The sequence below is a fragment of the Paraburkholderia sp. EG287B genome (genome assembly GCF_040965595.1).
Classification (GTDB): Bacteria; Pseudomonadota; Gammaproteobacteria; order Burkholderiales; family Burkholderiaceae; genus Paraburkholderia.
Genome location: NZ_JBFRCG010000006.1, coordinates 285,864 through 341,694, shown reverse-complemented (window position 1 = coordinate 341,694; position 55,831 = coordinate 285,864). Strand labels below are relative to the sequence as shown.

The window sequence follows — 55,831 nt, the reverse complement described above, 5'->3', positions numbered from 1 at the left end:
GGAAGCTGGAGTTGGGTGAGGGCTCCCAGAATGACGGTATCGAAGCTGTTCATTATTGTGGCCATCCCGCTGATGAATTCGTGAGAAGAGCGGTCTCGAACAGAATTCTCAACCGCCTCCGCGCCACATACGCAAGGCATTATTCATTTTCTTTTCAAGCCAGCGCACACGGTGAAAGCAATTCGCAGCGGCGAGTTGCTGCGATGCAATCCCGAACCTGCGCATATAGCGTGCCTTTAATCACACTGCAGTGCGTCAAGGCCCCGGCGGCATTCGCATTCAAGGGAATAACATCGCAGAGCGCATGCTCACGTCAACGCACTTCCCGCCTCGAGAGCCTCCATGTCGGAGGGTAGGCATGCGCTCGTGATTGCTGTCTCGTCGCGTCGCGCGACTTCCATGATTTCCCTGTTGTGCCTCGTGTCGGCTTCGCTCCTTCCTGGCCGGTACAGGCAGTCTCGCAAGAAAAGCTGACAGCGTCCAGCGGAGATCCGATGGGGAAGAATTTGTCTTGTGATTGATTCGATCTCCTTTCTATGTGTTGCAAAGGCGGCCAACAGGCCGGCGCGACCCGAGCGCGCACGGAAGTAGTCTTCAAGGGCCTCCGGAGATATTTCGCACATGACCCATGTGCCGTCGACGACGGCGCGATACCGGATCGTGCCACTCGCGTAGTAGAAAGCATCTTCGTCTGGAAATTGTATGAGCACGGTGGCTTACCTCTGTGACTCCCGGACCTGCCTTCAAGCAACTGGCGTTCCTCGCCTCGCCCGTCTGATGCAGTCTGCAAGGGCGCATCAGGGGCTCGTCGTTTGAATCGAAATCACTTCTCAAATCGTTCACCGCGAAAATGTCGGCGAATGCTAGTTGCCCTGATCGGACGACGTGCTGCTGTTGTGGGGCGCAGAAAGCGGTCCATAGCGAAGGTGTTGCGCCACCGACATGGGCACTCTGGGCGAGAACATGCCGACGATCGTGAGCGCGTAGACGACTGCCGCGACGCCCGCCACGACGCGAACGGGACGGGCGATCGCCGAATTGCCGACGACGATGTTGAGGTAGAACCAGATGCCGAGCAACGCGAGCAACAGCAGGCGCGGCATGGGCTTCCAGCCGTCGCGCCCGACTTCGGAGATAGACCAGACGAGTGCCGCGACGAGCGTGAAAAAGACGCTCCAGACGCCTGCCAGGCGGCTTCGCACCATGAGGGTACCCGAGCCGATCAGCGCGAGGCCGGTGACGACGTAGTAGGGCGTGGAACCCATTGCGACGAGCCAGCCGCCAAGCACAGCGAAGGCGGCGCCCACCAGTACCAGAACCTCCCCCGTCTCGGCAGGAGAGGCCTCGTGTCGGTTCGACATAGAAGAGCCCCCGCTCATGCAAATGTCTGGCATCGCGTCGCGCAATTCCAAAAGCCGTCTGGGTCTCTTTGTGTCACCTGGCAATCGGCGTTCACGGCAACGCGCTTCGCTTCTGACGCAATACTCGTACCCTCCCGAGCATCAGAAAAATTTGCAACGGTCTGTGTAAAGGCGAGGGCGTTATTCGTTCGATACATAGCGCCACATTTTTTACCCCGTGCCGTGACCGAAACCACAATCAGCCATGGCGCAGGCGGCGCTGCGGGGCGGCCGCGTAGCGACCAGCACATGTAGGTGAGACAGATTTGGATTTCAAATCAACCATATGAATTATCAGGAGGCTGCAAACTGAGGAAACGAAGCGAGGAGATGCGTTGACATATCTACAAGAAGGCAGTGTAGAAATGGCGCGCACTGCATCGTTTACCCTTGCATTGAATCGAAATCAAAACCGGAATGCCTCCCGAATTCCGCGCTGCCTGGCGCCAGACCTTCGCAGGCTGATCGACTGGCAGCCCCGTCGGCGGGTCGAGAAACAGCTTGCGCTGCGCGAGGTCTTCGTCGCGGCGGCTGAAATCGAACATGCCCATGATGCTGCCTGCCTTGCTGTCGAACGATCCGCCGCCGATGCGTTCTCCGTCGAGCCAGTTGTCCTCGATGAAGCGAACGACCGACGACTGGTCGATCAACGTATGGTCGACGTAGTTCTCCTTTGCCCACGGCGAAATGACGAGAAACGGAATGCGTGCGCCCGGGCCGCAGCGGCCGTTCACGGGTTTGCCGTTGACGCCGTCCTGCGCGGAGCCGGTACCGCATTTCCCCTGGCCGCTGAGGTGATCGGCGATCGAATCGTATGACGCGCTCGTCGGCAATGCGTAAGCGTGGTCGTACCAGCCATCCGAGTCATCCCACGTCACGACGATGGCGGTGCTGGTCCAGTCCGGCTGGCGCTGCAGGAAGTTGACGACCTTCGCGACGAAAGCCTGCTCGTCGAGTGGATCCGAATAGCCCGCGTGACCGTCCTGGAAAGCGGGGGCCTTGAGAAAGCTCACGGCCGGAAAGTTCCCCGCGCTCACCGCGCCAAAGAAGTCGTCGGAATCGTACTGATGATTGGCGGGGTCCGGAGTTCGGCCATCTCTTTCCAGCGTATGCCCGATCGCCTCGATCGAACTCGGGCGCAGATGCTTCGGGTTCGACGTCGACGCGTAATACTGGAACCAGTTGTGGTGTGGGATGTAGTCCGCCGTGGCCGAGCCGACGACTGCCGATAGCGTGCTGCGCCTGCACCCGGTCGTGCCGTTGCTGTTCACGGTCTCGAGATTGAAGCCGCCCATGAAGCCGCCCCACGAGATATTGCGGGCATTCAGGAGGTCGCCGATATTTCGGCCCGTCATGAGGACGGTGTCGCGCTGGCTCGAGCATTGGTCGAAGGCAGGGTCGACGTCGTCGATCAGCGTGAAGCCGCCCTGTCCGTCGTTCACGTAGTAGGAGCCCGGGGCCGACGGCTGTTTCGTCGTGCGCACGGGCTTCACGCCGTTGGTTTGACCCGAGACCACCTCCAGGGCACCCGGCGTCGAGGGGCCATAGGTCGATGTCCATGCGTTGTCGCTCATCGCGAAGCGCTGCGCGTAGTTCCACAGCGCAGTGACCGTGTTGCCGTCGTAATAGCCCATCACCTGGCGACGGCTTCCAGACTCACTGGCGCTGTCGTTCGGCCCTTTGCCCGTGTACTTCGGGAACAGGTCGACGGCGCCGTTGTCGTAGGCTTGCTGTTCTGCCGCATAGGCGTGATCCTGGTCGGCGGTGGCCGCCTGCGTACGGTCGATGCGGTACGGGTTCGCTGCGCCCGTGCCATTGGCCGGATTCGTGGCATTCGGATTTCTGGAGAGGAGCGGCCCTGAGAGACCATTGACCCTGGGCGTACCGGGCAGTGCGTTGAACGCCGGTTCGTCTGAGGGATTCGCCGCATGCGGATAGGTTGCAAAGTAGTGATCGAACGAGACGTTCTCGCCATAGATCACGACCAGGTGCTTGATCGGGGTGGCAGTATGAAGGTCGTTCGGCCGATTCATGTGCTGGTCGTCATTCGCGCCCCACGCAATGGGTAATGAGAATGCCGCGGCTAAGAGCGAACCAGGCGCTAGATGACGCCAGTGCATGTCGGGCTCCTGTAAGTTGCGTTTCCTCGTAGCGCAATGGGAGTTCCCGGCTGGCGTTGCCGCGGCGATCGCAAGCGAGGGCCAGCGTGTGCTGGCCCTCGCCGAACTACACCACGCGCACGCCGCAGTCTCCAACCAGCATCACGGCTTGATCGACGGAGAGTATCGTGCCTTTGAGATGCTGCAGCACATCGGAGAGTCGAAACCCGCTTAGGTCTACAGAGCGTAGGTCCGCACCGTCAAAGCGGCTGTCGCGCAGCTGTGCGTTGCGCAGGCTGCCGCCTTCGAATACGGCGTCGCGAAAGTCGCAATCGGACAGATCCGCGTCGGTGAAGTTCAGTGCCTCGAGGGTTTGTTTCCGGAAGGAGAGTCCCTTCAGGTCTGCGCCAACCAGCAGTGAATCGTGAAAGCTGAGCCCCAGGGTGCGGGCGTCGACAAAGCGGGCGCCCGTGAGCTTCACCTCGGTAAAAGCCGCCGACGCGAGTTTCGAGCCTGTCCAGTCGGTATTGTTCAGATCACTGCGGTAGAAACGCGCGTCGCCCAGATTGGCGTAGCGAAATCTCGCGGCTGCGCCCTTGCACGCCAGCCAGCGGCTTCTCGAGAGTTCGCAGTGCTCGAGCAGGGTGTGCTCGAAGCTGCACTGTGTGAATCGGGCGGCGCGGAGATCGAGATTCGAAAGATCTTCGCCGTCGAAACTGCAGTGCTCGAACGTCGGTTCGTCGCCGCATTCTCGCAGCAGGCGGGTCAGCGCTTCGCGGTCGAAAGTCAAACCGCTGAACAGCGCGCCTGCTCCGGTTGACGGGTCTTTTGTGTTGCTGCGCATCTGTGCAGACTCCTCATACTGAGGGATGCGCAGCGTCTTCTCCACAGCGCGTCCCCTCAACTTGGTGAAAGTAAGGTTGACGCCGCGGCGGAATTAGAACCCAGCAACTGGGCGCAGGAGATACCAACCTGCCACTCTATTTTCGGCGGAGAAGATTCTATCGTTTCCGCCGTCGCGGGCACAAGGTCATCGGCTATCTGCCTCGCTAGCCCACGCGCGTATCTGGTCGATGGTGGCCGTAGCGCCGCCGCATACGACAACCAGAATCTTCCTGTATCGGGTCAAGGCCGGATGCCTCTCGTAGGCGACGGACAGCGCTGCGCCGCAAGCCGGCTCGACCAGAATGCGGTGATCCGCGAGAAAACGCTCGCAGGCAGCGAGTGCGCTGGAGTCCGACACGACGAGGCTGTGGACAGGGTGCTCGTGCACGCAGCGCAATGCCTGCTCGCACACGCGCTTGGCGCCGAGTGACGTGGCGACGCTGGAGATACACGGCAACGCCACCGTGTGACCCGCCTCGATAGCGGCATGGAGTGAAGCGGCGCCATCGGTTTCGACGGCCAACACCGGCACGTCGTGCCAATGATTGCGCTGCAGGCCTTCCACCACGCCAGCAAGCAGACCGCCGCCGCCGACGGAAAGCACGACGGCATCCGGCTTGAAGCGGGCCTGGGCAACTTCATCGATCATCGAGGCATGGCCGTGCCACAGCAGCGGATCGTCGAAGGGATGCAGAAACGCGTCCGTCGCGCCCAGCAAAGTCTGCGCGAACTGGTTGGCCTCCTGCCAGGAACTGCCGTGCACCACGACCTCGGCAGCTTCCAGGCGGAGCAACTCCTTGGCGCGTTCCGTCGTCGTTTCCGGCACCACGACTAGTACGGGAACGCCCAGGCGCCGGCCCGCATACGCCACGGCAAGACCCGCATTCCCCCCGGACGAGGAAACGAAACGCTGCGCGCCACGACTTTGGTGGACAGAGCAAGCATGGCCGATGCCCCGGATCTTGAACGATCCACATGGCTGCAAGGCGTCGAGCTTGAGCCACACGGATTGTTCACCAGGGACGCTCAAGGCGCGCGACTCCACCAAAGGGGTTTCAAAGTGCAGATTCATTGCGATGGGCTTCCAGGTTTGCGATCGGACCAACCGTTCTTCTGCTGATCCTAAAGAGGAAGGGGGAGTCTGGCTTGTAAAAAATTGACGCGCGCGGCGAGTGAAGGCCCATCGGCTCAGTAGGCGGACGGGGCCACGCCAAACGCGTGACGGAATGCCTTGTTGAAATGGCTTTGATCGTAAAACCCGACGCCCTGGGCGACTTCGGCGATGGTTTGCTTGCCGCGTGCGAGCAAGGTGCACGCTTGTTCCAGTCGCAGACGCAGCAGCCAGGCGTGTGGCGTCATGCCAACCGTCTGCTTGAAGCGGCGCAAAAAATGAAAGCGCCCGAGGCCGCACAAGCTAGCCAGTTCATCGAGCGTGATTTTCTCGGCCAGATGAAACAGGCAATAGTCTTTGAGCCGTTGCCAGTGCATGGGCGAGAGCGTGCCTTGAATGGCCATCGGCTTGATGGCTCCCGACTGGCTAAACAGGCAATACAGCAGGGAAAGCCATTCCGACTGCACGGATAGCGAGGAAGCACCCGGCGACGATCGCATCGCGTCGTGGAGCTGCAACAAGTGCGCAGCCAGTGTCGGATTCTCGATCATCATGGCTTTCAGATCGGGCTCGCGAGCCGAGTCCGTTACCTCGGTCGTGACGTCTTGCAGCAGGTCCCGGGACAGCCTGAAGGTCCTCAGCGTATACGCATTGCCGCTTTCTCCAGCGCCGTCATGGATCTCGCCGGGCGGCATCAAGGAAATGCGACCCGGCCCGAGCAGTACTGCCTCGCCGTTCGCGCATTGGCGCTGAATCCCTTCGGTCACGAGCCCGACGTGATAGTCAAGATGGTAATGCCGGCCGAAATTGAACGCCTTGAAACGCCCAGTGCCAAGAACCAGTCCCGGAAGATCGACGAGCCGTTCGTACTCCACGCCATCGCTCATTTCAAATCACGTAGTCACTCTTGCGGCAGATTTAAGGGGCCGCACCAGACGCGAGTGTCGAGGCACTCGAGGCTTTTTCCGGCGCGGCACGACGAGTATATGTCAGCAGCCGCGCTGCCGGCCTTACTCGATATTGAAATGGACGCGGATGTCCTGCTCGCTTTCGACCGGATGCCCTTGCTTCATTGCGGGGAAAAAATGCCAGTTTCGAAGCGTCTCCAGCAGCAACTGGTTCAGGCGCGGGTTCTGGGTGGGTTTGACGAGCGCGACGTCGACCGAACCGTCGGGATGGATCGTGAAGCGAGCTAGCGCGATGGCCCGATATGCAGACTCGCGCAGATCATCGGGAAGCACGGGCAACGGCTGGATGAGCGGATGCGCGGTGGTATCGCCGGACGCTGCGGAAGCGGCGCCAGACGGGGCGGAGGTAGCCGATGCGCTTTCGGCGTTGGCATGGGCTGTCGTGGCGGCCGGCGGCGCGGGCACAGGCGCCGGCAACGGGGATTCGGTATGCGCAGTCAAGCGCGTGGGAGCCGGCGCCGCAGGCCGATTCATCGGCCGAGCCACGTGTGCAGGGCGGGATGGCGCTGCGATGCTCGGCGCAGGGCGTGCGACTGCGGCCTGCGGTTGGGGCGGCGCTGGCGTTGTGATTTCTACCACGCGCGCATCGAGCGTCAACGAACGGGCGGGTTGCGAATTTTCCGCAAGACCGGCCACGAACATATTGACGAATGCGGCCCACACCGCGAGCGCCACGACGCATCCGGCCAGGGCTCTCGGGCCGCGTGCGTCCAGCAGCCTGACGAAGCGCGCGATGCTACGGCTGGTCACGGTGGACCGCAATGAGGAAATGGCCGGCTCCGCCCAGACGGGCCTGAAGCATGGCCTGCACGACCAGCCCGTTCGGAGCGCCGGCGTCCGCGGCCACCACCACGTTTCCATCGGCAGCGAGCTGCCGCTTTACCGTTCCCGCCACTTCATCGAGCGGCACGTCCTGGCGGTTCACCGCGATCTGTCCGCCGCGGCTTACGCTGAGTGTGAGGGGCTGCTGCGCGGCAAGCGGTTGCGCCGCGCCGCGCGGCAGATCGAGTTTGACCGCGTCGAGCCGCTGCATCGTGAGCGACGCGAGCATGAAGGTGGCGAGCAGGAAGAACATCACATCGATCATCGGAATGATCTCGATGCGACCGCGCTTCGATGCCCGGGAACGGCGCAGCTTCATGACCTTTGCGCCTCGTGTTCCTGCGCGAGTCTCACGTTGCTGAGCCACGTGCTCGCGATCGCTTCGAGTTCGTCCATGAGCCTGTCGATGCGCCTCGAAAAATAGTTGAAGGCGAACAGCGAGACCAGTGCGATCACGAGGCCGATGGCGGTCGCCACCAGCGCCTGCGCCACGCCACCGGTCACCCCGCCGGGATTGACGAGGCCGTTATTTCCGAGCAACCGGAACGCATGCATCATGCCGACGATCGTCCCCAGCAGGCCGAGCAGCGGTGCGGCTGTCACGATCGTTTCGAGCACCCACAGGCCTCTCGACATGTCGCGCTGCACGTCGAGTGCGAGCGCGCCGGCCCTCGCTTCGATCCACCATGCGGGTTTTGCCGCGTGACCGATCAACGGTTCGAGCAGCCTGCGCAATGCGTGCTGCGGGGGCAGTCGCAGTAGCGCAGCGGTGCGATCGGGCTCGTCCGCTGCATGGGCTTGCGGCTGCGGGGCGGCGGGAATGGCCGCGAAGCGCCAGAACACCCACGCGCGATCGAGCATGATGACGAGCGCAACGATGGCGAGCAGCGTGAGCGGATAAACGACCCATCCGCCAACCCGCGCGGCTTGCACGATTCCTGTCCAGTCTTGCATGGAAGCACCCGGTTATCTGGTTCTGTCAAAAGTATTTGGTCAGGCCTGCATAGAACGCGCGGTAGGGACCGTACTGAGGCGCGAACACGCCAATGCCGGAACCGTCGCGCAGCGCATAAGTTCTGCCGAATGCGTTGATCACCACGACACGCCCATCCATCTTGCCGACCACGGGCAGGTTGAAATGCTCGATGACGGCCAGATTGATCTGCGCATAGAAGGGCATCTTGCCGGTGTTGGCGAAGCCGTTGCGCAGGCCGCTGCCTGCCGTGCCGTCCATCGTGAAGGTGGTGCGATGCCAGTTATAGGCGCCGCCGAACGACGCCGTCACGCGCTGGTCGTGATCGAGGAATACCCAGTTGTTGCTGATATAGGCCAGTTCGTCCGCGCCGAAATTGAACTGGGCGGAAGTGACGTTCTTGCCCATTGCACGGCTGTAGGCGAGGTTCAGATAGGCCGACACGTTTTCATGCTTGTAGTTGGCGGTGAATTCGACGCCATAAACACGCCCGTACTGGTAGTTGAACGGCGTATAGATGAGCGCCGCGCCAAACTGGCCGAGGTCCAGCAGGTTGTGCGCCTTCTTGTAGTACGCGTCCAGCCCCAGCGTGAGATCCGCGCCGATTTGCTGGGTCACCCCAAGGTCGAAGTAATCGGCGCGCTCGGGCTGCACCGGATCGTTCTGCGTGACCTCGCGCTGATTGGTCGTGCCATTGAAGCGGCTGATGGTGGAGCTGGATACGAGCTCGAACGAAGGCGGCGTGAAGTAGCGGGCGTAGCCGGCATGAAACGTCGTGGTGGGCGTCAGCTTGAACACCGCGCCAATGCGCGGACTCAACTGGTTCGCCTGCACGTATTCGTCCATGCCGTCATAGCGCAGACCGTAGTTCAGGGTGAGCCTGTCGCTGATCTTCCACTCGTCCTGGATATACGCGCTGTACAGGTAACCCGTCTTGCTGCTCGAATCTGAGAGCGTAAAGGGCACATCCGAGGTCTGATTGCCATTGGCGTCTGCAGGGAAAACGGTCACGTTGTCCGAGAAGTTCGCATGCTCCTGCTGAAAGAGCACACCGGCGCGCAGCGTGTGGTGGTCGTTCAGCCGGTACGTGGTATCGGCCTGCAGGCCGTTGGCGGTATCGCTGTGGAAGTCCTGCGAGGCGACGCCGTTGAAGATCAGGTCGCCGACCGGGTCCGGGTTGAACTGGGTGCGCGTATAGCGCGTGAAAAGCGCAACCTGATAGTCGAGCGCCCCGCCGTTGGTTCCCTGCAGCGCGACGACCGCGAAGTTGTTCAGCTCCGACTGGGTTTCGTTCAGGTTGGCGGAATCGAACGTCGGCACGCCGGCGAGCATGAAGTTCGGCGTGAGGCCGGGCGTATTGGGAATCTCAAACCGGTTGGATGCCGTGCCGAACATCACGCTCACCCGCGTGAGCGGGTTGATGATGTACGACATATACCCGAAGGCATTGCCCTGGCGCGTGTGATCGTGGATCGGGCTCGGCGACGCGGTGGGCGCCTCGATGCCCAGGTTGTTTTCGCCCAGCGAGCCGCTGAAGTAGTAGCTGAAATCGCCCTTGCTGCCGAACACATCGGCGCTCGTCTGGATGGTCTGGTGACTGCCGCCATAGACATCGATCGAGCCGCCGTTGCCGAGATCGCCCGATTTGGTGCGGATATCCACGATGCCGGCCGTGCGGTAGCCGTATTCGGCCGGCAGCGCGCCGGTCAGGAGATTGAGCTGGTCGATGATGCGCGTATCGAGCGATTGCCCGAACCCGCTAATCGGCTCGGGAATCAGAATGCCGTTGATCCGGTATTGCAGGTCGGCGTGGTCGCCCCGCACGTGGACCTGGCCGTATGAGTCGTCCGCGACGCCGGGGGCCTGCAGCAGCACCTGGTTCAGCGGCGTGTTTTGGCCCTGCGGCATGGCCTGGATGTCGGCCTGGGTGATCCGGTAGATGCTGCTGCCCGTCTCCGGCAGCAGGCCGTTGCGCGCCTCGTTGAGCCGCCTGGCATTGACCTGCACGTCGAGCGTGTCGCCCTTGTTCAGAACCACGGCCACGCTGGCTGGATTCGCCGGCGCCGTGGTCGCGATCTGCGAGGCGGCGGCGAAACCGGGCGCCGTGACGGTCACCGCGTAAGTGCCCGTGGCAATGTGGAGGAGTTCGAAGTGTCCAGTCGCGTCGGTCGTGGTTTGTCCTGCCTGAGTGCCGCTCGCGTCCTGGAGCACGACAGCGGCATGGTCCACCGGCTTGCCGGTCGTGTCCTTCACTGTGCCGTTGAGTGTGGCGTCGGCGTCGGCAGCCTGCGCCTGACTGGCCGTGATCATGGCGAACGAGACTAGCGCCGCGCGGGCGATGAGTGTGCGGTGGATCATGATGCGGTCTGGAAGCGTTATTGTTTTCCGCGCGCACCTCACAAAGCCTCGGCTTGTCGCGGGATTGAAATGCAATGATATAACATTGCATTTCAATCCCGCCAGAGTGAACTGGATAAAAATCGAAAGTCGATAAAGAAATAAATATGAAAGTTATTTGTCGGTTATTTTAAATAATAGAAGCGGGAGTGCCGACGAAAGGTGGGTGCGGTTGTTGCACCGCAGCCGGCGTGGCACGATATCGAGTCCGCCTCGTGCACGATTTCGCGACTGCGTTAAGGGAACTCGAAAACATGATGTTGTCCTGCCGACTGCGCTGGTACGCCCTCGCGACGTCTCGCTTGTTGCGCAGACATTGGCAGGCGCTGACGCTTTCAATCCTGCTGTTGCTGCCGGCGATGCCGGTGTTCGCCCAGACGCGGATTCTCGGTGCGCCGGTCCTCGCGGCGCTCGCGCCTTCGCATGGCATGCAATGGCGGTTCGTGTGGGTGCACCTGCTCGAAGCCGTCGGCATGCTGTGGGTGCTCGCGCAACGTAGCGCTATCACCGGCGGCGCGTTTGCCGCCTTCCTCGATTCGTTGCCCACTTCCCATGGCCGCCGCCGCGCCGTCGATATTGCTGTCGTGCTCGTCGCGAGTACGCCGCTGTTTCTGCCCGTGCTCGCCGCCGCGGTCGCGCTGGCCTTCCTGCCGCAGAAGGCAGGCAACTATCTGTTCGTTCTCGATCTGCTGCTGATTACGCTTGGATGGCAATTGACTGCGTTGTCGCGCAGCGCGCGCAACGCGGTTCCTTTGGTTGCCGCCAATCTCATCCTCGTCGGCGCGCTGCAGACGGGCGACTCGATCAGGCCGGCGCTGCTGCTCATCCCCCTGCTGCTCGCAGCGTTTGCGATCGCCCATACACCGGCTGCTTCGATTTCACGGCCTGGACCGCTTGGCGCGCTCGCACGCCGCCTCATGGGCTGCGTGCGCGCTAACGTTGGGCAGGGCCTTTCGCCTGTGACGAGGCTGCAGATCGGCATCGTGTGGAATCGCGCCGCAGGCGCCTTTGCACGCTACCTGGTGATGGGCTCCGTCACGGCCTCCACCTGCTTGCTGCTTGGCCTCTGGAACTTCGACGCACGCGCCGTGCCCCTGACGTTGATATCGCAGGCCGTGACTGCGCTGGTCGCCGCGACGACCTATCGCGATTTGCGCGCGGCGCACCTTCGCGCGGGGCAGTTCACGCGATCGCTGCCGATTGCTGCGGCGGTGCAACCGCGTGCCGATATGCTGACGGTCGCCGCGCTGGCGCTGCCGTTCGCCTGCGTTGCGCCGCTGCTGCTGGTCGCACATGGCGTTTTGCCGTGGTGGTCGGCAGCGGCGCTCCTGTGCTTGGGCGCGCCGCTCGTTGCCTTGCTGTATCTCCCGCAGCGTTACGCGCCCCGGCAATCCGTCCTGCCCGGCACGATGTCGGCCGCGATCTGGGTCGCTGCCGTCTGGCCATTGTTCACTTGATTGATTCCACCATGCTTCGATTCGAAAACCTGGGCAAACGCTTTGGCGAGCGCGTCATCTTCCACGGATTGCATTACGCCAGCGGCGCCGGATGCGTGGCACTCTGCGATGAAAACGGCAGTGGCAAATCCACGTTGCTCGGCATCCTTGCCGGTGCGATCGAGGCCGACGAAGGGGAGGTCTGGCTCGACGGCCATTCGCTGCGTGCCGATCCGCTCAAGGCGAAATCTGCGCTGGCCTACGTGCCCGACGACTGCATGGCGTATCCGTTCCAGACCGGTCGGGCGTTTCTCGAACTCGTGGCGTCGACGAAGAAGACCACCGTCGACGCCCGCACGCTCGATCTCGCGGATCGCTTCGGCCTCGCACCGCACCTCGATAAGCGCTTCGAGCAGATGTCGCTCGGCACCCGCAAGAAGCTATTCCTGACGGCGACGATGCTGGGCGAGCCCGCCGTCGTCATCGCGGACGAACCGGGCAACGGGCTCGACGCCGCCGCGCGCGCGGTTCTCATCGATCTGTTCAGGGATCTGGCTAAAGACAGTGCGGTCTTCTTTTCGAGTCACGATTTGCGGCTTGCGCAGGCTTGTGAGGCAAAAGCCACGAGTTTTGCCGATCTTGGTATGGCCGTGTGAGGCGCAGTCGGTCTGCACACATGCGTGACTCGTCCTGTTATGGCTACATCGACCGGTCGCGATTGCGCGCGCGCGTGGCGCCCGTGATCACCGCGATGCCGAGCAGTATCACCGCCACGATCTCGATGATGTGCAGCGCAACATGCAGCGCCATCAATGCCCACGCCACGCCGCCAATGAAAATGATCCATCCGATCAGATAGATGAGCAGGGTCATCGTTCTTCTCCTTGTGATTTCGGCCTTGGTGCAGTGCAAACAACACCATTGGGGAAAGAGCGATCAACGAGCTTTCACCCAGCACACCGGGTCGGAGCACACTGCGCGCCTGATGTCGCCAGGGCGCGCGGAGCCGCTGGCGCCGACGAATGGACACGCGTTAAGGATGTCGAACGGATTGGAGTGTGCAGGCGCGCACGCAAGGCGCCGCGTCACCCGCGCCGTCGATGCGTGCGTTGTTGTACCCCGCGCTGATGGCGAAGGATGGTGCGCCGCTAAGGTTTGCTAACCAGTCATATCGGCAGTCCTGACAAACGGCAAGCCGCGCCTCAGAATCCTGCTGTTGCCGGCAGGCTTCTATTCGAACAACGACAGCAGACCGTTTGGCAGAACGGCACGCGGGCTAGTTAGTGCCCATGCGCCTCGCGGAATCCGGCGTCCTTCTCGAGTCGGCGAGCGTGGTTGCCGACGTGGAATCCCGCTGAAATCACAAACAGGACTCCGGCGAAAGGCCAGATATAGATTGCCAGCGAGAAGCAAACCCAGATTGCTTCCTGTGGCGGATACGCCTGGAGTGCCCAGACAAGACAGGCAACTGGCAACAGCATCAGACACAGCGCCGACCGGGTGAGAAAGGTGGCGGCTCTTGCTTTCTTTAGCGTCTCTGCTTGCATGCCTGGCTCCATAGGGAATGGCATTGGGAGATAGAGTCGCATGGCGACCATTTGTCGCATACTTAGTAATATCCCTGACAGGTGCCATTTTTGCGCACTGCAATCTGCGAAAAGGATTCGCGATGCTGCATAGCCTTTCCGAATCGATCGTAGTTCTGATCGACTTGCAAACGAGACTGATGCCGGCAATTCACGACGGCGCATCCGTTGTCGCTCAAGCCCTCAGGCTCGGGCGGATTGCTCGGGGTCTCGATGTTCCGGTCATCGGGACAGAACAGAATCCGGGCGCCCTCGGCGAAAACACACAGGAAATAAAGGATTTGTGCTCGACGACTGTTGCAAAGCACCATTTCGACGCTGCCGCCGATGGTCTGTTGGAAGCGCTGCCTGAAGGGCGAACCCGAGTCATCGTCGCGGGATGCGAGGCGCATGTCTGCGTATTGCAGACGGCGATGGGTTTGCTGCATCGCGGCCTGCCGGTCACTGTCGTTGTCGATGCGATGGGTTCGCGCAAAGTCGTCGACAAAGAGGCGGCCATTGCGCGGTTGAACAGAGCGGGCGCCGAAATGGCGACGGTCGAGATGGTCGCGTTCGAATGGCTGCGCTCGAGCCAGCATCCGCGCTTCCGCGACATGCTGCAGTTGATCAGGTAAGCCGGCTGCAGCGGCACGATCATTTGCAAAATGCGGCGCCAGAGAGCAAGGCAATCATTGTCGACGGTGCGAGATACTCCGCGAACGTCCAGACAATAAGCGCTCCGAATGAAATGGCCAGCATGACCTGCTTGACGCGCACGGCCAACAACTCGCTCATGAAGGCTGGCCCGCGATCATGGCGCGCTGCGCGACCCGCTCGTCGTCGATCGGCAGGTGCATCAATCCCGCGACGATGCCGAGCGCGATTGAGCCTTGCCAGAGCAGCCCATAGCTATGCGTCGCGTCGAACACCACGCCGCCCAGCCAGACGCCGAAGAAACTGCCGATCTGATGCCCGAGAAACACGAAGCCGAACAGCGTCGAGATATAGCGCACGCCGAACATCTGCGAGACAATCCCGCTCGTCAGCGGCACGGTGCCGAGCCACATGAATCCCATCGCGAACGCGAACACATAAAGCGTGAAAGGCGAGAGCGGCAAGGCGAGGAACAGCGCCATCACACCCGCACGAGCGAAGTAGATCGCCGAGAGCAGATACTTGCGCCGCAGAAATCCCCCAGCGTAACCGCAGAGAAACGTGCCTGCCGTGTTGGCCAGCGCGATCAGCGCGAGCGCCAGACTCGCTTCGCGCGCGCTCATGCCCTTGTCGAGCAAATACGCCGGCAGGTGTGCGCCGATGAACGCAAGCTGGAAGCCACACGACAAAAAGCCCAGATTGAGCAGCCAGAACCCGCGATGCGCGAACGCCTTGCCGATCGCACGGCGCAGGGTGTCGTGCGTATCGATCGCGCCGCTGCGCGGTAGCGGACGATCGCGCAGCCATGCCGCGAGCGGCGCACTGGCGAGCATCATGGCGGCGAGCACGAGAATGGCCGTGACCCAGCCGAATCTGCCGATCATCCCTTGCGTGAGCGGCACGACGCAGAACTGGCCCAGGCCGCCGAACATGCCCGCCACGCTCAGCGCCCAACTGCGTTGATCGGCTGCAAAAAGTCGCGAGAGCGCGCCATAAACGGCGCCGAAGGCGGTTCCGGACAATGCCACGCCGAGCACCACGCCCACGCCAAACGTGTAGATGCCAGGCGTCGCGCTGAGCGCCATCATCGCGAGTCCGAGCGCGTAGAGCAGGGCGCCCGCGAAGATCACGCGCGCGGAGCCGAAGCGGTCGGAGATCATGCCCGTGAGCGGCTGTGCAACGCCCCACAGCAGGTTTTGCAGCGCAAGCGCGAGGCCGAACGTCTCGCGCGACCAGCCGCGCTCGAGCGTGACGGGCAACAGAAAAAGCCCTTGCACGTTGCGCACGCCGAGCGCCGCGCCCATCACCACGCCACCCACGATCACGAGCAGCCAGCGGCGGCGGCATGCCTCGTCCATTTCGGTCATCGTTCGCCTCCTCGCACCGGGCGCTTCGCAGTTGCGCCGCGTTGCGCCTAGTAGAGCGCGGGAAGGCGCGTGCGCTCAAGCGAGTTTTTGGCACGCTTCGCATGCGTGGCGATCATGTGATCTGGCTTTGGCGAGCCTGCTCGACGATCCAGTCGATGACGGCGCGCACGTCGTCGCGCGGCGCTTCGTCGGCCCGATGCAGCCAGTAGGCGTAGCCGGTCGGGCCCGCCGCGCGCGCGTTGCCGACGGAGGCGAGCCTGCCGTCGGCAAGCAGCGGCTGCACGAGGGCGAGGCGCCCGAGCGCGATGCCGCGGCCGGCGGTGGCGGCCTGAATGACCTGGTCGTACTGGTTGAAACGCAGCACCCCGCGAAGCGGTGCGCCGTCGAGGCCGCGCGCGCCCAGATGATCTGCCCAGCGCAGCATCGGGCGGCGCACGCCTTCGAATTCGAGCAGCACGTGGCGCGCGAGCGTGGCCGCGTCGAGCTTTTTCACGTTCAACGAAGGATGCGCGACCGGCAATATATATTCGTCGTACAGATGCACCGCGCGATTCGCTGACTCCGGCGCGATGCGGGCCGGCGCGTAGCGCAAGGCGAGATCGATGCCTTCGGCGCGCAGGTCGAGCACCTTCTCGGAGGTTGCAAGGCGCAGATCGATATCGGGAAGCAGGCGCTGCAATTCGCCGATGCGCGGCAGCAGCCACAGGCCGGCAATGCCGATGCTGGCCGTGATCGTCACCGGCTGGCGCATCTGGGGCGCGGCCAGCGCGCCGACGATTTCCTGCATCTGCTGCACGGCGCTGTCCGCAACGCGCAGCAGGCGCTCGCCCTCCGGCGTGAGCGAGATCGAACGATAGCCGCGCTCGAAGAGGCGCACGCCTAGCGCCTCTTCGAGCGCGGCGATCTGGCGGCTAACGGCGGACTGGGTCACGCACAGGTCGTCGGCGGCGAGCGTGATGCTCATGCGCCGGCCCACCGCGACAAAACCGCGAACGAGGTCGAGAGGAGGGAGTTTCACGAGCGGCACAGACATGCGTTTTCCTCATGCGAAAGCTGCGCAAAGATTGATTGAAGCGGCGGGCGAGGTCAAGTGAAATCGATACTCCGTTTCTTCATGGAGCACGTTCATGCGTTCAGCCGACCCGGGCGAGGCGCGTCCTCTCGCCGTCGCCATCACCGCCGCCGATGGCTTTGTGCTTCGCGCTTATGTATGGCGTCGTCACGCGCCGCCGAACACGGACGCTTCGCGGCCGGTGGTCATCGTCAATTCGGCGACGTCGGTGCGCTGCCACTACTATTTCCGCTTTGGCGCATGGCTGCACCAGCAGGGTTTCGATGTGCTGGTCTACGACTACCGTGGCATTGGCGGCTCGCAGCCCGTCGCGCTCGCAACGCTCGACGCGAGCTGGCTGGAATGGGGCGAACGCGATTTCGAAGCGGTGCTGCGCTACGCGCGAAGCCTGTTCCCGGGGCAGCCGATCGACGTCGTGGGGCATAGCATCGGCGGCTTCCTGATCGGGCTCGCGCCGTCGAATCATCTGATTCGGCGCGTCTTCACCGTCGGCACGCAGTACGCGTACTGGCGAGACTACGCGCCGCGCAGCATGCCGCTCATGCTCTGGAAATGGCATGTCGTCATGCCGGTTTTGACGGGGCTGATGGGCTATTTCCCCGCGTCGTGGTTCGGATGGATGGAGGACACGCCGCGCGGCGTCGCGAAGATCTGGAGCCGGGGCCGCGCCCGCTTCGAAGACACGCTCAGTAAAGGGTCGCTGGCGCGCACGCCCGAGCAGCGCGCGGACATCGTCGCGCGCTTTGGCAACATGCGTGCGCCGATCCTCGCCGTCAGCTTCCCCGATGACCCGTTCGGCACAATCCGCGCGATCGAACGCACGCTGCGTTATTTCACCCACAGCCAGTCGACACATGTACGCATCGCGCCCGCCTCACTCGGCGAGCGCAGCATCGGGCACTTCGCGTATTTTCACTCGCGGTTCGAGCGCAGCCTGTGGCCGCTCGCGCGGCGTTGGCTGGCCGATGGCAGCGTCATCGCGACGACGCCGGCAACGACGCAGCCGAGTCCCAGCCACGCCGAGGTCGAGAGCGATTCACCGAGCCACGCCATGCCGATCGCCACGCCGATCGGCACACGCAAATAGGCCTGCGCGGTCGTGCCAACCGAGCCGAGCGTCTGGACGAGCCGAAAGTAGATGACGAACGCGATCGCCGTGGAGAAAACGGCGAGCGCGATCAGCGCTGTGATCGATTGCGGTGACGGATGAAGCGTCCACGGGCGGTCGACGGCCAGACTCACGGGGACCAGCAGGACCGCCCCCACGACTAGCGATCCCGCAGCGGGCGCGACCGGCGAGAGTCCCTTGAACGATCGCCCGTAGATCGCCGCGCCGGCGTAGCAGACCGTCGCGGCGACGATCGCCAGTTGCGCAACGATTTGCTGGCCGAGTCCTTCGAATGCGCTCACGCCGACCACGAGGCATATACCGGCGAGGCCCGCGGCGACGCCGAACAGCTTGCGCGCGGTGACCTGTTCGTGGCGGGTAATCAGCCACGTGCCGAGGAACGCCATGACCGGCGAGGTCGAATTGAGGATGGTCGCCAGGCCGGCTTCCACCGAGCGCTCGGCCCACGCAATCAGGGTAAAGGGAATCACGCTATTGAGCAGCGCCTGCACGGCGAAGCGATGCCACACGGCCGGGTCTCGCGGTATGGGCGTGCGCTGCCACAGCATCCAGAGCAGAAGAAGCGCTCCGGCAATCGACGTTCTCGCGGCGATGAGGGTAAGCGGCGGGATGGTCGCCACGCCGACTCGAATGAACGTATAGGAGGCGCCCCAAAGGGTGGAAAGTGCGAGGAGCAAAAGCAGCTCGAGTCCGGTCGATTTGCTCGCAGTCGTGGCTTGCATGCTGGGCGATTGAACTCACGCAGACGAGGTGAAATATTACGGGGCTACGCGCCAGGGATAAAGCGCGTATCTAGAGTATGAGGGCATGTTGGGGACGATTATTTCGGCCTGGAATGAAATGTGGATTGTCGATCAACGGAGTCAGGAAGCGACGCGCAATGCGTCTTCCCGCTGCGTGGCGAAGCGGTTCGCGGGACGAGGCAACCCAAGATGCTCGCGCAGCGTGCGCCCCGTATATTCCGTGCGAAAGAGTCCGCGTCGCTGCAATTCGGGCACGACGTGCTGCGCGAATTCGTCGAGGCCGCCAGGCAGCCACGGCGACATGATATTGAAGCCGTCGGCGCCTTCTTCCTCGTACCATTGCTGTAGCTGGTCGGCAATGCTCTGCGGCGTGCCGATCACCTGTTGATGCCCGCGCGCTCCTGCAATGCGCAGATAAAGATCGCGTATCGTGAGGTTGTCGCGCCGCGCGAGATCGAGCAGCAGGCGTTGCCGGCTCTTGCCGCCGTTGGTCTCCGGCAGGTCGGGCACGGGGCCGTCCACGGGATAGTGCGAGAGGTCGAGGCCGCCCGACATGTTCGCGAGCAGCTGCAGTCCCACGCTCGGATGGATCAGTGCCTGCAGCGCGTCGAACTTCTCCTGTGCTTCTTCCTGTGTGCTGCCGATCACGGGGAAAATGCCCGGCATGATCTTGAGATGCTCGGGGCGGCGGCCGTAACGTGCGAGGCGCCCCTTCACGTCGCGATAGAACTGCTTCGCTTCATCGAGCGTTTGATGCGCGACGAAAATCACTTCGGCCGTTTGCGCCGCGAGTTCCCTGCCGGCCTCCGAGGCGCCGGCCTGCACCACGACGGGCCAGCCTTGCGGCGAACGCGCGACGTTGAGCGGACCGCGCACCTTGAAGTGCTTGCCGCGATAGTCCAGCGTGTGCAGCTTCTCGGGGTCGAAGTAGATGCCGCTCGCCTTGTCGCGAATGAAGGCGTCGTCTTCCCAGCTGTCCCAAAGCCCGGAAACCACGTCGTAGAACTCTTTCGCGCGCTCGTAGCGCACGGCGTGATCGAGATGCTTGTCGAGGCTGAAGTTGTGCGCTTCGGTTTCGGTGCTCGACGTCACGAGATTCCAGCCCGAACGGCCGCCGCTCAGATAGTCGAGCGAAGCAAATTTGCGGGCTACGTTATAGGGCTCGTTGAACGACGTCGACACGGTAGCGATGAGCCCGATGTGCTTCGTGACCACCGATAGCGCGGAGAGCAGCGTGATCGGCTCGAAATGATCGGCGCGCGCGGTGCGCGAGAGCGAGGGCACATGCGTGTCGCGCACGCTCACGCTGTCGGCGAAAAAGACGGCGTCGAATTTGGCCCGCTCGGCCGTTTGCGCGAGTTCCGCGTAGTGCGCGAAATCGAGGCCGCCGGCGGCGTGCGCATCGGGGTGGCGCCACGCGGCGATATGGTGGCCCGTCTCCATCAGGAAGGCGCCGAGGCTCAATTGTCCCTGGCGTCGCGGTGCTGCGCTCATGTGTGCTCCTCGATTGCGGTCGGTGTTCGCTGCGGAATGGAAGGCAGGGATTCAGTGTGCGAGCGGCTTGTGCGCCGTGGCGATGATCATGCGCCGCGTGAGCGCATAGCCGCGAACGCCGCGATGCGGTTCGAGCGCGCTCGCGAGCCGTGCGCGCACGCGTACAACGTCCCCGGGCGTGAGCGAGGAGAGGAAATTGCCGAACGAACTCGACCGGCTGAAGGCGAGCACATCGTCGACGTTGTCGAAGCTGTCGCCGAAGGCGCGAATCTCGTTGTGCGTCACTTCGAAGCCGGCGCCCTGGAGCAGGGTTGCCGAGCGCTCGCGCGTGAGCTTGTTCGGCGCACCGATTCCAGCGCGCTGCCATTCGGGCTCGCCAGCAAACAGCGCTCGCAGCACGACATGCAGGTCGTGTGGCGCTTCTTCGGGCATGGTCGTGTAGCCGATCCGGCCACCCGGCTTGAGCACGCGCCACGCTTCGCGCAGCGCCTGCGCCTGATCGGGGATCCAGTGAATCACGCTGTTGAAATACACCACGTCGTAGTGCGCATCGGGCACCGTGTCCAGCGCTTCGGCGCGGCCGACGCGCACGGCGAAGCGGCCCTGCGCGCGTTCGAGCGCGCGCTGCACGCGCAGCGGCAACGGATCGAGCCCGAGCACTTCACCGTGCTGGCCTACGCGCTGCGCCGCCGATTCGGTGAGGCGGCCCGTGCCGCAACCCACGTCGAGCACGCGTTCGCCTTCGCGCAAGCCGAGCACGTCGAGCAGTTGCAGACCGTGATGAAACTGGCGAATGCCAAGCCGGTCGTATGCTTCGACGAGCGTGGCGGAATCGAGTTGAAGGCTGGGCGCGTTCGACATATCGTGGTCCTGACCAAAGTTTGGCAGGGCCATTCTTGCCGATCGGTTATCTCACCACAAACAAGCAATTGAGCTATTGATAGTAGCGCGAGTGAGTTCGCGTCGATTCCGCTGCTACGGCGGAATTTCAATCCTCGGGGGCCGTTCCTGACTCCGCAATCGACCGGATGACGCGCGCCGGATTGCCGCCGACGAGCGTATTCGGCGGAACGTCTTTGGTGACCACCGATCCCGCCGCCACCACCGAGTTCTCGCCGACGGTTACTCCGCCGATAATGGTCGCGCTGGCGGCGATCCAGACGTTCCTTTCGATCGCGATGGGCTTTGCGACGACGCCGTCGCGCCGCCGGGAGGGTTCGATGGGATGGCCGGACGTGATGAGGCTGACGTTCGGGCCGATCATCACGTCGTCGGCGATCTCGAGGCCGCCCAGATCATAGAACGTGCAGTTCTGGTTGACGAAGACATTGTGGCCCACGCGGATCTCGACGCCGCCCGTCGTGTAGAACGGCGGGATCAACAGAAAGCTGTCGTCGACCGGCTTGCCGATGAGTTCGCTGAACAAGGCCCGGACTTCATCGGCATCGTCGAAGGTCAAGCGGTTGATCCTGGCGGTGATCGCCATCGCCCGTTTGAGGTTGGCCGTCATGGCCGCGGATTCCGGCGTTCGTCTGGCAATTATCGTGGTGCGGTCGTCATTCGCCATGCGTCGTTTTTCTCCAGTGATCGCCGGATTGTGCCTCAGAGGTTGATCTGTCCAGCCATCTCGACATCCCGGTTCGCGGGCAGGCTGTGCCGGGGGACAGCGGGTCCGGACCCGCACGCTACAATCGCGCGACAGATACTACAGGCGCAATCTTTCAGAACGCATGACCCCTCTCCCGACGCTCAAGCAAACCGTTTCGCGAGGACTGCGCCGGCTCGCCCTGTGGGGCCCGGGGCTGCTCGTGATGCTGGCCGACTGCGACGCCGGCAACGTCGTGACGGCCGCGCAGGCCGGCGCGCAAACGGGGCTGCGGCTCCTGCCCGTGCTGCTTGGGCTGGTTCCGCTGCTCTACATGGTTCAGGAACTGACCGTGCGCCTCGGCATCTTCACCGGGCGCGGTTATGGCGAACTCATCCGCTCGCGCTTCGGACCGGTTTGGGCGGCGCTGGCCGCGGCGGGACTGGTCGTGGCCGTGCTCGGGTCGCTCGTGACGGAGTTCACCGGCGTTGCCGGCGTGGGGGAAATGTACGGCGTATCGCGTGCCGTCACGCTGCCGCTCGCCGTCGTCCTGTTGACCGGCATCGTGCTCACGGGCTCGCACAAGCGCGTCGACCGGATCGCGATTGCCATCGGTGCATTCGACCTGACGTTCTTCGCCGTCGCATGGAGCGCGCGCCACGAACTCCAGGTCATGGTCCCGCAGATGACCCACCTTGCAGCGGGCGGCCGTGAGGCCGGCTATCTGGCGGCGGCGCTCATTGGCGCGACATTCAATCCGTGGATGGTGTTCTATCAGCAGGCGGCGGTCGCGGACAGCCTCACGGCGAAAGACTTCACGTCGGCCAGAGTCGAGACGGCGGTCGGCGCCGTCCTCACGCAATTGCTGACGGCAGCGGTGCTCGTCGCGGCGGCGGCAACGCTGTCGGCGCATGGCGAGCCGCGCTCCCTCGACAGCATCGGCGAAATCAGCAATGCGCTCGTTGCCGTCACGGGCCCGTTTGCGGGGCGCCTGCTCTTCGGCGCGGGCGTGCTCGGTGCGGCATTGGTGGCCGCCATCGTGAGTTCTCTCGCGTTGGCCTGGGGGCTCGGCGATGTGTTCGGCTACCGCGCCTCGCTCGAGGTCCGTCCCGACCGCGCGCCCTGGTTCTACGGCGCGTATGCGTTGGCCGTTGCAGGCAGTGCCTGGGCTGTCTGGCTCGCGCCCGACCTCGTTTCCCTGAACGTTGCGGCGCAAGTGGTCAACACGTTGATGCTGCCGCTCGTGTTGGGGTTGCTCGTCGCCCTTAGCGTCACCACGCTCCCGCAACGGTATCGGCCGCGCGGGTCTTACTTGTGGCTCGTGGTTTTCGTGGGCGCGGTCGTGTGTGCCGCGGGTGCGTGGGGCGCGCTGCAGGGTTTGCGTCCTTCACTCGCCATCGCTGGCTTACAGATTCTTTAATAGTGCGTAGTAGACGGCGGCGAACACCACGACGATGCCGATGTTCACGGCCAGCCGCAGCCAGAAAAGATTCTTGAGGAAAATAATATCCACGCCGACGATAACGGCTATCAACAACAAGATGTAAGTCGCAACGTACACGTGTCTCATCATTTCGATCGCCAGTGAAAAGATCCCGGTGGCTCGCTGCCATCGAATCAGGATACGCCGGGACCGCGTGCCTCACACATCGCATACGTTTCCATTCATTTCACCGCCTGGTGCGGCGCATCAGCCAGGCTTGCCCGATGTGGCCGGCCGCACGTTTCCCGATTTCCGTTGTTTTGTTGCTATCTTGCTGAAATCGATGTTGCAAAGGGCTTTTCTGGCTATAGTTAAAGTGCTTTCTCAAACACTTGATGCAACGCGGTAAGAATTGCGCTTTGCATCAAGAACGTTCGGTTTGTGCAGGGTGTTTCGCGGTTGCCGGCGAAAAGGGCTGCAAAACTAACCGATCTCTGGGAGGACCAGATGAGACGCACGAAGACGCAGTCACTGCGTTACCAGGTCGAAAAATGGCTCGCACCGACCTCGCCGGTGCATGTCACCGCGTTTGGTCATACCCCTTCGGGCAGGGCGCGCTACGTGTGCGTGGAGACGCGTCAGACAACGGGATTTCACGCGCTGTTCTTCTTTCAGCACGACGACGGTTACTGGAATGTATTTCCTCCCGTGAGCGACCAGGCCCAGTGAGGCGGGAAATATCGTTAGGCATCCAATTTAATCGCAGGTGCGCTGAAGGATCGCCGGCCTCTCGCCGGCGTTTCCTTGCCGCCATACTTCGATGTCTCGTGGCCCAGGTCGTGAAAGCGGCATGCGAGTCAGCGCGCCATTGTCCACACAACTTCCCCCAGCACGCGGATCGCCCAGAAAGACGTGGTGTTCCGCGCGAACGTGGAGAACCTGTTCGGCAGCCGCTACTGGATCCAGCAGGGCACCTGCCTCACGACCTCCGCGTCGCGCACCGTGCTGCTGTCCGCGCAGATCGACTTCTGATAGCGAGGATTCCGCAGCAAATCTCTGCGGATTCGTTTACGTAGCGGGACCGTTCGCATGCGTACGCCGATGCAGCGGTCCCAGCGCAGTGGACAGCAGCGCGCAGGGCAGCAGGATCGCGACGAGTGCGAACATCGTGGTCCTGAACGCATGAGCGTAGTCGATGACGCCGGGCGCCGCGCCGAGCGTCGAGAAGAACAGGCCGCCCAGCGTGGCCGCGCCGACGGCGGCGCCGATCTGCAACGTCGCCGTGACCATGCCCGAGGCGATGCCCGCGCGCTCGGGTTCCACTTCGGCCAGCACGATGCGCACGACGGAAGGCAACACGAGCCCCTGGCCGATGCCGATCGCCGCGAGTCCCAGGTAGAACCCCGCGCCGGGCTGCGCCACGCCCGCGAGCGCAGCCGCAATCGCGAGTCCACCCGCGAGCATCGCGAAGCCCAGCGTCAGCACGCGATAACCGCCGAACCGGTGCACGAGGCGCGGCATCAGCAGCGGGCTGGACAGAAAGCCGATGCCGAACGGCAGGATTGCGAGTCCCGAAGCGAGCGGCGTCCAGTGCAGGCCGCCTTGCAGATAAATGCCATAGGTCAGGAAGAACGCACTCATCGTATAGAAGAGGAACGCCAGCACGAGGCCGAGCGCGATGACCGGATTGCGGAAGAGGCGCACGTCGAGCAGGGGATCCTTGCCGTTGACGAGGCTGCGCCACTCCACGCGCAGCAGCAGGCCGAGCATGGGCAGCGAGCCGGCCAGGCAGGCGAGCATCCACAGCGGCCAGCCCGACTCGCGTCCGCGCGTGAGCGGATAGACGAACATCAGCAGAAACAGCGACAGCAGCAGGGTGCCCGGCACGTCGATGCGCTTGCCGCGCGGCGGCCGGCTTTCCGGGATGAAGCGCCAGCTGCCGATGAGCGCGAACACGCCGATGGGCAGGTTGACGAGAAAGATCGCGCGCCAGCCCAGGCCGAACGGGTGCAGGCTGATGAGCGCGCCGCCGCCAAGCTGGCCGATCACCGCGGCAACACCGAAAACGAAGGCGTAGAGCCCCATCACGCGCACCTGCTCGTGCGGCGTGAATACGCTGCGGATCGTGGCGAGCACCTGCGGCGCGAGGGTCGCGGCGAACAGGCCTTGCAGGATGCGTCCGGCGACGAGCGCCGTGCCGCTGGTGGCGAGGCCGCAGAACGTGGAGGCGACGACGAAGCCCGCCATGCCCACCATGAAAATGCGCTTGCGGCCGTACAGGTCGCCGAGGCGGCCGCCTGTGATCAGCATGACGGCATTCGCGCATGCGTAGGCCGAGACGACCAGCTGGAGTTCGGACGCGTTCGCGCCGAGTCCGTCGCGGATGGCGGGCAGCGCGAGATTCACGATGAAGTAGTCGAGCGGCGGCAGAATCGCGCCCACCAGCAAAACGACCAGCGCCCAGCCGTGATGGCCGTGGCTGGCGTCGGCGGTGCGCGGCGCTACGGCGCAGGCGGCGTACGTATTGTCAGACATGAGTGTGCTCAGCGATAAAGGGCCGGATTTCGTCACGCTGCGCTATCCGGCACGCGCGCAGCGTGAGCGTCCAGTCGACATTCTGGTCAATCTCGATCTGACGGAAAAGCGGGAATTGGTGGTAGTATCCATCGAGTTATTCGATGAATGTGGAATGTCATGCGTGGCTTCGAATTCGACCAGTTGAAGACGTTCGCGGCGGTGGCGAACGTGGGCAGCCTTTCGGCGGCGGTACCGCTGCTGCATCTTTCGCAATCCACGATCAGCGAGCAGGTGCGCAAGCTCGAGGTGCGCGCGGGCATGCCGCTTTTCGTGCGCAGCAAGCGCGGGGTGGAACTCACGCCCGCGGGCACGCGTCTGCTCGACCATGCGCGGCGCCTCGTGGCGCTCAACGAAGCCGCCTTCGACGACGTGCGCGGCCAGGCCATCAAGGGCGAGCTGCGCGTCGCGATCACCGAGTACTTCCGCACCAACGAAGTGGCCGGTTTGCTCGTGCGGCTGCGCGACTGCTATCCGCAGCTGAGCTTGCATGTGAGCGCGATGAAGAGCGCCGATATCGAGCTCGCCTATGCGAAGCGGCAAATCGATCTCGGCGTGGTCATGCATCTGTCGCATGGCCCGTTCCGGCCCGCCGCCACCGACGCGGACGCGCGCTGGGAGTTGCTGCGCGAGCCGCTCTACTGGGTCGCGTCGCCGGCGCTCGCCGAGCAGTTGCCGCAGGCGTTGCCGCTCGTGCTGCTGCCGGGCGACTGCATGATGCACCAGGTCGCGGTGCGCTCGCTCGAAGAAAACGACATTCCGTACGTGCTCGTTCACAGCGCGTCGGGCGTGGCCGGGCTGCAGTCCATGCTGGCAGCCGGCCTGGGCGTGGGCTGTCTGTGCGCATCGGCAATCGGGGAGGGCCTCATGCGGCTCGGCCCGAGGCACCGGCTGCCGCCGTTGCCCGATGCCGTGTTCTCGCTCCTGCCGCCGCATCCCGGCGAAGGGGACACCGTGACACAGGCGAGGGAAGTGCTGTCGCGGCAACTGCTGGTGTGAGGCGACCGCCGCGACAGCGTCCTTCGCGCGTCAATGCGGCACGTTCACGACCCCGTCGTTCGCGCGGATTGCATTGCTGCCCGGGTTCTCCACGATGGCCGGCAGGTTCGCGAGGCCCAGCGCCGGCGCGGCGCCCGGGTTGCCGCCGCGCGGGATCGTGCGGATGACCTGGGAAGGCGGCAGCGGCGTGCCATTCTTCAGATGACTCCACATCAGATTGAGCGCCGCGATGTTGTAGTAGTGCACCGGCACGAAGTGCGTGTCGAAGCCCGGCACCGCGAGGAACGCATCGAAGTGCTGCCCGTTCAACACCTCGTAGAGCGACAGGTGGCTGCGCGAACCTTCGCGTTCGCTGTTTGCCGCGAGATACGCGCGCGAGGCATGATTGATCGGCACGAGCGCGTCGCTGCGGCCTTGCACGATGATCGCGGGCTTGCCGTGCAGGTTCGCATTCACGCTGATCGCCTGGACGCTCTGGCGCATGCGCGGATCGCCCTTCGTCCACAACGCGCGCAGACATGCCGCGCCCGCGAAGCTGGCATCGGGCGTGGCGAGCCGATGGTCGGCGCCGCCAGGCGGCGTGACGTCGTAGACGAGGTTGACGCCATTGGTCGGCGGCACGCCGTTGCCCACGCCAAAGATGGTCAGCATCGGCGAGACGGCGGGCGCAACGCCCGCGGCACCCGTCGCAGCATTCGTCGTACCGAAGCTGAATCCGCACAGGTTGTCGAGCACGCTCGAGCGCGTGTAGGCGTTGGCGTAGGTCACCGCAACCGCCGGCACGGCCTGTGAATCCCACATCGGCGCCTGCAGCAGATCGGAGTCTGCTTCATAGCCGGCCTCATGCAGGCGGGCGAGCGCGTCGTTCGCCTGCGCCTGCGTGTCGCCGCCGTGGATGTAGCCTGCCGCCGCGAGCGAGGTGCAGCGCGCCTGGCGAATCGCGGTCGTGGTCGCCAGGGGCAGCGCGGTGAGGTAGGGCGCGCCGGCGGCGGCGTCCGCGAGCGCGGCGCACGGTTGCAGCAGGTTCGCGAGCGTCATGTAGTCGGCCAGCGGTTTGCCGGCCGCGGCAATCCGCTGACCGCCTTCCCTGACTTGCGCGTCGCCGGGCAGGCGCACGTTGATCTGCGGTTCGCCGACCACCACCGCCGTGATCCACTTGCCCGTGTCCTCTTCGGCTGCCGCGAGCGACGCACCGCCGCCGTTGCTCACGGAAGCTGCGATCGTCGTAATGTCGCCGGGCGCGTAGCGTACGCCGTGATTCGATGCGTCGACGCGCGGCGCGAACTGCTGGTTGAGCACCCAGTACGCGAACTGGACTGCTTCGAGCGTGTCGCGGCCCCAGTCCGCTTCGGGGTTCAACTGCGAATGCGCGTGCTTGAACGCATAACGGTTCGGAAACTTCTGGTTGTAGGCGGCGAGCGCGCCCGCGGGCACGTTCGCGGTGAAAATGCTCGTGCGTCCAGCCGTTGCGGCGTTGGCCGTGACGCCATCGATCAACGTCACGAGGCCGCTCATCAGTTCTTCTGCGCCGTTGCCCGAGCCCTTGTCGGTATAGGCGACCGCGCAGCCGCGCTTGAGTCCCCACTCGCCGGCCGCCGAGATCGCGCCGTACACGCCGCGCGAGCCCGACGACGTGGCGGTCACGATGCACGGGTTCGCCGGATCGAAGCTGGTCGGCACCTGCACGAGCAGGCTGACGTTCTGGCGGCCGCTGCCGTCGTCGGCGAACGCGAGATATTCGGTGCCGGCAATTTTGCCTTCACCCAGTGTGTCGTTGCCGTATACATCGACGTTGGGCCCCCAGAAGCGGCCATAACCGCCGTTCGCGCTGATATCGACGAGCGCGCGATAGTTCGACCAGATCGCGAGCCGGCGCAGTTCCGCCGCCGTCGGGGCCGCGGGGTTCGCGATGGCCGGTTGCGCCCCGGCAAGCCCGGTTTTGCCGAGCCCGGCGGTCAACAGATCGTCGCTGACGCCATCGTAGCTGGTGGTTTGCAGACTGCTCGCCACCACGAACGACGGCAGTCGGTTGAATGCCGGGTGACTGGCATTGTTCCCGGCAGCGTGTGCGCCGGGCACGAGCGCCGCGCCTGCAATGGCGATCGCGGCACACAGGCGTGCCGTTATACGCCGGACTGTGAACGGGGTATCTCTCATGGGTGTCTCCTTGTTTGTTGTTAGGCTAGGACGCACTGCATCGGGAAGACCGTTTCGACGTGCCGGCATGACGGCACCCATGGACATTAGGACATCCTGAAAGCAGATACCAGGAGAGATTGCATGCGGGCGCAAGGGGATCGCCTTCCACGCCGTGCTGGCGTTGGAAGGGTCCCCTTGCTGGCTGTTCACGCGCGATGGGAACCGCGTTCCCTCGGAGGATTCCCTGCGGGATTATTTGCAGAGCAGGAGCAGGCGCTCCTGATCCGAGCATGGCCGCCCATCGACTTTTTGCGCGGCGGGAGCGCCTTGCGCCGCGGTCGACCCCGTGGCGGCCTGCACCGCGGCGCGGTGCGCGAAACACGCCTTCAGGCGTCGCTCAACGGGCGGATAGTATTGCCAGCCTTTGCCGAGGCCCGGTAGATCGAGCTTTACCTGCTTCCACTTCGGATGGCCGTGCTCCTGCAGGTTGTCGAAGTTCGCGCAGAGCGAATCGGCAAAACGCTTCAGGTTGCCGACCGTATCGCGCAGGTTGTAGTCATAGGTGACGAGAAAGGCCTTGACCGTCCACGTCGGCACGTCTTCCTTGAGCCAGTTCGGGTAGCTCGACACGTGGATCGTCGCGGGATAGTAGGTCTGCTTTGCGCGCGCCGTTTCCGGCGCGTTCGCATCGACGCGCAGGAAGCGGATCTGCTGCAGCAATTCGGGGTTCATGTCGGTGAAGAGCTTGGCGGGCTGCCCGGCAACGATGATGGCCACATCGATCTTCTTGACGATGAGCGCGGCCAGCGCGTCTTCGTTGCTCAGGTGCTGCGCGTTCTGCTCCGGAATCGGCTGGCCGAACATGAGGCGGTACAGCGTCGTCGCCGACTGCGCGGTGCCGCTGCCGATCAGGCCGACGCTGATCACCTTGTCCTTGATCTCGTTGATCGTCTTCATCGGCGAGTCGTTACGCACCACGAAATAAATCTCTTCATCGTAGAGCGGCATGATGAGCCGCAGCGGCCGTATCAGCGTGCCGGCCTCTTCGTTGCCGGAATTGGCCATGTCGACGTAGGCCTGGTAGACATCGGACTGCACGAGCGCGAGCTTCACGCCGGGCTCGAAACGCATGCGCTGCACGTTTTCGGCCGAGCCTTTCGATGGGATCACTTCGAGGTCGATGCCCGCCGGCTGCGCGACCCATTTCGCGAGGTCCTGGCCGATCTGAATGTAGGTGCCGCGCTCCGGGCCGGTCACGATGCGGTAGTGCGCGTCGACCTCGGCGGCGACGGCGAGCACCGGGAAAAGCAGGGCGATCAGCGCCGCCACTCCCGCTAGAGTCGTTTTCAGCATGGTCTCTCTCCCGCCTTGTTTGCGATGTACGGCAGACTTCGATATGTTATGGAATCCTGTTCAATGCGCGGCGCCAGGCGGCGCGGCGTGCTTCCAGCCGTTTTGCACGATCGCACGCTGCTGGGCGTCGACGCTGTTGTCGCCGCCGGTGGGGCTGGCGGCGGTCGCGACGTTTGCCGCGTGCGTGGCGTTCGTCACGTTCGCAGTGTTCAGGGCGCCGGGCAGTGGCGGCGGCGAGGCGCTCGTGTTCCAATCCTGCGACGACGGCAGCCGCACGGTGTCCGCGCCGCGCGGCAACGCCGCTGCCGCGTTCGTTTGCGGGGCGCCATTGGGTGGACTGAGCGGCTTCCAGGCCGTCGATACGATGGCGCGCTCCATCAACGATTGCGCAGCCTGACTGCTCGAATCGATCGCGAGCGCTTCCGAAGCCTGTTGCTGCACGCAGGCCCAGGCACGCTGCGCGACGCAGCGGTCCGCGTTCTGCAACGCGCTATCGCGCCGTTGCTCGCGCGCCGCGATATCGCCTTGTAGCGCGCGCGCCTCCTCGTTGTCCCCGTCGCGCGCGAGCACGGCGTTCGCCACGGCCTTCGCGTCGAACAGGTTGTTTTCTGCAAGGCTGTTCCGTGCGATGCGCAGACCGTCGGCCACGTCCGCGAATTGCGGCGCGGGGTGCGCATTGCGCGGGGGCGATTGCGGCTGCTCGCTGATCTGCCTGGCGGCGCCAGGGGGCATCTCATCGGTCTGTCGCGCAGAGGCATCGGTTGAAACCGAACCGCCCGAAGAGTGCAGGGTCTCTTCGCTGGCGGTACCCTCCCGCTGGCGGTTCGCACCGAGCAGCAGATACGTGCCGTACGCGAACGCAAGAATCAGAGCGATCACGAACAGGCCCCTGGGAAAGATCCATTGCGACATGTGCGAGAAGTGCAACCCATGCGTAAGCGCTGCGGCGTGCTGTGCGGCGTGCGGGTAGCCGGTGTCCAGCGACGGCCCGTCGGTCGCGGGCACGACCGCCTGCGCGAGCTTTGCGGCCGCGGGGGCAGGGGGCGCCGCCGCCGTGGCGCAGAGGGGGGGCAACGTGGCTTTCGGATGGGTGCCCAGCGCGACTTTGTCGAGTGGGCAATCCGTGCCGCAGTAAGGACAGAATTCGAAGTTCTCGTACAGCAGTCCGCCGCAACGCTTGCACGCCGCGGGGAAATTCTGGTCGCGACCAATCTGAGCGGACATGATGTCGTCCCACCGTTATGGCAATGCCATTTCGGCATGCTCAGAATCGTCGTTGAAGCGATGGGCAAGGCCTCGCGGAACTCACGATCTGCATGCGCAGGAAAGCGACGGGGCCGGACCGAGCGCAGCCGTCTGGTCAAAATATGGTTGATTTCGCACAGCGCGTCAATCTCCGTTGTTGCCCAGCGCACATATGCTTGATGGCTGCGTTCTGGTGAAGATCGCGTTGCGGAATTTTTTACCGTGCGGGCGTTTTATTTATAAGAGTAGCTAAATGAGCGGACGGGCTAACCGTCACGCACCGAGCGGGAAGGGTGACCCCAATTGGGTGTGTCGGCCGGCGCACGCAAGCCACGGATTGCAATCGTTCAGACAACCCGTGGGGCATTGTCGAGTATCCATTCGCCCTTCGCTCGCGGTCGCGTTGCAACGTGATCCCGCATTGCCGACCTGCATGCACGCGGCTGTTTCATGCTCGACGCAATTGCTGCGTGCGCAACGAATCAGTGCGCATAGGTCCCGAAACTAGCCCTTGACAAAGTACTGCGGCGCCTCCTATTTTTCCTCTGCCACCTTTCATTACCAATTATTTCCAGCGCAATCCCGTCGGCGAAACTCAATGGTTTCGCCCGATGCGCTATGGATTATTTGGCAATCCATAGTAAATAAATAACGCTTAAGTTGAATCGACTTTGTCAGGAATGGAAAGTTAAATGTCAGCCGCTTCCTGCCGGTAATTGCAGTTGAATTTTGATGCCTTTATTCAAGGAATTTTTGCCGGCGAACGCGGCCCCCGCGTAGTGTGACGTCATCATTCGAAGGGGTATAACAATGCATCCGGACAGTAAATCCCGCGTGGGCTCGAGCCGCAGTTGGTGCCAGCTGCGCCATGCAGGCGCAATCGCCATCGGCGTGCTGATGCTGGCGGGTTGCGGCGGTGGCGATAGCCCGTCCACGTCTGCCGCAAGCGCAATGAACCAGGTTTCGGCAAGCGAGAAAGCTGCCGCGCAAACGTCGAACTCGCCAAACGCAAACCAGCCCTATACGGACCCGATCGCCTACTCGCCGAACGCTACCGATGGCCTTGCCGCGTCGCAGGTTGCTGAAAAAGCCGCGATCATGCATTACCAGTGGACCTCGGGCAGGACGACGATCAACTACACGACGACCACCGGCCATCTGACCGCTTCGGACGCAAACGGCAATCCGGAGGCGACGATGTCGTATGTCGCCTATACCGCGCCGGCCACGAACGGCTCGCCGCGGCCGGTGACGTTCATCTATAACGGCGGACCCGGTTCTTCGTCGATCTGGCTGCGTCTCGGCTCGTTTGCGCCAACGCGTGTCGCCACGCCCGACCCGCTGCTCACCAACTGGCCGAACTTTCCGCTCGTCAACAACGCCGAGAGCCTGATCGATACGACGGACATGGTGTTCATCGACCCGCCGGGCACGGGGCTTTCGGAGGCCATTCTGCCGAACACGAACCAGAAGTTCTGGGGCTGCGATCCCGATGTGAACGTGATGCGCGATTTCATCAAGCGCTATCTGGCCGTGAATAACCGCAGCAGCTCGCCGATCTATCTCTACGGCGAATCGTATGGCACGCCGCGCACCGACATGCTTGCGCTCGCGCTCGAAGCGGCGGGCGTGCCGTTGACCGGCATCGTGCTGCAGTCGTCCATCCTGAACTACTTTGCCGATGCGATCGAGGCGACGGCCATTACGGATTCGACGGCGGGCCTGGTGCTCGATACCGATACACTCGCGGGTTATTACCCCGGCTATGCGGAGGTGGCCGCCTATTTCAATCTGGTTTCGCCGCCATTGATCGATCAGGGCCTCTTCGCGTTGCAGTCGGAGATCTTCGCGACGGGCCAGTACAAGCATTTCCGCAAGTACGCGCAATCGTGGGTGCTGAGTCAACTCGGCATTCCCGACGCGCTGGGCAAGCCGGTCTTTCCGCCCGAGAAAACGCTGGATTCTTGGCGCTGGCCTTCGAGCCTCACATTGCAGGCACTCAATGGCTACTTCAACGTGAATCCGTTCAATAACGAACTGATCCCGGGCACGACGATCGGTCGTTACGACGGGCGCGTATCGTTGCCGAATTCGGATCCGCGTTTGCAGAGCGACGGCGACCCGTCGGACATTCTCATCTCGCAGCCGTTCACGACCGCACTCGCCACGCAGATGCCGGATTATCTCGGCTACACGGCGCCGAATGCGACGTACATGCCGCTGAACGACAACATCATCGAGGTCTGGGACTTCTCGCACGACGGCCAGCCGCTGCCCGATACGCTGCCCGACCTGCTCGGCGCGATCCAGCTCAATCCGCAATTGAAGGTGCTCGCGGAGAACGGCTATCACGATCTCGCCACGCCGTTCTTCAATACGGAGAAGCAGCTCGCGCGTCTGCAAACGGTGGCGGGATTGAGCCCGAACCTGCAGGTCAACTTCTTCCAGGGCGGACACATGATTTATCTGGACGACGTGGCGCGCCCGAAGATGAAGGCCGATCTCGTGAGCTACTATGGTGGTCAACCCATCCCATTGGCGCTTTCGCTCTGGACGCTTCCGCAGCCGTGGCCCGACGAGAGTCCCGCGGGTACGCCGACTTCCACGGCAGTCGCGGCAGCGGGCCAATAACGTCACAGGCCGCGGGCTTCGTCGAGCGTCGATCATCGATAGTCGATTGAGGCCCGCTCCTCACTCATTGAAGGCGAGCGATCATGTCTACATTCAAAAAGCTGTGGTGCGTTGCTCCGCTCATGCTTTGCGCGATGGCTGCGGTCACGACAGGCCATGCGCAGGCGGCAACGCAAGCGGTGGCGCCGGTTCAGCTGCCGAAGGGCGGCCACGGCGTGGATGGCCCATTCTTCCCGTCGAACCGTCCAGCACCGCTTACACCCTCCACCGGAACGCAATTGCAGCAGCAAGCGCAGCAGAGGGTGGAAGCACGCCTCGGCGCGACTTCCGCGTTGAGCAACGGCGCTTCGATCACGAAGGCGCAGGCGCAGAGCAGCGGGCTCGGGTATATCGCGCAACATTTCGATCAGATCGACACGGCACATACAGGGAGGGTGTCGATGAGCGACGTGCGGCAGTATCTGCAGAAACAGGGCCAATGAGGATGCCGGTCTGTCGCGCTGCAGTGATCGGCGTCGTGGGCGTGCTGGCGGCGGGGGCAGGCGCCCCGGCCAGTTTCGCGCTCGACGCCGTTTCCGTCGTAATGCCTCAAGCCGTGAAGCCGTAACGCCTTTCCCATCGAATTTTCTGCACCCGAAATCTCCTGCTGACCCGCTCTCTCCATCAAATGATGGAGGCGCAAGCGTGCGCGGTTCCATAGGCTTAGGAAGCGGAGCGCTCACCGGCGCGAGCCGGGGCCTCCCTCTACGACTGCTTATGGCTCACTGCGCGTTATGAAGCCAGACGCCTGCTATGGTGACAAGGAGATGACCATGAAGATCAAGCATTCAAGAATGTTGTCGGCAACAGCCTTTGCACTGCTCTCGCTCAGTGGCGTCGCACACGCCGACGGTGGCCTTTGCTCGAACGCAACATTGAGGGGAGCTTACGGATTTCACGGGCATGGAGAAATTCTTGGCCTGCTGGATAGCAACAACAAGCTGCACCCATTTGCCTCACCGTCGACACTCGATGATGTCGCCATCGTGACGTTCGACGGCGCGGGTAAATTCACCCGTACCGACTTCGGCATGATCAACGGCTTGCCGAAAGGCGGGCAGACTGCCTTCAACCCGTACCAGAGCGGCACCTACACCGTGAATTCCGATTGCACGGGCATCATGAAACAGGTTTATGGCAGCGGCGGGCCGGTGCTGGCCGGTGTCGAGACCGACCTGCAGATCGTTGTTTCCGACGACGGGACGCTCATCGAATCCGTTGTCTATAAAGCGTATTCGCCCGCGTCCGGTCCCACCGCCGACGGCACGACGTGCCCGCCGAATTGCGATCAAGGTGTGCAGGAACAATTCGAGGGGAAGAAGGTTCTCGTTTACGGCTTCCGCTAAGCGCGTCTCTTCGATATCGTCCGGACCTAGCGCAGCGAGTAGCCCCGGCCCTGCATGCAAGCCTCCCACGCCTGGCGATAGTTAGCGAGCGCCTGCTGTTGCGCCGATTCCATCTGCGCGTTCTGCGCCGCCGCGGCGCGCCCCTGGCGCCGGTGCGCTACGCCCCCGGCAACCGTGCCGGCCACGGCGCCGATGGCCGCGCCGTGGCCGGCATCGCCACCGATCGCACCCGCGGCGGCGCCAATGGCCGCGCCTCCGGCGGCGCCCCGGACGCGTTGGCCATTCGACGCCTGAGCTTGCGGTGCAGCGTTTGCCACGACCGCAGGGTCAACGCCGGTTTTCTGTTTTGCCCACGCATAGCAGGCACCTTCATCGGAACTTTGCTGCTGGGCGCTTTGGCCTTTCGACGGGTACACGACGGTTTGCTGCGCAAGGACCGGAAGTGCTGTTCCCGCAATCACCATTGCGGCGGGAATAAAAACGATGCGATTGATTCTCATGGAAGACGTTTCCCGTAGTGGCCTGAATGAGTCGGCAGAGAATATCTCGTGCTCATTCGATCGCGTAGGTCGATAGGGTAATAAGCGTTGTTCCCGTTGATACGTATCAATGGAGGTCAAAACGACGCCGAAGATTGCAAGTCGCGGCCGCATTTGATTGATTGGCTTTTGCATAAAGCAGTGGGATGGCGTGCGACAAATATTCTGGTTCTCACCGAACTCAATCCGGCTATGAATTGGCTGCCGGGCTCGCAAGGTGAGCGCACGCGTGCGCGCGATTGCGGCGGGTCCGATGGTACGCTTGGGCTTCTCGAGATCACATGGCTGGAGATTGCCGATCATGAAGCGCTTGTGCTGCGCAGCGTTCCTCGCCTTACTCGTTGCCGGCTGTGCTTCGCCGTCGCCGCCGCCCGCCGCCGACACCAACAGCTACATGCTGCATACGCCCGATGGCGCGCACCCCGGCGCGCCCGCCTCGAAGCCACCGAGGCTAACCGTGGGCGTCAGCGATCCCGACACGCAACTGATTCTTCCGTGGTTCCTAAACGACATCATCAACTTCGTGAACTACCGCTAGTCCTCCCTTTCTGCGGCGACCCGGAAAAACCCTCCCTTGAAGCCTGAAAATCCATTTCCTACTCTATGAAACGTTTCAGTTCGGGCGGATAACCTCAAGCGCGTCACCTCGGGCGGACAGACCAGTATGGACGACCGCAAGAAAAGTGCCAGTACACTCAAGGACGTCGCGAACGCAGCGGGAGTCTCGCTGGGCACGGCGTCCAAAGTGCTCGCGGGAGCCGCAAACGTGAGCGAAGCGCGCCAGCGCCAGGTCTGGGAAGCGGCCCGCAAGCTCGGCTACCGGCGCAACAGCCTGGCCGCCGAACTGCGCAGTTGCCGCTCCACGTCGATTGGTTTTGTCGTGCCCGACCTGACCAATTCGTTCTTCATCGAACTGGTCTGCGCGCTCGAAGACCATGCACTCGAATCCGGTTACCGGCTCATCCTGGCGCACGCCCAGGAGGACCCGGAGCGCGAAGCGGAGCGCATCCGCTTCGTCCTCTCGCGCCAGGTGGCGGGCATGATCATCATTCCCTGCCACGGCTACGAGCACGCGATCAGCGAACTGCGCGAATGCGACGTGCCGCTCGTGATGGCCGACCGCGTGGACAACAGCTTTCCCGCCAACACGGTCACGACCGACAGTCATCGCGCGGCGATGGACGGCACCGCGCATCTGATCGCGCTTGGCCACCGCCGCATCACGTTCATCGTCAATGCGCTCGACCTCGTGAACAGCCGCGAGCGTGCCCAGGGCTACCAGGACGCGATGCAGCGCGCCGGGCTGGCGCAGCACGCCAACGTCGTGGTGTGCGGCATGAGCGATACCGAAAGCCACGCGACGACGCTCGGCGTGCTCGCCGCGCGCGAGCGCCCCACGGCGCTCTTCACGGGCGCGAACGTCGCGACGCTCGGTGCGCTGCGGGCGATCCGCGACGCGGGCCTGCAACTGCCGGACGACATCTCGCTGCTTTCCTTCGACGACGCGCCGTGGATGTCGGTGCTGCGTCCCGGCATCAGTTCGATTCGTCAGCCCGCCGAAGCGATTGCCCGCGGCATCTGGCATCTCCTGCACAAGCAGTTGCTGGGCGAGAACGCGGAGATCGTGCACTTGCGCATGCGTGCCGACTTGCGCGTGCGCGACAGCACGGGCCCGGTGCGGTATGACGAATGGGGCGAAGCGGCGCGTGCCTCTGCCGCGCCGCCGCTATAACGTTTTATTTTTCGCAGCACCCGAGGCCGGCCGCACGCGCCGCCCGGTTCAGACAACAAAGGAGACAGGGCAATGGACAGTCAACGACGCATTCTGATTGCGGGTCTGGTCGCCGTGCCGCTCGCCGGCGCAGCGGGTCTACTCGGGACGCTCAGCACGCCCGCGTTCGGGCAGCAGAAGAAATACCGCTTCGGCTTCTCGCAGGTGACCACGGTCGAGCCCTGGCGCGTGCAGTTCAACAAGGACATGAAAGCCGAGGCCGCGAAGCATCCCGAGGTCGATCTGATCATTGCCGACGCCGGCGACCGCACCGACAAGCAGAATGCCGACATGGAGAATTTCATTGCCCAGAAGATGGATGCGATCTTCATTTCGCCCAAGGAGTCGGCGGGGCTGACCGGCGTGGTGGAAAAGGCCTATAAGGCAGGCATTCCCGTGTTCGTGCTCGACCGCGAGGTGAACGGCGAATCCTATACGCAGTTCATCGGCGGCGACAACGTGCAGATCGGCCGCGAAGCCGGCGCATTCATCGTCAAGCTGATGGGCGGTCCGGGTCACGCGCAGGGCAATCTCGTCGAGGTCTGGGGCGGCTTCGGCGCGCAGCCGGCGCACGACCGCCACGACGGCGCGGCGAGCGTGATCGGCAAGGAGTCGGGCATCAAGCTCGTGGGCGAACGCGTGGACTGCGACTGGAAGCAGGACAAGGCGTACGAGTACATGAAGACGGTGTTGCGCGTGAATCCGAAAATCGATGTGGTCTATGGGCACAACGATCCCATGGCCTACGGCGCCTATCTCGCGGCCAAGGACGCGGGGCGCGACAAGAGCATCAAGTTCGTGGGCATCGACGGGTTGCCGCAGGAGGGCGCGACCTGGGTCTCGCAAGGCCTGCTCGCCGGCACGTTCATGTACCCCACGCCCGGCGCCGAAGGCATACGCCAGGCGCTCAAGCTGCTGCATGGCGAAAAGATCCCGAAGAAGGTCACGTTGCCGACCCAGGGCATTTTTGCGGACAACGCCAAGGCGTATATTGCTAGCCACTCCTGAATGAATGCCACTGCCACCGCGCCGCTCATCGAGGCGGCAGGCCTGTCGATTTCCTTCAACGGCAGCGCCGTGTTATCGAGCGTCGACTTCGATGTCGTGGCGGGGGAGGTGCATGCGCTCGTTGGCGAGAACGGCGCGGGCAAATCGAGCCTGATGAAGATGCTGGGCGGCCTCTATACGCCCGACAGCGGCACGATACGGGTGCGGGGCGTGCCCACGCGCCTCGCGAGCGTCAACGACGCGATCGATGCCGGGATCGCGGTGATTCATCAGGAGTTGAACCTCGTCGATACGCTGTCTGCTGTCGACAACATATTCCTCGGCAAGGAGCCGCGCACGCGCTGGGGCTTTCCTGACCGGCGCGCCATGCGCACGGCCGCGCGCAGCGTGCTTGGACAACTGGGCTTTCGCGCGAGTCCCGACGCGCTGGTCGGCGCGCTGCGGGTGGGCGAAAAGCAACTGGTGGAAATCGCCAAATCGCTGGTGGCCGAAGCCCGGGTGCTGATCATGGACGAGCCGACCTCGGCGCTCTCCGATGCGGAGACCCACGCGCTCCTCACGCTCACGCGGCAACTGCGCGAACGCGGCATGGGCATCGTGCTGATCAGCCACCGGCTGGGCGAAGTCTTCGCCGTGGCCGACCGCGTGACCGTGCTGCGCGACGGCCGGCGCATCTCGACGCTGCCGGTCGCGCAGGTGGAGTCCTCGACGGCGCTCGTCTCGATGATGATCGGCAAGGACTTCGCGCCGCCCGAGCGCGGTGCGGACGAGGCGCCGCGCGCTCGCAGCACGAGTGTGGAAGTGCGCAATCTCTCGCTGTGGGGGCCGGCGCGCGCGATGGTGCGCGACGTGTCGTTTGCGGTGCGCGAGGGCGAAGTGTTCGGCCTCTCTGGCCTGCTCGGCGCAGGCAAGACCGAAGTGCTCGAAGCCATCTACGGGATCTCGGCCTACCGGCAGGAGGGTGTCATCGCGATTGCGGGGCAGAACCGGTCATTCAGGTCTCCAAATGAAGCCGCGGAATCGGGCCTCGCCTTCGTGACCGAAGACCGCAAGAAGGACGGCCTCGTGCTCGATCAGTCGCTCGAAGCGAACTTCGTGCTGCCGTCGTTGCCGCGCGTGCCCGGCTTTCCGTTCTACCGGCGGCGCAGGCTGTGCGGCTGGGCCGCCGAACAGGCGCGAGCCTCGCGGGTCAAGCATCGCAGTCTCGCGCAAAGCGCCAATAGCCTGTCGGGCGGCAATCAGCAAAAGCTCATCATCGGCAAATGGCTGATGACGAAGCCGCGCATCCTGCTGCTCGACGAACCGACGCGCGGCGTGGACGTCGCCGCCAAAGCGGAGATTTACCGCCAGATACTCGACGCGGCGCGCTCGGGCGTGACGGTGCTGATCGCCAGCTCGGAAATCGACGAATTGACCTTGCTGTGCGACCGCATTCTCGTGCTGTGCGAAGGGCGTGCGAAACAGATCGTGCCGCGCAGCGATTTTTCCGGCGACCTGCTGATTAATCTCGCTTCGCCTTGAATCGATACTGACTGGAGACTGACCATGCTGCATGTGCAGGACCATGTCGCCGAGCCGGACGCGCCAACGCGCAGGCGTCAACTCAGCACGCTCATGACGCACCTGAAGTACTACCTGGGGCTGATCCTGCTGCTCGTGGTGGGCGCATTCACCTCGCCTCACTCGACCGATGGCAGCAACATCTTTCTCTCCAGCGCCAATATTTCCGACGTGTTTCGCGAGGTTGCCAACGTCGGCGTGATGTCGATCGGCATGACGCTCGTGATCATCACCGCGGGCATCGATCTTTCCGTCGGCGCGATCATGGGACTGGGCAGCGTGCTGACCGCCATGCTGCTGACCACGGAGGGATGGAACCGGGCGACTGACGCTTCACTCGTGCTCAACGCGATTGCCGTGTTCTCGATCGCGTTCATCGTGCTCGGTGCATGGCGCAGGCCGCAACGTTCGCATGGCGCGCATGCGGGCGCCGCACGCGCGGTGCGCGGCGGCATTGCGCTGCTGTGCGCGGCGCTGGCGTGCCTGTATATCGCGTTGCACGCGGCGCACCGCATGCCGCTCGCAGGCGTGCTCTGGATCGTGCCGCTCGCGGGCTTCACGGTGGGCAGCATCAACGGCTGGATCATCACGCGCGGGCGCATGCAGCCGTTCATCGTCACGCTCGCGGCGATGGTCGGCGTGCTCGGCGCTGCGCGGCTGATCGCCGGGCAGGACACCGCCGTCTATTCGATTTACAGCGGAACGAACGCGACCGCCGAAATCGAGAATCTGCGCGCGCTGCTGTTCAATCTGATTCCCGTGCCTGCGCTTTTCTTTCTCGTGATCGCGCTCGTGTTCAGTTTCGTGATGAATCGCACGGTGTTCGGCAAATATCTGTACGCGATAGGCGGCAACGAGAAATGCGCCGTGGTTTCAGGGCTCGATGTCAACCGCTACAAGCTGATGGCCTACGCCATTTCCGGCCTGCTCTCAGCGCTGGTTGGCGTGCTCTATGCGGCGCAGTACCGCCAGGGTAAGGCCGATGCCGGGTCCGGCTGGGAACTCGACGCGATTGCCGCCGTGGTGATTGGCGGGACGAGTCTTGCCGGCGGCGTTGGGCGGATATCGGGCACGGTGGCGGGCGTGCTCATATTCGGCTTCCTCGGCAACATCCTGTTGCTCAACGATATCGACAGCAATACCCAACTGGTCCTCAAAGGACTGATCATCGTGATTGCCGTGTTTCTGCAGCAGACCGACTATGGGCGCGGCGGCTGGATCAAACGGATCAGACATCTCATTGCGCGGCGCGATCGATAAATAAAGCACGGCGCGCGGACAATACAGGCGCCGTCCGCGCGCCGCGATTCATTCGATCTCATTGACCTCAGCGTCCACGCGCAAGCCAACTGTCCACCGATTGCACGCCTTCGACCGAAGCCGCGCTGCGCTCGGCGAGCGCGACCTGTTCGTGCGCGTCTACCCATCCGAGCAGCGTGACGGTGCCTCCTCGAGCAAAGACAAATATATGAGAAGTGTTGACGCCATTACGCGCAAAAGCGACCCGGACGTTGTGCGCGAGTTGCGGGTTGCTTGCGCCCGAGTCGGTTTGAGCCTGAACGGCCGGCACCATGGCGCTGGAAATCAGCAATGCGAGCGTGGAAGTGATGATGGCTTTCACGATACCTCCTTGCAGTGTGGCAAAAATGCCGGTCACAGCCGGCAGCAAGTCTTCCGGTCCTTCTTCAACGCAGGGCCGCGGAAGTCAGAGGGCAAACCAGCCCGCGCAGTGCGCGGTGCAATGGTCACCGCAAGGACGCGTCGGGGGTTCAGCCAGCCGGGCATGGAACGGTAGCGCCATCGCCCGGCGAAAGTTGCGCTGGTGCGTGCTGGTGCATTGCGTTCGGACGGGACGTCGCGCGCGCGACGTGGCGGGGAACAGCGGGAGTCGAGGCGCGGGGAATTGCGTGGCGCGATGGTCTGAAGCCGGAAAGCCCGCGGGATTGATTCGACGTCCCGCGCTGAGTGTGCTTACCGGAGAATCTCAACTCGTTGCCCGGCAGGGTATACCTTGATCATAGTCGCTATTGCCGAGGCCTGCTGGTGACAGCGCTCTCAGCAGAACTGCAACGCTGCGGACACAACGGGCAAAAAATTTCCGTGTTGTCGTTGCAACTTCACAACGTCAGAGCGTCGCTTTTGAAAGCGCTGTCAAGCGCGATTTGGCCGAAGTAGCACGGGTGTTCGGTGTATTTCCCTCGCTGCGCATATTTTCCCGCACGACCGCAAACGGAGTTGCGAGCTTTGTGACCATAACGGAATGGTCACAAAGCAGGGGTCTACTCCGGGGCCGCGCGGCGCGCAACTGTTATCGGTAACATCGTTTTCCCTGGACTGCCGGTTCGATACACGGGGCAGGCGCGTCCCTATAATCGCCTCGAAATGTGATTCGGAACATTTCAGTGAGGCAGCCTGGTAGGGAACGTGTAGAGCGCACGCGACCTGCGCGGTTTGGAGACGCCAAAATATATATAGGATATCTAATGAACAAGAAGCTTATTGCATTGTCGGTGATGGCTGCTGCGACGACGATGGCGCACGCGCAGAGCAGCGTCACCCTGTATGGCCGTATCGACAACGGCGTGCAGTATGAAACCGGTCTGCCGGGCGGTAGCAGGTTCTCGGCACAGAGCGGCGACTGGGGTTGCTCCTGGTTCGGCCTGCTGGGCTCGGAAGATCTGGGCGGCGGCACGAAGGCGGTGTTCCAGCTGGAAGGCCAGCTCAATACGATGACGGGCGCTTCGGCGGGCAACCTGTTCGGGCGTCACGCCACGGTGGGCTTCAGCAACGACCGCTTCGGTCTGTTCAAGATGGGTAATCTCGGCGCCGGCGAACTTTCGCAGGACAGCTGGGGCGCGGACCCGCAGTTGATGCAGCGTTACGCGATCTCGACGCTGGTGCGCGGCCGCAACTGGGCGAGCACGAGCAACGGCGCGGAATATGATTCGCCCACGCTGTTCGGCGGTCTCGTGTTCAAGGGCCAGTATTCGCTGACCAACAACACGAGCTGGAACTCGGCGCCGGTCAACGCACAAGGCGTGCCGACGGGCCAGGGCCGTACGAACGCGATTGAAGGCATCTATACGTGGGGCAGCGGCGATTTCCGCGTGATCTATGACGAAGTCCGCGGCGCGGACGGTTCGTTCAACAACGTGTATTCGGCTTCGCGCTCGATTCTCGCTGGCGGCACGTATGTGATCGGTCCGGTGAAGATCTACGCGGGCTACCAGCACTTGAGCGCACCGAGCGCCACCAACGCAAGCGTGGGCGTGACCGACGCGTCGCAGCCGGCTGGCGTACGCGCACCGACGGCGGTGGACCACGAGTGGATCGGCGCTGGCTGGCAGGTGAACGACGCGTCGGCGATCACGGCTGCGGTGTTCCATGCGAACGCGAACAACGGCAACGGCAACGCCACGCTGTTCACGCTCGGCACGACGTACAACCTGTCGAAGCGCACGTTCCTGTACGCGGAAGCCGGCTACGTGCACAACAGCTCGACGTCGAACATCAACCTCGGCAACGGTTCGTACGGCAACAACAACTTCGACGCGGCGACGGGCACGTCGTCGAACGACAACCCGAACTACGGCCACAGCCAGACCGGCGTGTTCGCGGGCATCATGCACATGTTCTGATTTGACTTCGTTTGACCTGTAGTTGTTGTGATCTCTTTGTGTTAGGTACTGCTTAATTCTCTTTCATAGAGAGGCCGGTGCGATCTCTCCTCCACCCTGGTCGCACCGGCTGCTTTTTCCGAGTTTTTTAGTCACTTCGAATTCGTATCTGGAAACGCTTTTTTCAGTGTCTGAAAGCGCTTTCATGAAAATGTTCAGGCGGAACTCATGACCGATGGCACCAACGAAGCACCCGGCGCGCCCAGTGTCCAGAGCGGACCCACTCCGGGTCCCAACGTGACGCTGGAAGAAATTGCGCGCGCTGCCGGCGTGTCTCCGAGCACGGTGTCGCGCATCCTGAACGGCACCGCGCGTGTTCTCCCCGAAAAGCAGCGCGCGGTGGAAGAGGCGATCGCGCGGTTCAACTATCGTCCGAACGTGCTGGCGCGCAGTCTTGCGAGCGGCCGCACCGAAACCATCGGCGTCCTGACACAAGCCGTGTCGAGCCCGTTTTACGCCGAGTGGCTGCGCGGTATTGAAGAGGCGCTTTCCGAGCCGGGCTTCACGCCGATCTTCGTGAGCAGCCGCTGGAATGTCGTCGACGAAAAGGCACGCCTCGAAGAGTTCATCGCGCGCCGCGTGGACGGCATCATTCTGTTGCATGCCCAACTCGACGAGCCGACGCTTACCGAATACTCGCGCTACGCGCCCATGCTGGTGCTGGGGCGCTCGGTGCAAAACGGCACGGCGCTCGCGGGCCTGCCGATCGACAACCTGCAGGGCGCACGCGACGCGACCCGCCATCTGATCGAGCAGGGCCACCGCGAGATCGCGTTCATTGCCGGCCCGAGCAGTCACGAAGACGCGATCGAGCGTCTCGACGGTTACCGCATCGCACTGGAAGACGCGGGAATCGGCTTCGACGCCGATCTGGTCGAGCAGGGCGATTACCTCGAAACAGGCGGCCTCGCGGCCATGGAGCGGCTGCTGGTGCGCCGGCCGTCGTTGAGCGCGGTGTTCTGCGCGAACGACCAGACCGCGTACGGCGCGCGTCTCGCGATGTTCCGCCGCGGCGTGCGCGTGCCCGAGGATGTGTCGCTGGTCGGCTTCGACGATCTGCCGACTTCTTCGTACATGACGCCGCCTCTGACGACAGTGCGCCAGCCGACCTATGAAATCGGCCGTCTCGCCGCGCAAGGCATCGTGCAGATGATCCGCAAGCAGCCCATCGCGCTGAGCCCCATTCCGCTCACGCTGGTGACGCGCGAGACGACGCGTCGCATCGGGCCGTCGCTTAGCCCGGTAGACAAAGGTGCATAAGGTCCGCGTCCACTTCGGCCGTTTTTTTGGTCTTGCGGTGAAAGCGCTTTCAAACAGATGAGCGCTGCAAGCAGGGAGTCAGGCGTTGCGAATGAATACAACAGGGGAAGTAGTTCGTAGCAGCAGGGGAGCAATTGAACGTCACTCACAAACGTATCACCAGGAGACATGTAATGAATTTCCGTTTTTCAGGCACTGCCGCTGCCGTTTTGCTCAGCCTGGCTACCGTGGCTGCGCATGCCAACACCACGCTGACCGTCGCGGTGTTTCCGAAGCTCGACCAGGAAATCAAGGACGCGATTCCCGCGTGGAAGAAGCTCCATCCGGACGTCGACATCAAGGTCTCGTCGCTCGCGATCGCCGATCACCACAACGCCATGACCACCGCGCTCGCAACGAGCTCGGACCTGCCCGACGTGATGGCGGTCGAAGTCGGCTTCATTGGTCGCTTTGCAGCCGGTGGCGGTCTCGAGAACCTGGCGAAGCCGCCCTATGACGCAGGTCAGTACAAGAGCCAGTTCATCAACTACACGTTCGCGCAGGCCACGACCCAGGAGGGCCAGATCGTCGGCATGCCGGGCGATATCGGCCCGGGCACGCTGTTCTACCGCAAGGACATTCTCGACAAGGCAGGCGTGACCGAAGCCGACCTGACCAAGTCGTGGGAGTCGTATCTGGCGGCCGGGCAGAAGATCAAGAACGCGACCGGCGCGTACCTGATGGCGTCGTCGCGCGATATCGAAGACATCTATATTCGCGCCGACCTGAAGGAAGGCGATGGCGTGTACTTCGACAAGGCCGGCAATCCGGTCGTGACGTCGCCGCGCTTCGTGAAGGCATTCGAGCTGGCGAAGAAGGCGCGCGATCTCGGTCTCGACGCGAAGATCACGCCGTGGTCGAACGAGTGGGCCGAGAGCTTCAAGCGCGGCACGGTCGCCACGCAAATGATGGGCGCATGGCTCGGCGGCCACCTCTCGTCGTGGATCGCACCCGATACGAAGGGCCTGTGGCGCGCGACGAATCTGCCCGGCGGTGCTTATGCATCGTTCGGCGGCACGTTCTGGTCGATTCCGGTGAAGGCCTCGCAAAAGCAGCTGTCGTGGGAATTCATCAAGTTCCTGACGACGCGTCCGGACGAGCAGCTCGCTTCGTTCCGCTCGATCGACGCCTTCCCGGCGCTGCTTTCGGCGCAGCACGACGACTTCTTCGCGCAGCCCGTTGCGTTCCTCGGCAACGAGAAGGCTCGCCTGATCTGGCGCGATGCGGCCTCGCATATCCCGGCGATCCAGCGCAGCAAGTATGACCAGGTTGCCGAAGAGGCGGTCCACTCGGCGCTCGACAAGGTGGTCGACAGCAACGAGGACATCCACCAGGCGCTGCAGGAAGCACAGGCTGAGATCACGCATCGGATCCGCCGTTAAGCGGTTCTGATGAAACGGCGCGGCATGCATCGCCGCGCTTTGAAGCCCGCTGCAACAGCGTGGCCGGTCGCCCCGGCCGGCCACGCCCGAATGGACGGAACTATTGATGAACTCTCCTCTGCCCACAACTGAACAAGTCTCCCGGGAAGGGCTCGTGCGCGATACGCTCGCCCACGCTCGTGGCAAACCGCGGCTCAATCCGGTCAAGATCGCGCCGTACCTGTTTCTCGCGCCGTTTTTCCTGTTGTTCGCCGTGTTCCTGGCCTTTCCGCTGCTGTTTTCGCTGTATCTCTCGTTCCAGAGCTGGGACGCGACAGCGGGTCTGGCGAGCATGAAGTGGGTGGGTCTGTCGAACTTCACTTTCACGCTGACGGACCCGTGGTACTGGAAATCGCTCTACAACACGGCTTCGATGGCGGTCATGTCCGGCGTGCCGCAGCACCTCATTGCGCTGCCGCTGGCGTTCTTTCTGCAAACCGCGTTTCGCCGCTGGCGCAATTTCGTGGTCGGGCTGTATTTCCTGCCCTTCATCACGTCGAGCGTGGCGATCGCGCTGATCTTCTCGTCGCTGTATTCGACCGACTTCGGCATGATCAACCTCGCCATTGCCGAAATCGGCAAGATTCCGGGGCTGCACTGGATCGTGCCTTCGAAACCGATCGAGTGGCTGTACAACCCCGCGAACGTGAAGCCGGCGGTTTCGGTTGTCGTCTTCTGGCGCTACGTGGGCTGGAATACGGTGCTTTATCTGTCCGCGCTGCAAACCATTCCGAAGGACATTTACGAGGCGGCACGCATCGACGGTGCCAATGGCTGGCAACAGTTCACGCGCATCACGATTCCGCTTCTCAAACCGATGATCTTCTTCGCCGTCACGCTTTCGATCATCGGTGGGCTGCAACTGTTCGAAGAGCCGTTCATCCTGCTCCCGAACGAAGGCATGGGCACGAGCCAGTCAGGCCTGACCACGGCGGTCTACATGTATCGCACGGCATTCCACGACGGCGACTTCGGCACGGCCAGTTCGATTGCGTGGCTGCTCTTTATCACGATTTCCGCGCTGATGTGGCTCAACACGCGCATTTTCCACCGCAGCGGCATGAAAGAAGAGGCACAGCGATGAAACTGTCGAAAAACAAGGCGCGCTATACGGGCTACGCCGTCGTGCTGGCGGGCGCGGTGCTGATGTTCTCGCCGTTCTGGTTCATGTTCGTTTTCGCCACGCACACGAGTTCCGAGATTTTCTCGATGCCGCCGCCGCTGTGGTTCGGCAATGCGTTTCTCGACAACATGGCGTCGCTCATGCGTCACATTCCGTTCTGGCGCAATCTGGGCTGGAGCTTCTACACGGCCACGATCCAGACCTTGCTGACGCTGCTCGTCACCTCGATGGCCGGTTACGCGTTTGCGATGTATGAGTTCCGCTTCAAGAAGACGCTCTTTGCCGTTGCGCTCACGGCCATGCTGGTGCCGCCGTTCCTCAGCATGATTCCGACCTTCATGACGATGAACCTGCTCGGCTGGATCAATCAGCCGCGTGCGCTCTACGTGCCCGGCGCGGCGGCCGCGCTCGGCGTGTTCCTCATGCGCCAGTACATCTCCTCGGCCATTCCGTCCGACCTGATCGAGGCGGCGCGCATCGACGGCTGCGGCGAGTTCCGCATCTACTGGAGCATCGTGCTGCCGCTGCTCGGGCCGGCACTGGGCACGCTCGGCCTCATCAGCTTCATTCAGGCCTGGAACAACTTTCTCTCGGCGCTCGTGGTGCTGCGTTCGCCCTCGATGTACACGCTGCCCCTCGCGCTGCGCATCTTGCAGAGCCCGACCAATTCGGACTGGGGCGCGGTGATGGCGGGCTCGGCTGTCGCCGTGGTGCCGTTGCTGGTGCTGTTCGCTTTCACCTCGCGGCGCTTGATCGACGGTTTGACGACCGGCGCCGTCAAGGCCTGAGATTCGCTTCGTTCATTTCATGCCCGCTCATACAAGAGCGGACACGACTAATCAGGATACCTACCGTTATGTCGACGTTTCAATTCAAGGAAAACTTCGTCTGGGGCGTGGCCACCAGCTCGTATCAGATCGAAGGCGCGGCCCGTGAGGACGGCCGTGGCGAGTCGATCTGGGACACGTTCTGCCGCGTGCCCGGCAAGGTCGTGAAAGGCGAGAGCGGCGACGTGGCCTGCGATCACTACCATCGCCTCGAAGAGGATCTCGATCTGATGGCACAAATGGGCGTCAATGCCTATCGCTTTTCGATTGCGTGGCCGCGCGTGCAGCCGGATGGTCGCGGCGCATACAACGAAAAGGGCCTCGCGTTCTACGAGCGTCTGGTCGACGGCCTGCTCGAGCGCGGCATCCAGCCGTTCGCGACGCTGTATCACTGGGACCTGCCGCAAGCATTGCAGACGGCGCAGAACGGCTGGGAAAGCCGCGATACGGCGTATCGTTTCGCCGACTACGCGCGCAAGATCGGCAACTTGCTGGGCGACCGCGTGGCTTCGATCGCCACGCACAACGAGCCCTGGTGCACCGCATGGCTCGGCAACGCGACGGGCTACTTCGCGCCGGGCAACGCCGATCTGAAGAAGGCGGCGCACGTGGCGCATCATCTCCTGCTTTCGCACGGCCTGGCCGTTCAGGCCATGCGCGCCGACGGCGTGAAGGCGCCGCTCGGCATCGTGCTCAACCAGTCGCCGGCACACGGCGCGACCGACGCGCCTGAAGACCTCGCTGCCGCTTCGCTCGAATACGCGAAGTTCGTGCTCTGGTACATGGACCCGATCTTCAAGGGCGAATATCCGGCCGAAGCGCTGCAATGGTATGGCGCGAACGGCCCGCAAGAGGTGATCCGCGAAGGCGACTTCGACATCATCGGCACGCCGCTCGACTTCCTCGGCATCAACTACTACACGCGTATCTTCGCGAGCGCTTCAGGCAACAAGCGTCCGCCGGGCGTGCACGGCTTCACGGACATGGACTGGGAAGTCTATCCGGAAGGCCTGACCGAACTGCTCACAAAACTCAATGCCGAGTACACGCTGCCGCCGATTTTCATCACCGAGAACGGCTGCGCGTCGAAAGACGTGCTCGAAAACGGCCGCGTGCAGGACACCGACCGCATCCGCTTCCTCGATCTGCACCTGGCTGCACTGTCCGAAGCCGCACGACAGGGCGTGGACGTGGCCGGCTATTTCGCATGGAGCATGCTGGACAACTTCGAGTGGGCGTCCGGTTACGACAAGCGCTTCGGCATGGTGTACGTCGACTACGAGACCCAGAAGCGCACGCTGAAGGACAGCGCGCACTGGTATAGCGAGGTGATCGCGGAGCATGCCGCGGCCGAGGCCGCACGCTAACGCGGGCACACAGACAGCACCGTAACCCGCGCGAAGAGGGCAGACACGCCTGTCTCGCGCGGGACGGCAAGCAAGAGCACCAAGGAGGACGTAACAATGGGCGAACTCGTATTGCGCAACGTCGTGAAGACGTATGGCGAAGGTCCGCAGATCATTCAGGGCATCGATCTTCATATTCCCGACGGACAGTTCACGGTATTCGTTGGGCCGTCGGGTTGCGGGAAGTCGACCATGCTGCGCATGATCGCCGGGCTCGAGGAAGTGAGCGGTGGCGACATTCTGATCGACGGCATACGCGTGAACGATCTGCAGCCGGTGGATCGCGGCGTGTCGATGGTGTTCCAGAGCTATGCGCTCTATCCGCATATGACGGTTGCGGAGAACATGGGCTTTTCGCTGAAGCTCTCGGGCAAGTCGAAGCGCGAAGTGCGCGAGGTCGTGGGCCGCGCTGCCGAAATCCTGCAGATCACGCACCTGCTCGAGCGCAAGCCCAAGGCGCTCTCGGGCGGCCAGCGGCAGCGCGTTGCGATTGGCCGCGCGATCGTGCGCAAGCCGCGCGTGTTTCTGTTCGACGAGCCGCTGTCGAATCTCGATGCGACGCTGCGCGTGCAGATGCGCATCGAACTCGCGAAGCTGCACCGCGAACTCGGCACGACGATGATTTACGTCACCCACGATCAGGTCGAGGCGATGACGCTCGGCGAGCAGATCGTGGTGTTCAACAAGGGGAACATCGAGCAGACGGGCGCGCCGCTCGATCTGTACGACCGGCCCGCGAACCGTTTTGTCGGCGGTTTTATCGGCTCGCCGCAAATGAACATGCTCGCCGCCACCGTCGTGTCGCAAAACGGCGTGCAAACCGTCCTCGCGCTTGCGGGTGCGAGCCACCGCATCGCGTTGTCGGGCCGTCCGGATCGCGCACTCAACGGCGAATTGACCCTGGGCGTGCGCGCCGAGCATCTGAGCATCGGCTTCGCGGACGAAGGCATCGCCGCGCGCGTGGAGCTGGTCGAACATCTGGGTGACGTGTCGATCCTGCACGCGCGCCTCGACGGCATGGCGCACGCCATTGCGCTCAAGCTCGACAAGAAGGACGCGCAATACGAGCCGGGCGCGCGCGTGGGCATCAAGGTGGCCTCGTCCGCGGTCACGCTGTTCGATGCGAAGGGCGACGCGGTGGCGTTAGAGCGCCCCCAGGTGGGAGAGAACGTTCAAGCCGTCGTTTGACGTGCCGGTTTGGGTAGGGGAAGAGTGCCATGACGAACAAAGGGTCGAAGGACGATTTCGCGTCCGCTGCCAATGCGCGGAGCGGGCAGACCGCGACGTCAGGCGAAACGCGCGCCGTGACGGACAGGGAACGCGAGCCGCAACGCAACCGCCAGGAGAAATTGCGCGAGCCGTTGCATGCGTTCATCGTCCATTTCGACGCGGAGCCTTCGTCGAAGCCGCCGCCGGACGATCCGGACCAGCGAGTGTGACGATATGGGGGCAGGGATGATTATGAGTGTCGCGAAACGGCGTTACGACTTTTCTTACCGCCCATTTAACGTTAGCCGGAACGGTACTTTTTTGCAGTACCCTGTGGCCAGCTTTCCGGGCGCTCATGCCTTGCTGGGCCGGGATCCGGCGGGGTTTACGCGGACTCTGCGTCAATTCGCCAAGCCCAGGTAAACCACGCATGGCGGCGCCCGAAGCGGGCATTTAACATGAATTAACGTTAAGGGTAACGTTATTATGTTTCTGCTTAATCGACGGTCTGCAGCAAGGGCAATCACCTCCCTCAACGCTCCGCTTTCCTGCGGCAGCGTCCGTATCGGCAAGCGAAGCGTACGTCGCTACTCGCGCATATCCGCCGGCAAGCAACACATCCTGTTGTCGTGCCTCGCGGGTCGCCCGATCACAACTCGGGCTGCTTGACGGACATTCATCAGACAGACCGATTATATGAAAGCGCAAGGGCCGCGGGGCGGATTCGGGCGAAACATGTTACCGGTAAAAACCCGCAGTCCGTTGGTGCGAGATATACCGGTGCAGGGCGTAGTTCAGGTAGCAAACGGTTGGGCAACGCCGATAAAGAGCCATTGGGGTGCGAAGCGCAATTTCGTTGCGTGCGCAACGACCCGATGCAATAAAAATCCGATAGAATTTTGATGGGTGGAGAGCGTCATGGAAAAGCGAGTATCCAAAGCCATTTTCAAGTCCCGCGCCTGCGAGTTGTTCCGCCAGGTCGAAACGCTGGGCGAAACCGTCGTCGTGACGGATCGGGGACAACCCACCATTGAAATCCGGCCGTATCGCAGCAAGACGGAGAATCCGCTCGAGCTGCTGCGCGCGTCGATCACGCATTTCAATCTCAAGCACGCGCTTGCACCGGTTCCCGCCGAGCAGGAAGACTAATGATCACGCTCGACACGCTTGCGCTCGTGTGCTGGCTCGGCAGGCAGAAAGCGCTGAGTCAGGCCGCGCACGATGCGATCGACCGTGAACTGGACGGCGGCGAGATCCTCATTTCAGCCATCAGCGCGCTGGAAATCGCGGAGTTCGTGAAGGCGGGCAGCCTGGGGCTTTCCATGGATGCCCGTAGCTGGCTCTCCACGTTTCTGAAGCTGGATGGCGTGCGCCTGATTCCGGTCGATTCCGAAATTGCGTTCCGGGCGGCGACGCTGCCGCCCGCGCTCACCTCGCATCAGAGGCTGATCGTCGCGACCGCCCGCACGCACGGCGGCGCGCTCGTGACCTCCGATGCGAAGGTGCGCGCCTCGACTTACGTCGAAACGATCTGGTGACGCGAGCGGCGGTGGCGCGCTCGCACCGGTCCGGTCGAGTCGCGCACCACCAGCTCGGCAGGCAGCGTGATGCGCTGCGAAGCGGCGTCGATGCCGGCGATCTGCGCGAGCAGCGTATTGACCGCCGAACGCGCCATTTGCTGGAACGGCTGGCGAATCGTAGTGAGGGCAGGATGAAACTGCTCGGACATGGGAATGTCGTCGAACCCGATCACGGAGATGTCGTCGGGCACGCGCAAGCCCGCTTCCCTGACCGCGGCGATCACGCCGAACGCGCTCTGGTCGTTGGCCGTGAAGATCGCGGTGGGCGGATCGGGGAGATTGAGCAGGTCGAACGTGACGTCGAACGCCATCATTTGCGAGAGATCGCCGGCGGCGACCAGCGCGTCTTCACGCGGCAGGCCGAGCTTGGCGAGCGTGTCGCGATAGCCGCGCTGGCGGTCGCGTACGCCTTCGATGGTTTCGTCGCCGGCGAGAAACGCAATGCGCTTGTGGCCGAGTTCCGCGAGATGCTCGACCGCGAGACAGGCGCCACCGTAATTGTCGACGGATACCGAAGGAAAGCCCGTGAGCGTGCCGCGCTGATCGACCACCACCACCGGCACTTTGGCCGTGGCGAGGGCTTCGAGGCAGAGCGATTCGCGCGGCAGGATGGCGAGAATGCCGTCGGAAAATTGCTGGATCAACCCGAGCAGGTCGTGATGCGTATGGCGGTCTTCGTCGAACACGGTGTACACGAGCATTTCCATGCCCGCGCCGCGTGCCGCGCGGCCCGCGCCGAGCACCAGCTCGCTGGAGAACTGCGTGTCGAGCGTGGGCGTGATGATGCCGATGATGCCGTTGCGCCCGCCGGAGAGTTTCTGGGCGGTGCGGTTCACGACATAGCCGATGTCCGAAGCGATTCTCAGTACTTCGTCGCGCGTTTCGCGCGACACGCCCGGGCGTCCGTTGAGCGCGCGCGACGCGGTCATCTGCGACACCCCGGCAAGCTTGGCGACGTGCTCAAGCGTTGGAGTTTGCCTTGCCATGCGTGGTGTGGGCTTACGAGAGGTCATGTCTGCGAAGACTCGCTCGTGACTCGCTGGTTACTCCGCGGATGGGTCGCTCGTCACGTTAGCGATACCGTTTATGTGCCGGCTATTCTAGCAGATGCGGGCTTGTTCAACCGTTGGCGCGCGTACCAACCTGGCGCGGAGCGCAAGCTCGGACGGGCGCTCACCAGGAAAATCCCGCATAGCCGTAGTTCAGCTCCCGGCTTAACATCCACTAACGTTAAGGCTAACGTTAAACCCGCAGATAACTCAGGTAGCTCTCAATATTCCTAAAGAGGGGACACAAACATGGCGTACCCAGGTTTCTCCAAGGCGCGGGCGATTGTCGGCGCCACGGCACTGCTGTTTTCACTGTCTGCAGTCGTTTCGAACGCCGTCGCGGCGGAATCGAAAACCATCACGGTATGGGATCAGCAGACCAATGCGTCGTCGAGCAAGATCATCCGTGACGCTTCGGACCGCTTCGAGAAGACCGATCCGGGCTACAAGGTCGAGAATTCGCACGTCCTTAACGAGGCGTACAAGACGAAGCTGAAGGTGGCGTTCGGCGCGAACCAGCCGCCGTGCGTGTTCGAGAACTGGGGCGGCGGCGGCCTGCAGGAATATGTGAAATCCGGTCAGATCGTCGACCTCACGCCGTACCTGAACAAGGACCCGGCGTATCGCAACCGCTTCATGCAGTCGTCGTGGAGCGTCACGACGTTCGGCGGCAAGACCTACGGTGTCGCTGCCGAAAACGCGGCGGCCGCGGTGATCTTCTACAACAAGGAAGTCTTCAAGAAGTACGGCATCACGCCGCCCAAGACGTGGGATGAGCTGATGCACGTCGTCGATGTGCTGAAGCAGCACAACGTGGCAGCGTTCTCGCTTGCGAACAAGAACAAGTGGACGGGCTCGATGTACTACATGTACCTCGTCGACCGTATTGGCGGTCCGCAAGTGGTGAGCGACGCGATCGCAGGCAAGGGCAAGGGCTTTGAAGATCCGGCGTTCATCGAAGCCGGCAAGCGCATTCAGGAGCTCGTGAAGGCGGGCGCGTTCGCGCCGGGCATCAACGGTCTCGACTATGACTCGGGTGCGTCGCGCCGTCTGCTGTATACGGGCAAGGCCGCGATGGAACTGATGGGCGCCTGGGAAGCTTCGACGATCGCGAACGAAAATCCGACGTTCTCGAAGGATCTCGACTTCTTCCCGTTCCCGAGCGTGCCGGGCGGCAAGGGCGACCCGCGCGACCTGATCGGCACGGTGGGCGATGGCTTCCTGAGCATCTCGACCGAGTGCAAGACGCCGGAAGCCGCATTCAAGCTGATCCAGTCGCTGACCGACGACCAGGCGATGCAGGCACGCGCGTCGGATGACCACAAGCTTCCGCCGGTCAACAACGTCAAGATCGACGATCCGTTCACGCAGCGTCTGCAGCAACTGCTTGCGGCGGCGCCGAGCGTGCAGCTCTGGTACGACCAGGCTCTGCCGCCGGCGTTGGGCGAACTGCACAAGGACACGACGCAGGCGCTGTTCGGTCTGTCGGTGACGCCTGAGGCGGCCGCGCAGCAAATGGAAGCCGCTTCGAAGAAGGGCGGTTGATCTCCAGCACTCAGGAAAAGTCCGGCTGGCGCCGCAAGGCGCCGGCCGGCAGACAAGCTCGTGAATATTGCACTTTCCGCTACACCCGAACGCCGGCTGAAGCTCTCCTCGCAAACGCTCGTCACGGTCGTGTTCCTCGCGCCGGCGCTGCTGCTGCTGGCCGTGTTCCTGCTTTATCCGCTCGTTTCCAGCTTGCGGCTGTCGCTGCTCGACTGGAATGGTCTCGGCAATACGGCCCGCTATACGGGGCTCGCGAACTGGGCGCGGCTCGCCCATGACACGGTGTTCTGGCAATCGCTCAAGAACAACGTGATTCTCGCGCTCGCCTCGATCGTCATTCAGCTTCCTGTCGCGCTCGCGCTCGCCGT

Annotated in this window: 53 protein-coding genes and 2 pseudogenes (2 of these 55 only partly in view); 28 read left to right on the top strand and 27 right to left on the bottom strand. The window is 63.2% G+C overall.

The genetic code is table 11. The annotated features are described in order from the left end of the window. The 11 genes and pseudogenes from AB4Y40_RS13030 to AB4Y40_RS12980 form a co-directional block, all read right to left on the bottom strand. On the bottom strand, nt 1-53 hold the beginning of the coding sequence (locus AB4Y40_RS13030) for a phosphatase PAP2 family protein (RefSeq protein ID WP_368688025.1). Its footprint begins 643 nt before the window's first position; the window shows 53 of its 696 coding nt (coding positions 1-53); its start codon is at nt 51-53; its stop codon lies beyond the left edge, outside the window. A 255-nt stretch (nt 54-308) separates the two neighbouring features. After that, entirely contained in the window at nt 309-710 is a 402-nt protein-coding gene (locus AB4Y40_RS13025) for a DUF1488 family protein (RefSeq protein WP_368688024.1), read from the bottom strand. Nucleotides 711-863: 153 nt separating this feature from the next. Continuing rightward, nucleotides 864-1,361, bottom strand: a complete 498-nt coding sequence (locus AB4Y40_RS13020) for a hypothetical protein (protein WP_368688023.1) — start codon at nt 1,359-1,361, stop codon at nt 864-866. Between the two features lie 569 nt (nt 1,362-1,930). Further along, a pseudogene (locus AB4Y40_RS13015) lies at nt 1,931-3,433 on the bottom strand (phospholipase C); the annotation flags it as partial. Between the two features lie 193 nt (nt 3,434-3,626). Beyond that, nucleotides 3,627-4,388 carry a pentapeptide repeat-containing protein gene (locus tag AB4Y40_RS13010; protein ID WP_368688022.1) on the bottom strand — a complete coding sequence of 254 codons (762 nt, stop codon included), beginning with the start codon at nt 4,386-4,388 and terminating at the stop codon, nt 3,627-3,629. A gap of 141 nt (nt 4,389-4,529) precedes the next feature. Further along, nucleotides 4,530-5,456: a pyridoxal-phosphate dependent enzyme gene (locus AB4Y40_RS13005; protein ID WP_368688021.1), complete on the bottom strand. Its 927-nt coding sequence runs from the start codon at nt 5,454-5,456 to the stop codon at nt 4,530-4,532. A gap of 116 nt (nt 5,457-5,572) precedes the next feature. Then, nucleotides 5,573-6,382 carry an AraC family transcriptional regulator gene (locus tag AB4Y40_RS13000; RefSeq protein ID WP_368688020.1) on the bottom strand — a complete coding sequence of 270 codons (810 nt, stop codon included), beginning with the start codon at nt 6,380-6,382 and terminating at the stop codon, nt 5,573-5,575. A gap of 123 nt (nt 6,383-6,505) precedes the next feature. Next, nucleotides 6,506-6,868: an energy transducer TonB gene (locus AB4Y40_RS12995; RefSeq protein WP_368688019.1), complete on the bottom strand. Its 363-nt coding sequence runs from the start codon at nt 6,866-6,868 to the stop codon at nt 6,506-6,508. A 331-nt stretch (nt 6,869-7,199) separates the two neighbouring features. Beyond that, a complete protein-coding gene (locus AB4Y40_RS12990; protein WP_368688018.1) occupies nt 7,200-7,604 on the bottom strand; it encodes an ExbD/TolR family protein in 405 nt (134 codons plus the stop codon). Next, a complete protein-coding gene (locus tag AB4Y40_RS12985; RefSeq protein ID WP_368688017.1) occupies nt 7,601-8,239 on the bottom strand; it encodes a MotA/TolQ/ExbB proton channel family protein in 639 nt (212 codons plus the stop codon). Before AB4Y40_RS12985 ends, AB4Y40_RS12990 begins: the two co-directional genes overlap by 4 nt. A 25-nt stretch (nt 8,240-8,264) precedes the next feature. Continuing rightward, nucleotides 8,265-10,616: a TonB-dependent receptor gene (locus AB4Y40_RS12980; RefSeq protein WP_368688016.1), complete on the bottom strand. Its 2,352-nt coding sequence runs from the start codon at nt 10,614-10,616 to the stop codon at nt 8,265-8,267. 341 nt (nt 10,617-10,957) lie between these two features. Here AB4Y40_RS12980 and AB4Y40_RS12975 point away from each other — a divergent pair, with 341 nt between their 5' ends. Both AB4Y40_RS12975 and AB4Y40_RS12970 read left to right on the top strand, forming a co-directional pair. Next, nucleotides 10,958-12,112 carry a hypothetical protein gene (locus tag AB4Y40_RS12975; protein ID WP_368688015.1) on the top strand — a complete coding sequence of 385 codons (1,155 nt, stop codon included), beginning with the start codon at nt 10,958-10,960 and terminating at the stop codon, nt 12,110-12,112. Between the two features lie 11 nt (nt 12,113-12,123). Beyond that, the gene (locus AB4Y40_RS12970; protein ID WP_368688093.1) at nt 12,124-12,747 is read left to right on the top strand and encodes an ATP-binding cassette domain-containing protein; all 624 of its coding nucleotides are present in this window, start codon (nt 12,124-12,126) and stop codon (nt 12,745-12,747) included. A gap of 43 nt (nt 12,748-12,790) precedes the next feature. On the opposite strand, the gene AB4Y40_RS12965 is transcribed toward AB4Y40_RS12970, so the two are convergent. Further along, complete coding sequence (locus AB4Y40_RS12965) at nt 12,791-12,964, bottom strand: hypothetical protein (RefSeq protein ID WP_368688014.1); 174 nt, start codon at nt 12,962-12,964, stop codon at nt 12,791-12,793. Nucleotides 12,965-13,371: 407 nt separating this feature from the next. Next, nucleotides 13,372-13,638 carry a hypothetical protein gene (locus tag AB4Y40_RS12960; RefSeq protein WP_342923243.1) on the bottom strand — a complete coding sequence of 89 codons (267 nt, stop codon included), beginning with the start codon at nt 13,636-13,638 and terminating at the stop codon, nt 13,372-13,374. A 122-nt stretch (nt 13,639-13,760) separates the two neighbouring features. Between AB4Y40_RS12960 and AB4Y40_RS12955 the strand changes: the two genes are divergently transcribed. Next, a complete protein-coding gene (locus AB4Y40_RS12955) occupies nt 13,761-14,291 on the top strand; it encodes an isochorismatase family protein (protein ID WP_368688013.1) in 531 nt (176 codons plus the stop codon). Between the two features lie 19 nt (nt 14,292-14,310). Here AB4Y40_RS12955 and AB4Y40_RS12950 read toward each other — a convergent pair whose 3' ends face one another. From AB4Y40_RS12950 to AB4Y40_RS12940, 3 genes are all read right to left on the bottom strand, one after another. Further along, a complete protein-coding gene (locus AB4Y40_RS12950) occupies nt 14,311-14,451 on the bottom strand; it encodes a hypothetical protein (RefSeq protein WP_368688012.1) in 141 nt (46 codons plus the stop codon). Further along, nucleotides 14,448-15,677, bottom strand: coding sequence for an MFS transporter (locus AB4Y40_RS12945; protein WP_368688011.1), 1,230 nt, complete (start codon nt 15,675-15,677; stop codon nt 14,448-14,450). Before AB4Y40_RS12945 ends, AB4Y40_RS12950 begins: the two co-directional genes overlap by 4 nt. Before the next feature lie 112 nt (nt 15,678-15,789). Then, nucleotides 15,790-16,710, bottom strand: coding sequence for a LysR substrate-binding domain-containing protein (locus AB4Y40_RS12940; RefSeq protein WP_368688010.1), 921 nt, complete (start codon nt 16,708-16,710; stop codon nt 15,790-15,792). Between the two features lie 94 nt (nt 16,711-16,804). On the opposite strand from AB4Y40_RS12940, the pseudogene AB4Y40_RS12935 reads away from it, so the two are divergent. Beyond that, nucleotides 16,805-17,548 (top strand): annotated as a pseudogene (locus tag AB4Y40_RS12935) (alpha/beta fold hydrolase); the annotation flags it as partial. Nucleotides 17,549-17,661: 113 nt separating this feature from the next. Here the strand turns inward: AB4Y40_RS12935 and AB4Y40_RS12930 are convergent. The 4 genes from AB4Y40_RS12930 to AB4Y40_RS12915 form a co-directional block, all read right to left on the bottom strand. Next, a complete protein-coding gene (locus tag AB4Y40_RS12930) occupies nt 17,662-18,600 on the bottom strand; it encodes a DMT family transporter (protein ID WP_368688009.1) in 939 nt (312 codons plus the stop codon). Between the two features lie 141 nt (nt 18,601-18,741). Next, the gene (locus AB4Y40_RS12925; protein ID WP_368688008.1) at nt 18,742-20,115 is read right to left on the bottom strand and encodes an LLM class flavin-dependent oxidoreductase; all 1,374 of its coding nucleotides are present in this window, start codon (nt 20,113-20,115) and stop codon (nt 18,742-18,744) included. 51 nt (nt 20,116-20,166) lie between these two features. Next, nucleotides 20,167-20,976: a class I SAM-dependent methyltransferase gene (locus tag AB4Y40_RS12920; protein WP_368688007.1), complete on the bottom strand. Its 810-nt coding sequence runs from the start codon at nt 20,974-20,976 to the stop codon at nt 20,167-20,169. Between the two features lie 127 nt (nt 20,977-21,103). Continuing rightward, nucleotides 21,104-21,682 carry a sugar O-acetyltransferase gene (locus AB4Y40_RS12915; protein ID WP_368688006.1) on the bottom strand — a complete coding sequence of 193 codons (579 nt, stop codon included), beginning with the start codon at nt 21,680-21,682 and terminating at the stop codon, nt 21,104-21,106. Nucleotides 21,683-21,845: 163 nt separating this feature from the next. Between AB4Y40_RS12915 and AB4Y40_RS12910 the strand changes: the two genes are divergently transcribed. Both AB4Y40_RS12910 and AB4Y40_RS12905 read left to right on the top strand, forming a co-directional pair. Continuing rightward, on the top strand, nt 21,846-23,120 hold the full coding sequence (locus tag AB4Y40_RS12910; protein ID WP_368688005.1) for an NRAMP family divalent metal transporter: 1,275 nt from the start codon (nt 21,846-21,848) through the stop codon (nt 23,118-23,120). 510 nt (nt 23,121-23,630) lie between these two features. Beyond that, complete coding sequence (locus AB4Y40_RS12905; RefSeq protein WP_368688004.1) at nt 23,631-23,852, top strand: hypothetical protein; 222 nt, start codon at nt 23,631-23,633, stop codon at nt 23,850-23,852. 339 nt (nt 23,853-24,191) lie between these two features. Here the strand turns inward: AB4Y40_RS12905 and AB4Y40_RS12900 are convergent, their stop codons facing one another. Next, nucleotides 24,192-25,658, bottom strand: a complete 1,467-nt coding sequence (locus AB4Y40_RS12900; protein ID WP_368688003.1) for an MFS transporter — start codon at nt 25,656-25,658, stop codon at nt 24,192-24,194. Between AB4Y40_RS12900 and AB4Y40_RS12895 the strand changes: the two genes are divergently transcribed. Together AB4Y40_RS12895 and AB4Y40_RS12890 are read left to right on the top strand one after the other, a co-directional pair. After that, nucleotides 25,657-25,845 carry a hypothetical protein gene (locus tag AB4Y40_RS12895; protein WP_368688002.1) on the top strand — a complete coding sequence of 63 codons (189 nt, stop codon included), beginning with the start codon at nt 25,657-25,659 and terminating at the stop codon, nt 25,843-25,845. The two genes, AB4Y40_RS12900 and AB4Y40_RS12895, sit on opposite strands and share 2 nt — an antisense overlap. Next, entirely contained in the window at nt 25,818-26,696 is an 879-nt protein-coding gene (locus AB4Y40_RS12890; protein WP_368688001.1) for a LysR family transcriptional regulator, read from the top strand. Before AB4Y40_RS12895 ends, AB4Y40_RS12890 begins: the two co-directional genes overlap by 28 nt. A 30-nt stretch (nt 26,697-26,726) precedes the next feature. On the opposite strand, the gene AB4Y40_RS12885 is transcribed toward AB4Y40_RS12890, so the two are convergent. The 3 genes from AB4Y40_RS12885 to AB4Y40_RS12875 form a co-directional block, all read right to left on the bottom strand. Then, on the bottom strand, nt 26,727-28,853 hold the full coding sequence (locus AB4Y40_RS12885; RefSeq protein WP_368688000.1) for a D-(-)-3-hydroxybutyrate oligomer hydrolase: 2,127 nt from the start codon (nt 28,851-28,853) through the stop codon (nt 26,727-26,729). A 234-nt stretch (nt 28,854-29,087) separates the two neighbouring features. Then, nucleotides 29,088-30,188: a TAXI family TRAP transporter solute-binding subunit gene (locus AB4Y40_RS12880; protein ID WP_368687999.1), complete on the bottom strand. Its 1,101-nt coding sequence runs from the start codon at nt 30,186-30,188 to the stop codon at nt 29,088-29,090. 60 nt (nt 30,189-30,248) lie between these two features. Beyond that, nucleotides 30,249-31,412 (bottom strand): hypothetical protein, encoded by a 1,164-nt coding sequence (locus tag AB4Y40_RS12875; protein WP_368687998.1) that lies wholly within the window; start codon nt 31,410-31,412, stop codon nt 30,249-30,251. Nucleotides 31,413-32,243: 831 nt separating this feature from the next. Between AB4Y40_RS12875 and AB4Y40_RS12870 the strand changes: the two genes are divergently transcribed. From AB4Y40_RS12870 to AB4Y40_RS12860, 3 genes are all read left to right on the top strand, one after another. Further along, a complete protein-coding gene (locus tag AB4Y40_RS12870; RefSeq protein ID WP_368687997.1) occupies nt 32,244-34,064 on the top strand; it encodes a peptidase S10 in 1,821 nt (606 codons plus the stop codon). An 83-nt stretch (nt 34,065-34,147) separates the two neighbouring features. Beyond that, nucleotides 34,148-34,546, top strand: coding sequence for a 2-oxoglutarate dehydrogenase (locus tag AB4Y40_RS12865; RefSeq protein ID WP_368687996.1), 399 nt, complete (start codon nt 34,148-34,150; stop codon nt 34,544-34,546). Nucleotides 34,547-34,876: 330 nt separating this feature from the next. Beyond that, nucleotides 34,877-35,449: a hypothetical protein gene (locus tag AB4Y40_RS12860; RefSeq protein ID WP_368687995.1), complete on the top strand. Its 573-nt coding sequence runs from the start codon at nt 34,877-34,879 to the stop codon at nt 35,447-35,449. A 26-nt stretch (nt 35,450-35,475) separates the two neighbouring features. Here AB4Y40_RS12860 and AB4Y40_RS12855 read toward each other — a convergent pair whose 3' ends face one another. Further along, nucleotides 35,476-35,913: a YMGG-like glycine zipper-containing protein gene (locus AB4Y40_RS12855; protein WP_368688092.1), complete on the bottom strand. Its 438-nt coding sequence runs from the start codon at nt 35,911-35,913 to the stop codon at nt 35,476-35,478. Between the two features lie 376 nt (nt 35,914-36,289). On the opposite strand from AB4Y40_RS12855, the gene AB4Y40_RS12850 reads away from it, so the two are divergent. The 5 genes from AB4Y40_RS12850 to AB4Y40_RS12830 all read left to right on the top strand — a co-directional run bounded on the left by AB4Y40_RS12850 (nt 36,290) and on the right by AB4Y40_RS12830 (nt 41,587). After that, nucleotides 36,290-36,526 carry a hypothetical protein gene (locus AB4Y40_RS12850; protein ID WP_368687994.1) on the top strand — a complete coding sequence of 79 codons (237 nt, stop codon included), beginning with the start codon at nt 36,290-36,292 and terminating at the stop codon, nt 36,524-36,526. Nucleotides 36,527-36,652: 126 nt separating this feature from the next. Then, a complete protein-coding gene (locus AB4Y40_RS12845; RefSeq protein WP_368687993.1) occupies nt 36,653-37,720 on the top strand; it encodes a LacI family DNA-binding transcriptional regulator in 1,068 nt (355 codons plus the stop codon). 72 nt (nt 37,721-37,792) lie between these two features. Beyond that, on the top strand, nt 37,793-38,767 hold the full coding sequence (locus tag AB4Y40_RS12840; RefSeq protein ID WP_342921775.1) for a substrate-binding domain-containing protein: 975 nt from the start codon (nt 37,793-37,795) through the stop codon (nt 38,765-38,767). After that, on the top strand, nt 38,768-40,288 hold the full coding sequence (locus AB4Y40_RS12835) for a sugar ABC transporter ATP-binding protein (protein WP_368687992.1): 1,521 nt from the start codon (nt 38,768-38,770) through the stop codon (nt 40,286-40,288). A 24-nt stretch (nt 40,289-40,312) separates the two neighbouring features. Beyond that, nucleotides 40,313-41,587 (top strand): ABC transporter permease, encoded by a 1,275-nt coding sequence (locus AB4Y40_RS12830; protein WP_368687991.1) that lies wholly within the window; start codon nt 40,313-40,315, stop codon nt 41,585-41,587. Between the two features lie 67 nt (nt 41,588-41,654). On the opposite strand, the gene AB4Y40_RS12825 is transcribed toward AB4Y40_RS12830, so the two are convergent. Then, nucleotides 41,655-41,984: a BON domain-containing protein gene (locus AB4Y40_RS12825; protein WP_368687990.1), complete on the bottom strand. Its 330-nt coding sequence runs from the start codon at nt 41,982-41,984 to the stop codon at nt 41,655-41,657. 826 nt (nt 41,985-42,810) lie between these two features. Between AB4Y40_RS12825 and AB4Y40_RS12820 the strand changes: the two genes are divergently transcribed. The 10 genes from AB4Y40_RS12820 to AB4Y40_RS12775 all read left to right on the top strand — a co-directional run bounded on the left by AB4Y40_RS12820 (nt 42,811) and on the right by AB4Y40_RS12775 (nt 52,827). Then, entirely contained in the window at nt 42,811-43,965 is a 1,155-nt protein-coding gene (locus AB4Y40_RS12820; protein WP_368687989.1) for a porin, read from the top strand. Between the two features lie 207 nt (nt 43,966-44,172). Then, nucleotides 44,173-45,264 (top strand): LacI family DNA-binding transcriptional regulator, encoded by a 1,092-nt coding sequence (locus AB4Y40_RS12815; RefSeq protein WP_368687988.1) that lies wholly within the window; start codon nt 44,173-44,175, stop codon nt 45,262-45,264. Nucleotides 45,265-45,437: 173 nt separating this feature from the next. Next, a complete protein-coding gene (locus tag AB4Y40_RS12810) occupies nt 45,438-46,685 on the top strand; it encodes an ABC transporter substrate-binding protein (RefSeq protein ID WP_368687987.1) in 1,248 nt (415 codons plus the stop codon). Nucleotides 46,686-46,791: 106 nt separating this feature from the next. Then, nucleotides 46,792-47,808, top strand: a complete 1,017-nt coding sequence (locus AB4Y40_RS12805) for a carbohydrate ABC transporter permease (protein ID WP_368687986.1) — start codon at nt 46,792-46,794, stop codon at nt 47,806-47,808. Continuing rightward, nucleotides 47,805-48,635 carry a carbohydrate ABC transporter permease gene (locus AB4Y40_RS12800; protein ID WP_368687985.1) on the top strand — a complete coding sequence of 277 codons (831 nt, stop codon included), beginning with the start codon at nt 47,805-47,807 and terminating at the stop codon, nt 48,633-48,635. Before AB4Y40_RS12805 ends, AB4Y40_RS12800 begins: the two co-directional genes overlap by 4 nt. Nucleotides 48,636-48,703: 68 nt before the next feature. Continuing rightward, complete coding sequence (locus tag AB4Y40_RS12795) at nt 48,704-50,041, top strand: GH1 family beta-glucosidase (RefSeq protein ID WP_368687984.1); 1,338 nt, start codon at nt 48,704-48,706, stop codon at nt 50,039-50,041. Between the two features lie 96 nt (nt 50,042-50,137). After that, nucleotides 50,138-51,268, top strand: coding sequence for an ABC transporter ATP-binding protein (locus AB4Y40_RS12790; RefSeq protein WP_368687983.1), 1,131 nt, complete (start codon nt 50,138-50,140; stop codon nt 51,266-51,268). A gap of 29 nt (nt 51,269-51,297) precedes the next feature. Further along, entirely contained in the window at nt 51,298-51,519 is a 222-nt protein-coding gene (locus AB4Y40_RS12785; RefSeq protein ID WP_368687982.1) for a hypothetical protein, read from the top strand. 688 nt (nt 51,520-52,207) lie between these two features. Further along, on the top strand, nt 52,208-52,438 hold the full coding sequence (locus AB4Y40_RS12780; RefSeq protein WP_368687981.1) for a type II toxin-antitoxin system Phd/YefM family antitoxin: 231 nt from the start codon (nt 52,208-52,210) through the stop codon (nt 52,436-52,438). Then, entirely contained in the window at nt 52,438-52,827 is a 390-nt protein-coding gene (locus tag AB4Y40_RS12775) for a type II toxin-antitoxin system VapC family toxin (protein WP_201695153.1), read from the top strand. Before AB4Y40_RS12780 ends, AB4Y40_RS12775 begins: the two co-directional genes overlap by 1 nt. On the opposite strand, the gene AB4Y40_RS12770 is transcribed toward AB4Y40_RS12775, so the two are convergent. Beyond that, a complete protein-coding gene (locus AB4Y40_RS12770; protein ID WP_069262205.1) occupies nt 52,806-53,855 on the bottom strand; it encodes a LacI family DNA-binding transcriptional regulator in 1,050 nt (349 codons plus the stop codon). The genes AB4Y40_RS12775 and AB4Y40_RS12770 overlap by 22 nt on opposite strands. Before the next feature lie 312 nt (nt 53,856-54,167). Between AB4Y40_RS12770 and AB4Y40_RS12765 the strand changes: the two genes are divergently transcribed. Further along, the gene (locus AB4Y40_RS12765; RefSeq protein ID WP_368687980.1) at nt 54,168-55,463 is read left to right on the top strand and encodes an extracellular solute-binding protein; all 1,296 of its coding nucleotides are present in this window, start codon (nt 54,168-54,170) and stop codon (nt 55,461-55,463) included. Between the two features lie 60 nt (nt 55,464-55,523). Continuing rightward, nucleotides 55,524-55,831, top strand: partial view of a carbohydrate ABC transporter permease gene (locus AB4Y40_RS12760; RefSeq protein ID WP_256094494.1) — the 5' end (the start) only. The gene runs 610 nt beyond the window's last position; the window shows 308 of its 918 coding nt (coding positions 1-308); it begins with the start codon at nt 55,524-55,526; its stop codon lies off the right edge, out of view.

Coding starts and splice junctions, on each gene's coding strand:
- AB4Y40_RS12840 (WP_342921775.1), top strand. CDS start 37,793: ATGGACAGTCAACGACGCATTCTGATTGCGGGTCTGGTCGCCGTGCCG.
- AB4Y40_RS12905 (WP_368688004.1), top strand. CDS start 23,631: ATGAGACGCACGAAGACGCAGTCACTGCGTTACCAGGTCGAAAAATGG.
- AB4Y40_RS12970 (WP_368688093.1), top strand. CDS start 12,124: ATGCTTCGATTCGAAAACCTGGGCAAACGCTTTGGCGAGCGCGTCATC.
- AB4Y40_RS12980 (WP_368688016.1), bottom strand. CDS start 10,616: ATGATCCACCGCACACTCATCGCCCGCGCGGCGCTAGTCTCGTTCGCC.
- AB4Y40_RS12815 (WP_368687988.1), top strand. CDS start 44,173: ATGACCGATGGCACCAACGAAGCACCCGGCGCGCCCAGTGTCCAGAGC.
- AB4Y40_RS12990 (WP_368688018.1), bottom strand. CDS start 7,604: ATGAAGCTGCGCCGTTCCCGGGCATCGAAGCGCGGTCGCATCGAGATC.
- AB4Y40_RS12800 (WP_368687985.1), top strand. CDS start 47,805: ATGAAACTGTCGAAAAACAAGGCGCGCTATACGGGCTACGCCGTCGTG.
- AB4Y40_RS12860 (WP_368687995.1), top strand. CDS start 34,877: ATGAAGATCAAGCATTCAAGAATGTTGTCGGCAACAGCCTTTGCACTG.
- AB4Y40_RS12920 (WP_368688007.1), bottom strand. CDS start 20,976: ATGTCGAACGCGCCCAGCCTTCAACTCGATTCCGCCACGCTCGTCGAA.
- AB4Y40_RS12945 (WP_368688011.1), bottom strand. CDS start 15,677: ATGACCGAAATGGACGAGGCATGCCGCCGCCGCTGGCTGCTCGTGATC.
- AB4Y40_RS12795 (WP_368687984.1), top strand. CDS start 48,704: ATGTCGACGTTTCAATTCAAGGAAAACTTCGTCTGGGGCGTGGCCACC.
- AB4Y40_RS12765 (WP_368687980.1), top strand. CDS start 54,168: ATGGCGTACCCAGGTTTCTCCAAGGCGCGGGCGATTGTCGGCGCCACG.
- AB4Y40_RS12870 (WP_368687997.1), top strand. CDS start 32,244: ATGCATCCGGACAGTAAATCCCGCGTGGGCTCGAGCCGCAGTTGGTGC.
- AB4Y40_RS12845 (WP_368687993.1), top strand. CDS start 36,653: ATGGACGACCGCAAGAAAAGTGCCAGTACACTCAAGGACGTCGCGAAC.
- AB4Y40_RS12880 (WP_368687999.1), bottom strand. CDS start 30,188: ATGCTGAAAACGACTCTAGCGGGAGTGGCGGCGCTGATCGCCCTGCTT.
- AB4Y40_RS12900 (WP_368688003.1), bottom strand. CDS start 25,658: ATGTCTGACAATACGTACGCCGCCTGCGCCGTAGCGCCGCGCACCGCC.
- AB4Y40_RS12875 (WP_368687998.1), bottom strand. CDS start 31,412: ATGTCCGCTCAGATTGGTCGCGACCAGAATTTCCCCGCGGCGTGCAAG.
- AB4Y40_RS12950 (WP_368688012.1), bottom strand. CDS start 14,451: ATGAGCGAGTTGTTGGCCGTGCGCGTCAAGCAGGTCATGCTGGCCATT.
- AB4Y40_RS12885 (WP_368688000.1), bottom strand. CDS start 28,853: ATGAGAGATACCCCGTTCACAGTCCGGCGTATAACGGCACGCCTGTGT.
- AB4Y40_RS13005 (WP_368688021.1), bottom strand. CDS start 5,456: ATGAATCTGCACTTTGAAACCCCTTTGGTGGAGTCGCGCGCCTTGAGC.
- AB4Y40_RS12960 (WP_342923243.1), bottom strand. CDS start 13,638: ATGCAAGCAGAGACGCTAAAGAAAGCAAGAGCCGCCACCTTTCTCACC.
- AB4Y40_RS12985 (WP_368688017.1), bottom strand. CDS start 8,239: ATGCAAGACTGGACAGGAATCGTGCAAGCCGCGCGGGTTGGCGGATGG.
- AB4Y40_RS12805 (WP_368687986.1), top strand. CDS start 46,792: ATGAACTCTCCTCTGCCCACAACTGAACAAGTCTCCCGGGAAGGGCTC.
- AB4Y40_RS12770 (WP_069262205.1), bottom strand. CDS start 53,855: ATGGCAAGGCAAACTCCAACGCTTGAGCACGTCGCCAAGCTTGCCGGG.
- AB4Y40_RS12790 (WP_368687983.1), top strand. CDS start 50,138: ATGGGCGAACTCGTATTGCGCAACGTCGTGAAGACGTATGGCGAAGGT.
- AB4Y40_RS12925 (WP_368688008.1), bottom strand. CDS start 20,115: ATGAGCGCAGCACCGCGACGCCAGGGACAATTGAGCCTCGGCGCCTTC.
- AB4Y40_RS12820 (WP_368687989.1), top strand. CDS start 42,811: ATGAACAAGAAGCTTATTGCATTGTCGGTGATGGCTGCTGCGACGACG.
- AB4Y40_RS13020 (WP_368688023.1), bottom strand. CDS start 1,361: ATGTCGAACCGACACGAGGCCTCTCCTGCCGAGACGGGGGAGGTTCTG.
- AB4Y40_RS12865 (WP_368687996.1), top strand. CDS start 34,148: ATGTCTACATTCAAAAAGCTGTGGTGCGTTGCTCCGCTCATGCTTTGC.
- AB4Y40_RS12965 (WP_368688014.1), bottom strand. CDS start 12,964: ATGACCCTGCTCATCTATCTGATCGGATGGATCATTTTCATTGGCGGC.
- AB4Y40_RS12810 (WP_368687987.1), top strand. CDS start 45,438: ATGAATTTCCGTTTTTCAGGCACTGCCGCTGCCGTTTTGCTCAGCCTG.
- AB4Y40_RS12910 (WP_368688005.1), top strand. CDS start 21,846: ATGACCCCTCTCCCGACGCTCAAGCAAACCGTTTCGCGAGGACTGCGC.
- AB4Y40_RS12955 (WP_368688013.1), top strand. CDS start 13,761: ATGCTGCATAGCCTTTCCGAATCGATCGTAGTTCTGATCGACTTGCAA.
- AB4Y40_RS12895 (WP_368688002.1), top strand. CDS start 25,657: ATGAGTGTGCTCAGCGATAAAGGGCCGGATTTCGTCACGCTGCGCTAT.
- AB4Y40_RS12830 (WP_368687991.1), top strand. CDS start 40,313: ATGCTGCATGTGCAGGACCATGTCGCCGAGCCGGACGCGCCAACGCGC.
- AB4Y40_RS12785 (WP_368687982.1), top strand. CDS start 51,298: ATGACGAACAAAGGGTCGAAGGACGATTTCGCGTCCGCTGCCAATGCG.
- AB4Y40_RS12930 (WP_368688009.1), bottom strand. CDS start 18,600: ATGCAAGCCACGACTGCGAGCAAATCGACCGGACTCGAGCTGCTTTTG.
- AB4Y40_RS12915 (WP_368688006.1), bottom strand. CDS start 21,682: ATGGCGAATGACGACCGCACCACGATAATTGCCAGACGAACGCCGGAA.
- AB4Y40_RS12850 (WP_368687994.1), top strand. CDS start 36,290: ATGAAGCGCTTGTGCTGCGCAGCGTTCCTCGCCTTACTCGTTGCCGGC.
- AB4Y40_RS13000 (WP_368688020.1), bottom strand. CDS start 6,382: ATGAGCGATGGCGTGGAGTACGAACGGCTCGTCGATCTTCCGGGACTG.
- AB4Y40_RS12940 (WP_368688010.1), bottom strand. CDS start 16,710: ATGTCTGTGCCGCTCGTGAAACTCCCTCCTCTCGACCTCGTTCGCGGT.
- AB4Y40_RS12835 (WP_368687992.1), top strand. CDS start 38,768: ATGAATGCCACTGCCACCGCGCCGCTCATCGAGGCGGCAGGCCTGTCG.
- AB4Y40_RS12890 (WP_368688001.1), top strand. CDS start 25,818: ATGCGTGGCTTCGAATTCGACCAGTTGAAGACGTTCGCGGCGGTGGCG.
- AB4Y40_RS12775 (WP_201695153.1), top strand. CDS start 52,438: ATGATCACGCTCGACACGCTTGCGCTCGTGTGCTGGCTCGGCAGGCAG.
- AB4Y40_RS12780 (WP_368687981.1), top strand. CDS start 52,208: ATGGAAAAGCGAGTATCCAAAGCCATTTTCAAGTCCCGCGCCTGCGAG.
- AB4Y40_RS12855 (WP_368688092.1), bottom strand. CDS start 35,913: ATGGTGATTGCGGGAACAGCACTTCCGGTCCTTGCGCAGCAAACCGTC.